Raw genomic sequence first — 56,175 nt, 5'->3', positions numbered from 1 at the left:
AGTTTCGATGGTTACCTTGTTCAGCGAGTGACCAATGAGTCGGTGACCTGGTTTGTGGCAATTGCACAACTATTTCACGGCTCTGGCGTCGAACTGAGCTGAACCCTGCCCCTGCATAAAGTATGAGGATGAATCATGAGTGATAACGATAAACAGCCGTTGGCTGCGTCGGCTTCAGCCCCTCAAGTGGCGGAGTCCGCCGATGCAGCGCTGCAGCACATCGTTGATGGTTTTTTGCATTTCCATCACGACGTCTTCCCCCAGCAGGAAGAATTGTTCAAGAAACTCGCCACGGCCCAGAGCCCACGTGCGATGTTCATTACCTGTGCCGATTCGCGCATCGTGCCCGAGCTGATTACCCAAAGCTCTCCTGGCGACCTGTTCGTGACCCGTAACGTCGGCAACGTGGTTCCGCCCTATGGCCAGATGAACGGCGGCGTATCCACCGCCATCGAGTACGCGGTACTCGCCCTGGGTGTGCAGCACATCATCGTGTGCGGCCACTCCGACTGCGGCGCCATGCGCGCAGTGCTCAACCCCCAGAGCCTGGAGAAGATGCCGACGGTCAAGGCCTGGCTGCGGCATGCCGAGGTCGCCAAGACCATGGTCCATGACAACTGCGACTGCGCCAATGAAGGCGAAAGCATGCAGGTGCTGACCGAAGAAAACGTCATCGCCCAGTTGCAGCATTTGCGCACCCACCCGTCCGTGGCTTCGCGCATGGCCAATGGCCAATTGTTTATCCACGGCTGGATCTACAACATCGAGACCAGCGAGATCCGCGCCTACGACGCGGATCAGTCGGCATTCCGACCGTTGGGCGGTGAAGGTCCGATTCCGTCCGCGACGCCTAAAGCGCGCTTCTAACACACTTCCCTGCCGGGTAAAGCGGTGGCTGCCATGGATGCAGCCAGGCTTTACCGCGCCCGGCGAATGCCTCGGGAGAGTCATCATGCGTGCTGCTCAATTGAAAGCTGTATTGCCACGGGAGCTGCTCGCTTCCGTGGTTGTGTTTCTGGTCGCCCTGCCCCTGTGCATGGGGATCGCGATCGCGTCCGGCATGCCGCCGGCCAAGGGCCTGATCACCGGGATCATCGGCGGGTTGGTGGTGGGCTGGCTGGCGGGGTCGCCGCTGCAGGTCAGCGGCCCGGCGGCGGGCCTTGCGGTGTTGGTGTTCGAGCTGGTGCGTCAGCACGGCATGCTGATGCTCGGGCCGATTCTGCTGCTGGCGGGCTTCCTGCAATTGGTGGCCGGACGTTTGCGCCTGGGCTGCTGGTTCCGCGTGACGGCGCCTGCAGTGGTGTACGGCATGCTCGCGGGTATCGGCGTATTGATTGTGCTGTCGCAGGTGCATGTGATGCTCGACGGTGCGCCCAAGCCTTCCGGGCTGGACAACCTCACGGGCCTCCCGGCGGCGCTGGTCGAAGCGATCCCGACGCTGGGCGGCGGCCTTGGCTGGCAGGCCGGTCTGCTGGGGCTGTCGACCATGCTGGTGATGTACCTGTGGGACAAATTGCGCCCGCAGAAACTGCGCTTTGTGCCCGGCGCTCTGCTCGGTGTGGGCCTGGCGACCGTGACCAGCCTGGTGCTGGCGTTGCAGGTCAAGCGCGTGGAAGTACCGGAAAACCTGGCGGACGCCATCGATTGGCTACGTCCCAGCGACCTGCTCAACCTGGCCGATCCGCAGCTGTTGATCGCGGCGTTCGCCGTGGCGTTCATCGCCAGCGCTGAGACCCTGCTGTCCGCCGCCGCGGTTGACCGTATGCACAGTGGGCAGCGCTCGGACTTCGACAAGGAATTGTCTGCTCAAGGTGTAGGCAACATGCTCTGCGGTCTGGTCGGCGCCCTGCCGATGACCGGCGTGATTGTGCGCAGCTCGGCCAACGTCCAGGCCGGCGCCACCACGCGGCTGTCGGCGATGTTCCATGGCCTGTGGCTGCTGGGCTTCGTGCTGCTGCTGTCGAGCGTGCTGCAAAGTATTCCCGTGGCGAGCTTGGCCGGCGTGCTGGTATACACCGGGATCAAGCTGGTGGACATCAAGGCGTTCAAGGCGTTGGGGCGCTATGGGCGGATGCCGATGTTCACCTACGCGGCCACGGCCCTGGCGATCATTTTCACCGACTTGCTGACGGGCGTGCTGGTGGGCTTCGGTCTGACATTGCTCAAGCTCGCGTTCAAGGCCTCACGCTTGAAAGTCAGCCTGATCGACCTGCCGCAGGACGCCGAGATGGAACTGCGCCTGACCGGTGCGGCGACCTTCCTGAAGGTACCGGCGCTGACCCAGGTGCTGTCGACGGTACCGGCGGGGACCACCGTGCATGTGCCGCTCAATAACCTGAGCTATATCGACCATGCATGCCTGGAGTTGCTGGAGGAATGGGGCCGCGCAAATGCGGCGAAGGGCTCGAAGCTGGTGATTGAGGCGCGGGGGCTGAAGCGCCGCCTGGAAGGGCGGATAAGGACCACAACCGGGATTGGATCCGCCCCGGCTTGAATACCCGGGAGGCTCCGCCAAGGTGAGCGGGCTTGTTGTGGCAAGCCCTAATGCCGCTCAGTTAAGGAAAATGTGTGGGCTTATTGTGGCGAGCGGGCTTGCCCCGCGTTGGGGTGCGAAGCGCCCCCAATCGAGCAAAACGCGGTGTACCTGATACGGCTCAGCGCCTGGCTTTGGGGCTGCTGCGCAGCCCAACGCAGGACAAGCCTGCTCGCCACAGGGAATCTGCGCTTAACTGAACGGCATTAGGGCAAGCCCGCTCGCCACAAGGGGGTGGTTGACTGCTCATGGGCAGTGTGAAATTTCAGGCTTTAACATCAACACGTTATTTTTGTTTGCTAAGAAGGCGTTTGCGCCCTCCCGCATTTGATCTTTTGGCTGTGCAGATCAGGCAGGCTGATCCAATGCCAGTTCAACGCCCAACTGCCGTGAAAGGCACGGCCAGCGCTTCCACGCAGCTTCGGTGTTCGGGCTTCTCAGCTTTTCCCGGTAGCGCTCTACCGACTCCAGCGCAAAACTCTCTTCGTTGAGCATTTCATCCACCGCCAGGTGTACCGCCTCGTCCAACTGGTTGGCGAAGGCTTCGCCGATCAATTGGTGGGCAATCAGGTTGGCCACGGTGGTATCCGCCGGTATCAACGGCTGACCGAAATGCTTGATATACAGATCGTTTACTTCTTCCACCAGGCGATGCGCCAGGTAGGCCTCATCGAGCAAACTTTCCAGGCCCTCGTGCCCGGCGAGGATTGACGGTGGCTGCAGGAAAAAATGCTCGGCGATCTTCAGTACCGGTTTGATCTGGCTTTCGATACCGGCTGCGCGGGCCACGTCATTGGCGGCGTCCAGCAGGTCCGGGACGAGGTCGATGTAGGCCGTGACGAAGCGTGTCATGACCCCGTTGCGATCACTTTCAGCCAGGGAAATGGCCGAATGCAGGTGCGGCAATTGTTTTTCCAGTTGCAGGGCCAGTTGGCCCGTGCTGGCTTCGTGGTGATGGGCACGGGAAATCTGCTCGCGCAATGCGGCGGTGTTCATGGTGGCTCCAGTCAAGCAGGTGTAGGAAAGAGGAGAAGTTAGCCCGTTTATCCGAGCGCCTAAGATGCATTTGTCATAATTACTTCATGGTTATGCGCGTGCGCTATATCCCAGCGCAAATTTTAGTCGCAAAAACGTTTCCGCTCCTGACTTTATCGGGTGGGACTGATCGTTTTTCACTGATTTTCCCGGCTACATCACGAGTTTACGAACGCTGCCTATACTCGACGGTGTCCTCGACTGTGTGGCCCTTGCGGATACTGGGTGGGTGTTATGGCTGAATCTGTTCCGCTCAAACGGTTTATTGCGCGCGTGCTGATCCTCGCGGTGGCGATGTTCGCTTTCAGCTTTGCTCTGGTGCCCATCTACGATGCGCTGTCCAGCGCGTTCGGCCTCAACGACGGGACCACCGGGCAATACGAGGGGTCGCAAGTGGTGGACTCGATGCGCCAGGTGCGGGTGCAGTTTCAGTCCACCAATGCCGCCAATATGGCGTGGGATTTTCATGCCAAGGCCAGTGAGGTCGTGGTCCATCCAGGCGCCGTCAGCGAGATGCTGTTCGTGGCCTACAACCCCACCGACAAACCCATGACCGCCCAGGCGGTGCCGAGCATTTCCCCGGCGCAAGCCGCGCCGTACTTCCACAAGACCGAGTGCTTCTGTTTCACCCAGCAAGTGCTGCAACCCGGCGAGCGCATAGAAATGCCGGTACGTTTCATCGTCGACCGCGACATGCCCCGGGATGTGACGCATATAACGCTGGCTTACACGTTGTTCGATATCACTGCTCACTCATCGCCCGTAGCCCTGCGTGGCGAGGGCTAGCTACTGTTTGCCCCCTCCATAACGGAGGCCAATACATGCTCAATCATGATACGTACTACATAACCTGAAGCAGCATTACACCCAGCTGCTTCTCCTGCTTTACACTCCGGCACCTGTTGCTGTCGTTTATCGCCCTGCTCATAAACCACTCCTACTGTTGACCCTATGACTCGAACTCAAAAAACTGTCTTCATGCTGATTGCCCTGGTGGCGTTGATCCTGGGCCTCATCGTTAACAAGGCGATCTCGGGAAGGGGTCAGGTTGACTCTGTGGCGTTGATCGACGCAGGCATCATCCTGCTGCCGCAAAGCCGCCCACTGCCGCCAGTGACCCTGCAAGATCAGAACGGCCAGCCGGTGGTGATCAACGAGTTGAAAGGCAAGTGGAGCCTGCTGTTCTTCGGCTACACCTTCTGCCCGGACATCTGCCCCACTACCCTCGCCCAGTTACGCCAAATCAAGAGTGAGTTGCCCAAGGAGGCTGTGGATAAGTTGCAGGTGATTCTGGTCAGTGTCGACCCGCATCGCGACACTCCGGCGCAGCTCAAGCAGTATTTGGGTTACTTCGATCCGCAGTTCCGCGGCCTGACCGGTGCGACTGTGGATGATGTGCAGAAGATGTCGAATGCCGTGAGCATCCCCTTCATACCAGCTGACACCAGCAAGCCCAACTACACCGTCGACCACAGTGGCAACCTCGCGATTATCGGGCCGGACGGCACCCAGCGCGGGTTTATCCGCGCGCCGTTGAACAACCAGAAGCTGGTGGCACAGTTGCCGGGGTTATTGCTGCGCAAGTAAGGCCGGCACAAAAAAAGTGGGAGGGGGCTTGCTGCCGATAGCGGTGAGTCAGTCGACCTATCAGTTGACTGAAGCGCTGCTATCGGGAGCGAGCCCCCTCCCACTTTTTTGACCTCCATCAGGTTGGAGGTCGCAGATTTACGGACGAATCAGAACGCTGGCTTGATCGCACCCTTGTATTTCTCTTCGATGAATTGCTTCACTTCAGGGGTGTGCAAGGCGGCTACCAGCTTCTTCACGGCGTCCGAGTCCTTGTTGTCTTCGCGGGTCACCAGGATGTTCACGTAAGGCGAGTCGCTGCCTTCGATCACCAGCGCGTCCTTGGAAGGGTCAAGCTTGGCTTCCAGGGCGTAGTTGGTGTTGATCAGCGCCAGGTCAACCTGGGTCAGCACGCGCGGCAGGGTGGCGGCTTCGAGTTCGCGGAATTTCAGGTTTTTCGGGTTGCCGGTGATGTCCTTGATGGTCGACAGGATGTTGGTCGGGTCCTTCAGGGTAATCAGGCCGTTTTTGGCCAGCAGCAACAGGGCGCGGCCGCCGTTGGTGGCGTCGTTGGGGATGACCACGTTGGCGCCGTCCGGCAGCTCGTCGAGCTTCTTGTACTTGCTGGAGTACGCGCCCAGAGGTTCCAGGTGCACGCCGCCAACGCTCACCAGGTGAGTGCCCTTGGCCTTGTTGAACTCATCCAGGTACGGCTGGTGCTGGAAGAAGTTGGCGTCCAGGCGTTTTTCTGCCACCTGCACGTTGGGCTGCACGTAGTCGGTGAAGACCTTGACCTGCAGGTCCACGCCTTCTTTGGCCAGGGCAGGCTTCACGAACTCGAGGATTTCCGCGTGCGGCACCGGCGAGGCTGCAACGGTGAGGGTTTCGGCGTGGGCGGAAAACGCCGCAACGGCGGCAAAAGCGACCAGTAGTTTTTTCATGCAGCAAGCTCCTTGTTCGGTTAATTGCCGGCTTCTGGCCGGCAATGGCCGTTATTTTCGAGAAAAATGCACCACCAGTCGATCGCCGACGGTTTGCAGGATTTGCACCAGAATCAACAGCATTACCACGGTGACCACCATCACGTCGGTCTGGAAGCGCTGGTAACCAAAACGGATCGCCAGGTCACCCAGGCCACCGGCCCCGACCACACCGGCCATGGCCGTGTAGGACACCAGTGTAATCGCCGTCACCGTAATCGCTGCAAAGATGCCGGGCCGTGCCTCGGGCAGCAATGCGTTGGTGATGATCTGGCGAGTGCTGGCGCCCATGGACTGGGTGGCTTCGATGATGCCGCGGTCCACTTCACGCAGGGCGGTTTCCACCAGCCGCGCGAAGAACGGCGTGGCACCGACCACCAGCGGCGGGATCGCACCCGCCACGCCCAGGGACGTGCCCGTGATCAACACGGTGAACGGAATCATCACGATCAACAAAATGATGAAGGGCAGCGAGCGCAGCATGTTCACGATCAGCGACAGCAGTGCGTACAGGCCTTTCTGCTCGAACAGCTGACGCGGGCTGGTCAGGAACAGCAGCACGCCCAGCGGCAGGCCCAGCAGCACGGTAAAGAACAGCGAACCGAACAGCATGGTCATGGTGTCGCCCGTGGCGAGCCAGATCTCGGACCAGTCGATATTGGCGAAGAAACTCAGGAAAACGTCCATCAGCGCAGCACCTCCATATGGACATCGGCTGCGGTAAATCGCGCAAATGCCGCGTCCATGTCACCGCCGGTGACGGCCAGGGTCAGTTGCCCGTAAGGGATATCTTTGATGCGGTCGATCCGACCGGCGAGGATGCTGTAGTCCACCCCCGTTTCGCGGGCGACGGTGCCCAGCAATGGCGCGTAGGTCGCTTCGCCCTGGAATGTGAGGCGTACGATGCGGCCTGGCACGTGGGCGAAATCATCGCGCTGCTCGCTTTCGTCGATCTGGTCGGCTTCCTGCACGAAACGCTTGGTGGTCGGGTGCTTGGGGTGCAGGAACACCTCGGCCACCGAGCCTTGTTCGACGATGACGCCGGCGTCCATTACGGCCACCTGGTCGCACACGCGCCGGATCACGTCCATTTCATGGGTGATCAGCACGATGGTCAGCTTCAGCTCGCGGTTGATCTCGGCCAGCAGTTGCAAAACCGACGCCGTGGTTTGCGGGTCGAGGGCGCTGGTGGCTTCGTCGCACAGCAGAATTTTTGGCTTGGTCGCCAGGGCGCGGGCGATGCCGACGCGCTGTTTCTGGCCGCCGGACAGCTGCGCCGGGTATTTTTTGGCGTGGTCCGACAGGCCCACGCGGGCAAGCAACTCGGCCACGCGCAGGTCGATGGCCTTGCGCGACAACTCGCCGGCCAGGGTCAGCGGCAGTGCCACGTTGTCGGCGACGGTCTTGGACGCCAGCAGGTTGAAGTGCTGGAAAATCATCCCGACCTGCTGACGGAAGCGGCGCAGGCCGTTGGCATCCAGTGCGGTGACTTCTTCGCCGTCGACCGTGATCTGCCCGCCACTCGGTTCTTCGAGGCGGTTGATCAGGCGCAGCAGCGTACTTTTACCCGCACCCGAATGGCCGATGAGGCCGAACACCTGGCCGTTTTCGACGCGCAGGCTGGTGGGGTGCAGGGCGGGGATATCCCTACCGGCGACGCGGTAGGTTTTATGGACGTTTTGAAACTCGATCACGTAGCGAACCTTGTGGGGCGCATGGAAAAGGGATCAGCGGTTAGCCGGGCGCGCATTTTAGCCTGTCCGTATAGTCTTTCTTAGCATTTATTTCGCATTCAACCAGCGATTTGGCAATAACGCGATCAAAGGTCATAAAAAAGGAACGGCCCAAAACCTCATCAGTCACTACTTAAGCAACTCGATTTCCCAGGTGCCGTGCCTGGGGTTTTGCTCAAAAGAGCCGGGGAACGCTCTGGCCACTTTGAATAAGGAGTTTTGACTGATGAGTAACAAGAAGCCAGCCACCCCGCCGAAGAGTGAACTCGCGGGCACCGATACCCTTGACCGTGGCAACACCAACGCCAAATTGCAGGCCCTGGAAGAATTCCGTTCCGACGCGACCGGCCAGGCGCTGCGCACCAACCAGGGCGTGAAAATTTCCGACAACCAGAACAGCTTGAAGGTGGGCGCTCGCGGCCCCTCGCTGCTCGAAGATTTCATCATGCGTGAAAAGATCACGCACTTTGACCATGAGCGCATTCCAGAGCGCATCGTGCATGCCCGTGGTACCGGCGCCCATGGTTACTTCCAGACTTACGAAGACCACTCTGCGCTTAGCAAGGCTGGTTTCCTGCGTATGCCGGAGCATAAAACGCCGGTATTCGCGCGCTTCTCCACCGTGCAGGGCCCGCGCGGCTCCGGCGATACGGTGCGTGACGTGCGTGGTTTTGCCGTGAAGTTCTTCACCGAGGAAGGCAACTTCGATTTGGTGGGCAACAACATGCCGGTGTTTTTCATTCAGGACGCGATCAAATTTCCTGACTTTGTGCATGCCGTAAAACCTGAGCCGCACAACGAGATTCCTACTGGCGGTTCGGCCCACGATACCTTTTGGGACTTCGTGTCGCTGCAACCGGAATCGGCGCACATGGTGATCTGGGCCATGTCCGACCGTGCCATTCCAAAAAGCCTGCGTGCCATGCAGGGTTTTGGCGTGCACACCTTCCGTTTGATCAACACCGAAGGCAAGTCGAGCTTCGTCAAGTTTCACTGGCGGCCAAAGGTTGGCACCTGCTCCCTGGTGTGGGACGAAGCGCAGAAGTTGGCCGGTAAAGACACCGACTACCACCGTCGCGACCTGTGGGAAGCGATTGAGAGCGGCGACTACCCTGAGTGGGAGCTGGGCGTTCAGATCGTTGCAGAAGAAGACGAGCATAACTTCGACTTCGACCTGCTTGACCCGACCAAGATCATCCCCGAAGAGCTGGTGCCGATCACCCCGCTCGGCAAGATGGTGCTTAACCGCAACCCGGACAACTTCTTCGCCGAGGTCGAGCAGGTTGCGTTCTGCCCAGGCCACATCGTGCCGGGTATCGATTTCACCAACGACCCGCTGCTGCAAGGCCGTCTGTTTTCCTACACGGATACGCAGATCAGCCGACTGGGCGGGCCGAACTTTCACGAGATCCCGATCAACCGTCCGGTTGCGCCGTTCCATAATGGCCAGCGCGACGCGCAGCACCGCACCGTGATCGACAAGGGCCGCGCCGCCTACGAGCCGAACTCCATCGACGGTGGCTGGCCGAAAGAAACACCGGCAGGCCCGACTGACGGCGGTTTCGAAACCTATTACGAGCGTGTTGACGCCAACAAGGTGCGTGAGCGCAGCGAGTCGTTCGGCGATCACTTCTCCCAGGCCACACTGTTTTTCAACAGCATGAGCCACCACGAGAAAGAGCACATCATCGCGGCCTACAGCTTCGAGTTGGGCAAGGTCGAGCGCGAGTACATCCGTGCCCGTCAGGTCAACGAGATCCTCGCCAACATCGACCTGGAACTGGCCAAGCGCGTTGCGCAGAACCTGGGCCTGCCGGCGCCGGCCAAAGGCACCGTGCCTGTGCGTGAGACCTCGGTTAAAAAATCGCCGGCCTTGAGCCAGGTGAACCTGCTATCGGGTGATATCAAGACGCGCAAAGTGGCGATTCTGGCGGCCAATGGCGTGGACGGCGCAGCGATTGATGCAATGAAAAAAGCGCTGGAGGCAGAAGGTGCCCACGCCAAGTTGCTGGGGCCGACTTCGGCGCCGGTGACGACGGCAGATGGCAAGGCGCTGCCGGTGGATGCGTCGATGGAAGGCATGCCGTCGATTGCCTTTGACGCGGTGTTTATCCCGGGCGGTAAAGCTTCGGTGGACGCGCTGAGCGGTGACGGTGTGGCGCTGCACTATGTGTTGGAGGCGTACAAGCACCTGAAGGCGATTGCGGTCGCCAGTGACGTGAAGCCGCTGTTGGATCTGCTGAAGCTGGAGGCGGACGAGGGGCTGATCGTGGGCGCGGATGCGAAGGCGTTCAAGGCGTTCTTTGCGGCGATTGCCGAGCATCGGGTCTGGGATCGTGAGGCCAAGGCCAAGGCAATTCCGGCTTAACTTATTGGTTGTTTCTTAAACCGCAATCGGGAGCAAGCCCCCTCCCACCCCTGGAATGCGTTCCAGGGGTGGGAGGGGGCTTGCTCCCGATTTGCGTTAGTCCGCCTTGCGCGGAATCAGCACAACCTGCGCCGGAATGTGTTTCAGGATCTGGCGGTGGATCTTCAGCTCATACCCCGAATCAATCCGCTTCACCCGTTTGGTCAGTAATGTGGCCAGCCACGGGTAATCCTCGGTGCGCGGCGCCTGGATGCTCACGTCGCACTGGTAATTCACCACATCGGTGGCAATCGCATCCAGTTGATGGCGCAGGGCTTCGATATCGGTGAGGTTCAACGCCACCGTAGTGCTGGGCGCCGCCGGGTCGATGACCTTGGCGGGCGGCTTGGCTTCGGCGGCTTTCAAGGCGGCCTCGGCTTTGTCCAGCTCGGCTTTGCGCGCATGGCTGATCGCACTGTTGACGCCGCCGGTGAGGGCCGGCGCCTTGGGCATCAGCGCACGGGCACGGCTCAGGGCGGTGGCGGCAGCGTTGACGTCGCCCTTTTGCAGGACGATCTGGCTGCGCTGCAGGTAGGCTTCGGCCAACTGGCGTTGGTAAGCCTCCAGCGCCGGGTCATTGGGTGTTTGTGCCTGCAAGGCCGCCAGTTGGTCCTCGGCGGTTGCCAGCTCGCTGCTGGCCAGGTTTTGCTCCAGCTGCGCGATGGCCGCAGCGCGAGCGTCCGGCGTCGCGAGGGCGGCGGGCGGTGTGCTTTGACAGGCGCCCAGCAGCAGGGAAAATGCGGCAAGGAGCAGATAACGGGAGGTGAACGGCTTCATTCCTGCGACTCTCTAATTGCGCAAAAAGCGAGCAAGTCTACACCCCTCGACGGGGCAGGACAAAACTCAGCAGAAACAGGGCCGCGGCCGCGACCACAATCGATGGCCCGGCCGGCGTGTCCTTGAACCAGGACAACGCCAGGCCCCCACAGACGGCAAGCATCCCCAACAGGCTGGCGCCGATTGCCATCTGCTCCGGAGAGCGGGCGTGGCGCTGGGCGGCGGCGGCGGGAATGATCAGCAGCGACGTGATCAACAATACGCCGACAATCTTCATCGCGACAGCAATCACCACCGCGATCAACAACATCAGGGCCATGCGCAGGGCCGGCACCGGCAAGCCTTCGACCTTGGCCAGCTCCTCGTGCACGGTAATCGCCAGCAGCGGGCGCCACAGCGTCACCAGGAGCATCAGCACGGCAGCGCTGCCGCCGAGGATCCACGCAAGGTCGGTCGGGCTGATCGCCAACAGGTCGCCGAACAGGTAGGCCATCAGGTCGATGCGCACTTCATGCATGAAGCTCAGCACCACCAGGCCCAGGGACAAGGTGCTCGGCGCCAGGATGCCCAGCAGGGTGTCGGAGGCCAGCGGCTGGCGCTGTTGCAGGGTCACCAGCAGCACCGCCAGCAGCAGGCAGCCCACGGTGACGGCGATGGTCGGGCTCACATCCAGCAAAAAGCCCATGGCCACGCCGAGTAGGGCGGCGTGGGACAAGGTGTCGCCAAAATACGCCATGCGCCGCCACACCACGAACGAGCCCAGCGGGCCCGCCACCAATGCCAGAGCCAAGCCTGCCAGCAGGGCGTAGAGCAGAAAATCAGCCATGCTTGCAGCTATCTCCGTGAACATGCACGTGGGGTGCAGAAGGGTCGTCGACCACGGCGCCATGCAGGTCGTGGGCGTGGTCGTGATGGTGGTGATAGATCGCCAGGCTCTGCGCGTTCTTGCCGAACAGCTCGACAAAGGCCGGGTCGCCGCTGACCTGTTCCGGGTGGCCGGAGCAGCACACGTGGCGGTTGAGGCACACCACCTGGTCGGTGGTGCTCATCACCAGGTGCAGGTCGTGGGACACCATCAGCACGCCGCAGCCATGGCGGTCGCGCAGGCGGGTGATCAGGCTGTACAGCTCGGCCTGACCGGCCACGTCGACGCCTTGCACGGGCTCATCGAGCACCAGCAGTTCGGGCTCGCGCAGCAGGGCGCGGGCCAGCAGCACGCGCTGCATTTCGCCGCCGGAGATGCTTTGCACCGGGCTGTCGATCACCTGCTCGGCGCCGACTTCCTTGAGCGCCGCCTTGGCGCGGGCGCGGTCAACGCCGGGCACCAGGCGCAAAAAGCGCAGCACGGATAACGGCAAGGTCGGATCGACGTGCAATTTTTGCGGCATGTAGCCCACGCGAAGCTTGGGCTTGCGCCACACGCTACCGGTGTCGGGCTTGAGCAGGCCGAGCACGGCGCGCACCAGGGTGGTCTTGCCGGCGCCGTTGGGGCCGATCAGGGTGACGATCTGCCGTGGCTGGACACTCAGGGCGATGTTATCCAGCACGGTTTGCCCGGCGAACGTGACCCCGACCTGCTCCAGGCGGATTAACGCGTTGCTCATCAAGCCCCCTGGCAGCCCGAGCACAGGCCGACCACTTCGACCGTTTGCCCTTCGACCTGAAAGCCCACCTCGGCAGAACTCTTGATGATCGCGTCGCTGATGCTTTTTTGTTCAAGCTCGATGGCGGCGTGGCACTCGCGGCAGATCAGGAACTGGCCCTGGTGCGCGTGTTCGGGGTGGTTGCAGCCGACGAAGGCGTTGAGCGAGGCGATGCGGTGCACCAGGCCGTTTTCCAGCAGGAAATCCAGCGCGCGATACACGGTAGGCGGCGCGGCGCGACGGCCGTCCTGTTCGCTGAGCACGCCGAGAATGTCGTAGGCGCCCAGCGGTTTGTGGCTTTGCCACACCAGTTCCAGCACGCGGCGACGCAGGGCGGTCAGGCGCAAACCCTTTTGCGCACACAGGGTGTCGGCTTCCGCCAGCGCGGTGTGCACGCAGTGAGAATGGTCGTGGGGACGGCTGGCAAGCGGTGTTTTAGGCATGAGCGGCGACAGACATTTGATAGAGACGTTATTATGTTACCCGTTCCTACGCCATTGAGTGGTCATCGTGTCCCGACTTTTTCCAGTTTTTGTCATATTTATCGCCAGTTTTTTCGTTGCGGGGGCCGCTCAGGCCGAGGTCAAGGTGCTGACCAGCATCAAGCCGTTGCAGCTGATTGCCGCCGCTGTGCAGGACGGCGTGGCGGTCCCCGAGGTGTTGTTGCCGCCGGGTGCGTCGCCGCATAACTTCGCGTTGCGCCCATCCGACGTACGGCGCGTGCAGTCGGTGGACCTGCTGTATTGGATCGGTCCGGACATGGAGAGCTTCCTGCCGCGCGTGCTCAAGGGTCGCAGCGCGCCAACGGTGGCGGTGCAGGACCTGCCTGGCATGAAACTGCGTCGCTTCGCCGAAGATAGCCACTCTCACGCCGACGATGCCGACGAGCATGACCACGATCACCGTCCGGGCAGCCTGGATGCGCACGTGTGGCTGTCCACGGTCAATGCGCGAGTGATCGCAGCGCGCATGGCGGCGGACCTGAGTGCCGCCGACCCGCAGAACGCCGGCCGTTATGAGAGCAACGTGAAGGCTTTCGACGAGCGTCTGGACGCACTGGATGCGCGCCTGAAAAAGCGCCTGGCAGGGATCGCCGGCAAACCTTATTTTGTGTTCCACGAAGCCTTCGATTACTTCGAAGAGGCTTACGGGCTCAAGCATGCCGGCGTGTTCAGCGTTGCCGCCGAAGTGCAACCGGGCGCCCAGCATGTCGCGGCAATGCGCACGCGTCTGCAGGAAGTGGGCAAGACCTGTGTGTTCAGCGAGCCGCCGCTGCGCCCGCGTCTGGCTGAAACCCTGGTGGCAGGTCTGCCGGTAAAACTGGCGGAGCTGGATGCGCTGGGCGGTTATACACCGGCCACCGCTAATGGCTACGAGCAAGTGCTGGACAAGCTGGGTAACGACCTGGCGGGCTGCCTGGAGTCGCTCTAAGACCAAGCGAAGATCAAGTGTGAGAGGGGGCTTGCTCCCGATGACAGTGTGCCAGGCATGCATAAGTTGCCTGATACGCCGCTATCGAGAGCAAGTCCTCTCCCACATTTTTTGATCCGGTAAGGCTTCAGAGGGCGAACGGCAGGTGGACGCTGACCCGCTGGCGTTGCGCCAGGCGGTGTTCGAACTCCGCTGGATCGTGAATCAGCACATCCTGCCCGGCAAACGACTCAGCAGCAATCAGGCGCGACAGCCAGAACCGTACGCACGCCACCCGCAGCATCGTCGGCCACAGTTCGGCTTCCTTCGCGGTAAACGGTCGTAGCCCCGCGTAGGCGCCCAGCAACGCACGGGCCCGCGGCCCATCGATTGCGCCTTCTGCGTTCGAGCACCAGTCATTCAGCGCAATCGCGACGTCATACAGCATCGGCCCGGAGCAGGCGTTGTAGAAGTCGATCAGGCCGGTCAGGTGGGTGCCTTCGAACATCGCGTTGTCGCGGAACAGGTCGCCATGGAGGTTGGCCCGCGGCAGGGCCAGGATGTCGGCCTTGTGCGCCTGGATCTCGGCCAGCGCGTCCTGCAACAGGCTTTGCTGCGCGGCGTTCAAGTGCGAAACAATCTGTGCACCTTCACTGAGCATCCAGTCCAGCCCGCGGTCGGTCTTGCGTTCCAGCACCTTGTCGCCCTGGGTGGCCTGGTGCAGATGGCCGAGCAGTTCGCCGACCTGGGCGCAATGCTGCGCATTGGCGTGCGTGATGTGCTTGCCGGCCAGGCGCGGTTGCAGCAGCGCCGGTTTGCCGGCCAGCTCGCGCAAGGCGACGCCGTCGGTGGTGCGCAGCGCGTAGGGCACCGGCAGGTCGGCGTCGTGCAGTACGTCGAGCAGCTCGATGAAAAACGGCATTTCTGCCACAGGGCCGCGCTCAACCAGGGTCAGGACGAACTCGCCCTGATCCAGGCTGATGAAGAAATTGGTGTTTTCGCTACCAGCGGCAATCCCCTGGAAGTCGATCAGGCGGCCGAGCCCGTAGGGCGCGAGAAAGGTTTCCAGCTCGGGCCGAGCCAGGGGGGTAAACACAGACATGGGTAAACTGCCGTTACGGACGCTGCGAATTGCAGCGTCGATTAAAGTGGGGAAATCATTTCCATTCGAAGATCTTCCATGACGGAATCAGCATATCCGGCTGGTCAGAGCGGATGAAGTTCGCGTCGGTTCCGTCCGCGCGCACCAGGAAATACGGCGGTGCACCTTTGGGCGTGACCTTGATCGCATACAGAAAGCCATTCTGGCGGTACTCCTGGATGGTCTTGTCGCCTTCCGTGCGAATGGTCACTTCCGGGTCGGCCGACGGCGCATCGTCTGCCGCCATGGCAGCCATCGGAGCGAGTGCAATCAGGCCAGTCAACAGCAGGCGATTGAATGTACGCATGATAACCTTGTCCCTTTGTTTTCATTGGTCCGGCTATTCTAGCGCCTGACCCGCCGAAAAGGTTGATCCTGCTCATGAGCCAAGCGCCCCTCGTCCTGGTGGACGGTTCTTCTTATCTGTACCGCGCCTTCCATGCACTGCCACCGCTGACCACCTCCAAAGGCCTGCCGACCGGCGCGGTCAAGGGCGTGCTGAACATGCTCAAGAGTCTGCGCCGGCAGTACCCGGACAGCCCGTTCGCGGTGGTTTTCGACGCCAAGGGTGGGACTTTTCGCGATGACATGTATGCCGATTACAAGGCCAATCGTCCGAGCATGCCCGATGACATGCGTCTGCAGATCGAGCCGCTGCACCAGAGTGTGATCGCTCTGGGCTTTCCGTTGCTGTGCGTCGAAGGCGTCGAAGCCGATGACGTGATCGGCACCCTCGCCCGCAGCAGCGCGGCCGCCAGCCGGCCGGTGGTGATTTCCACCGGTGACAAGGACATGGCGCAGTTGGTCGACGGGCACATTACCCTGGTCAACACCATGACCGGTAGCGCGATGGACGTAGAGGGCGTGAAGGAGAAATTCGGCGTCGCTCCGGAGCAGATCATCGATTATCTGGCATTGATGGGCGATTCGTCCGACAACATTCCCGGCGTGCCGGGCATTGGTCCCAAGACTGCCTCCGGCTTGTTGGTGGGCGTCAATGGCGGCCTCAAAGAGCTTTATGAGCAGTTGGACATTGTGCCGAGCCTGCCGATTCGCGGCGCCAAGACCCTGCGCGCCAAGCTGGAAGAGCACCGCGAGATGGCGTTCCTGTCGTACCGGTTGGCCACGATCAAGATCGATGTGCCGCTGGATATCGGCCTGGACGACCTGCACCTGATCGAACCGGACCGTGAAAAGCTGCTTGAGCTGTACACCCTGCTCGAGTTCAAGAGCTGGTACGACGAGATTCAGCGCGATGCCAAGCGCGTCGAGCTGAGCGCGGCGCCCGTGGCGGTCGAGGTGGTCGAGGCTGCACCCACGGCTCCCCTGGAAACGGCCTACACCACTATCCTCGACCAGCCGACCTTCGAGCTATGGTTGAAGAAGCTCCAGGATGCACCGTTGTTCGCGTTCGACACCGAAACCACCGGCATCGACGCGCAAAAAGCGCAATTGGTCGGGGTGTCCTTCGCCGTGCAGTCCCATGAAGCGGCCTACATCCCGCTGACCCACTCCTACATCGGCGTGCCGGACCAACTGGACCGTGACACCGTGCTGCTTGCCTTGAAACCGCTGCTGGAAGACCCGGCCAAACTCAAGGTCGGCCAGCACGCCAAGTTCGACATGAACATCCTCGCCAACTGCGCCATCGGCGGCGACCCGGCGCAAGGCATCACCGTGCGCGGCATTGCTTTCGACACCATGCTTGAGTCCTATGTGCTCAATGCCACCGTCACCCGGCACGACATGGACAGCCTGGCGAAGAAGTACCTGGACTACGACACCGTCAGTTTCCAGGACATCGCCGGTAAGGGCGCCAAGCAACTGACCTTTGACCAGATCGCACTGGAACAGGCCGGCCCGTACGCAGCCGAAGATGCCGACGTGACCTTGCGTCTGCACCAGGCGCTGCACGCGCAATTGGCCGCGATCCCGAGCCTGGCCAGCGTGCTGTCGGATATCGAAATTCCGTTGGTACCGGTGCTGGCGCGCATCGAGCGTCAGGGCGCGCTGGTGGACAAGGAGTTGCTGGGTATCCAGAGCATCGAATTGGGCCACAAGATGGTCGAACTGGAGCGCCAGGCATTCGAGATCGCCGGTGAGGAATTCAACCTGGGTTCTCCCAAACAGCTCGGCTCGATTCTCTACGACAAGCTCGGCATGCCGGTGCTGAAAAAGACCGGCAAGGGGCAGGCCTCGACGGCGGAAGAAGTGCTGGCCAAACTGGCCGAGGATGACTATCCGCTGCCCAAGGTGCTGATGCAGTACCGCAGCATGAGCAAGCTCAAAAGCACCTATACCGACCGCCTGCCGGAACAGATCAACCCGCGCACCGGGCGTATCCACACGTCTTATCACCAGGCGGTGACCGCGACCGGGCGCCTGTCTTCCAGCGACCCGAACCTGCAGAACATCCCGGTGCGCACCGCTGAGGGGCGGCGCATCCGCCAGGCGTTTGTCGCGCCCAAAGGTTACAAGCTGCTGGCAGCGGACTATTCGCAGATCGAGCTGCGCATCATGGCGCACCTGTCCAGGGACGAAGGCTTGATGAATGCCTTCCGTCACAATCTGGATGTGCACACCGCCACTGCGGCCGAGGTGTTCAAAGTGGAGTTGGGCGAGGTCACCTCCGACCAGCGCCGCAGTGCCAAGGCGATCAACTTCGGCCTGATCTATGGCATGGGCGCGCAGAAGCTGGGCAAGGACATTGGCGTTGATACCAAGACCGCCAAGGCCTATATCGACGTGTATTTCGCCCGCTATCCCGGGGTCCGCGAGTACATGGAGCGCACCCGCGCCCAGGCTGCCGACCAGGGCTACGTGGAAACTTTCTTCGGCCGCCGCCTGTATGTGCCGGATATCAATTCCAACAGACCCCAGGAACGCGCCGCCGCCGAGCGCACGGCGATCAACGCGCCGATGCAGGGCACCGCCGCCGATATCATCAAGAAAGCCATGGTGCGCGTGGATAACTGGCTGACCGACTCGGGTCTGGATGCCAAGGTGATTCTGCAGGTACACGATGAATTGGTGCTGGAGGTGCGTGAGGATCTGGTCGCCGAAGTCAGCGAGAGGATTCGTGAGCACATGAGCGCTGCCGCGCAACTGGACGTGCCCCTGCTGGTGGAAGTGGGTGTGGGCAACAACTGGGACGAAGCGCACTGACGGCGGGCGTTCGCCACCGGCAACGGGCGGTGGCACAGCGTTTGACGTGGGAAATAGCCTTCAGGTATTTCACAGTTTTTCGGGCGGGCCGGAACTTAACCTGTGAATTGCTACTCAGAGTCTCTGAATGGGTGGTGAAGCCCTTCAAAGCTCCTATGTTGTGTTAAGTGTTGGCAGATATCCGGACTCCGCCCTAGCGGTCCGGAACTTGAACCCCGAACTTCCCCTCCCCATACGAAGTCCGGGGTTTTTTTTGCCTGCAGAAAAGCTATTCGGCGATTTCTGCGCCCTTGTCTGCCAATTCCATCCAGCCGGCCAGCACGGTGTAGGCGTCTTCCAGGCCCATGCGCTTTGGCGCCGAGAACAGCTGGATGGTGATGGTGTCACCCCAGCCCTTGCGGATTTCGGCCTGCACCTTGAGCAAGGTGTTCTTGGCCGCGCCGTAGGTGAGCTTGTCGGCCTTCGTCAGCAGGATATGCATCGGCATGCCGCTGGCGACAGCCCAGTCGAGCATCAGCAGGTCGAAGTCGGTCATTGGATGACGGATGTCCATCATCAGGATCAACCCTTTCAAACTCTCGCGGCCACCCAGATAGGCCTCCAGGTGACGCTGCCAGTGCAGCTTCAGCGGGATGGGTACTTTCGCGTAACCGTAGCCTGGCAGGTCGACCAGGCGACGCTCGTCGTCCAGCTTGAAGAAGTTGAGCAGTTGCGTGCGACCCGGGGTCTTCGAGGTGCGCGCCAGGCTGGCGTGGGTCAGGGTGTTCAGTGCGCTGGACTTGCCAGCGTTGGAGCGGCCGGCAAAGGCGACTTCAAAGCCTTCGTCATCGGGGCATTGGTCCACTTTGGCGGCGCTGAGCATGAAGGTGGACTGTTGGCACAGACCGAGGATGGGATTCTTGAGTTGCATGAGATTTCCGATGTGAGCGGTGCCGAAAAAGGGGGCGGCAAGCGGTGTCGTTTCCGTTTAAGTAACGCGAGTATATGATGCCGCAGATTTTGTGTGTGCTTTCATGGCGCTCAGGCTACACAGGAACCCCAGGCGCTGTACAACCGAGTTTGTGTTCAAAGGCAATACCGCGCGTGGTTTTATGCAGGGCCGCAAGGCTGGAGATCACCAGGTCGTCGATCCGTTGATGATGAGTAAACCCGGTAGATAACGTTTAAAACTTCTGGCCGCAGTTGGATGAGTAGTTGGATTAGCTGATGAATAAACTGATCGTAAGTCTGCTGTTGGCCCTGGGCATCACCGGTGTTGCCCAGGCTGCGGGTGACGCCAAGGCGGGCCAGACCAAAATTGCCGTATGTGGGGCCTGCCACGGTCCCGATGGCAACAGCCCGGTGCCGAATTTTCCCAAGTTGGCAGGTCAGGGCGAGCGCTACCTGGCCAAGCAGATGCACGATATCAAGGACGGCAAGCGTACGGTGCTGGAAATGACCGGCTTGCTGGCCAACTCCAGCGACCAGGACATGGCCGACCTCGCGGCATACTTTGCCGCCCAGAAAGGCAGCGTGGGCGCCGCTGACCCCAAGCTGGTCGCCCGTGGCGAAAAGCTGTTCCGCGGCGGTGACCTGAGCAAGGGCCTGCCGGCCTGCACCGGTTGCCACGCGCCCGATGGCACGGGCAATGCTGCTGCGGGCTTTCCGCAGTTGAGCGGTCAGTACGCGCAGTACACCGCCAAACAACTGACTGATTTTCGCAAGGAAGACGCAGGCCGGGCCAACGATGGCGAGGCGATGACCATGCGCACCATCGCCCGCAAGCTCAGCGATGAGGACATTGCGGCCCTCTCCAGTTACATCGAGGGTCTGCACTGATGGGCCGCGACGTTAACACTCGATTAATCCCGCGATGCAAGCATAAAAAGGGTGGCCCGGGCCGCCCTTTTTTGTGGCCGCTGCCGTTACACTAACGAACTCATGTCCGCGTAGACCTGTCACAACTAAAGGTCGCGTGAGGCGACTTTATTTGTCCAGGAGTAAAGCATGCGTAATCTGATCCTCAGCGCCGCTCTCGTCACTGCCAGTCTTTTCGGCATGACCGCACAGGCCGCCGATGTGCCGCTTGAAGCGGGTAAAACCTACGTCGAGCTGGCTAACCCGGTGCCGGTTTCGGTACCAGGCAAGATCGAGGTGGTGGAGCTGTTCTGGTATGGCTGCCCGCATTGCTACGCATTTGAACCGACCATCAATCCCTGGGTCGAGAAACTGCCCAAAGACGTGAACTTCAAACGCATCCCGGCCATGTTCGGCGGCCCTTGGGATGCCCACGGCCAATTGTTCCTGACCCTGGAAGCCATGGGTGTCGAGCACAAGGTGCATAACGCCGTATTCAACGCCATCCAGAAGGAAGGCAAGCGTCTGACCAAGCCGGACGAAATGGCTGACTTCGTGGCCACCCAGGGTGTCGACAAAGAAAAATTCCTCGCTACCTTCAACTCCTTCGCCATCAAGGGCCAGATCAAGCAGGCCAAGGAACTCGCGCAGAAGTACGGGGTGCAAGGCGTGCCTACCATGATCGTCAACGGCAAATACCGTTTCGACCTGGGCTCCACTGGTGGTCCTGAAGCGACCCTCAATGTCGCTGACCAACTGATCGCCAAAGAGCGTGCAGCCAAGTAAGGGGCTCGTCATGCGCCGCTGGGGAACCGAACGTGGCATTGGCCTGCACGAACCGCAGGTCAATGAACATCACCTGGAGTCAACGGGCCTGCCGGCGGACAGCCGTCTGCGCTTGCTCAGCTTCAATATCCAGGTGGGCAACAGTACCGAGAAGTATCGGCACTACCTGACCCGTGGCTGGCAGCACCTGCTGCCCCACAAAGGGCGCACCGGTAACCTGCAGAAGATCGGCACCCTGCTCAATGACTTTGATCTGGTCGCGTTGCAGGAAGCTGACGGCGGCAGTCTGCGCTCGGGCTATATCAACCAGGTGGAACACCTGGCCCAGCTCGGCGGCTTCCCCTACTGGTACCAGCAACTCAATCGAAACCTCGGGCGTCTGGCGCAGCACAGCAATGGTGTGCTCAGCCGCCTGAAGCCGACGGCCATCGAGGATCACCCGCTTCCAGGCCCGAAGGGGCGCGGCGCAATCCTCGTGCGATTCGGCGAAGGCCCGGAAGCGCTGGTAGTGGTGATGATGCACCTTGCCCTCGGCGGGCGGACGCGCAACCTGCAACTGGCCTACGTGCGCGAGCTGATCGGCAACTACAAGCACCAGGTGTTGATGGGGGACATGAACACCCACGCCAACGACCTGCTTCTGAATTCACCGTTGCGTGACCTCGGGCTACTGGCGCCGCAGGTCGAAGCGACGTTTCCCAGCTGGCGCCCGCAGCGCTGCCTGGACCATATCCTGCTCAGCCCGACCCTCACGCTGGAAAGTGTGCAGGTCCTGGCGCAGCCCATTTCCGATCACCTGCCCGTCGCGGTAGAGATTCGTCTGCCGGGTTCGCTCACGGTTGATGCATTGCCCGCGTTGAGCACCAGCCCTCGCGGACCCCTTGCATGAGCGACGACGCCGAGCGCTGGAAAGAAAAATACCTGTTAAGCATCGAGCAGCAGGACAAGCTCGAACGCCGTTGGGCCGCCCGCCTCGACCTGCTGCGCCGGGGCCTGGTGCGCAGTACGCTGGCCGCTGAAGGCACCGACCGCGCCGTCGACCAATGCATGAAGGAAATGCGCGATGTGGTGCGCACCGACGACATGGACGCCGCCCTCGCCGCCTTGCTGCCGCGCCTGGAAAAAGCCGTGCTCGATTCAGAGCAGCGCCGCGAGACCCGTGTCGACCAGATCAGCACCGCGCTCACCGCCCTGGTCGCCCAGCTGCAGCAATTGCCACTGCCGCGCGAGGTGGCGCGCCCGCTCAAAGCCTTCGCCAAGCAACTGGACAGTCGCGTGGGCCAGGCTCGTGAGATTCCGCTGCTGCTCAGCGAATTGAGCAGCCTGCAGGGGCAGGCGTTGAATAATCTGGAGGCTGACGGCGAAACTCCACGGCCTGGTCCAGGTTTGCTGCAACGCTTGTTCGGGAGCGCCAAGGAGGTCGCGCCCGAAACGGTGGCCGATGAGCCTCCGGTAAAGCCGACGTCAAAACCGGTTGCTCCAGAGCCTGTGACTGAAGAGCAGGCCGCTGCACCTGCCGAACCGCCACCCCAAGTCTTGCCGACCCCTGCGCCATTGCCGCAATCGCTGACAGCAGCGCCTGCGGTTGAAGTCGCCGCACAACCCAAGGTCGAAGCGGCACTTGCAGAAACCGCCGTCGCCGAACCTGCCGCTGATCCTGAACCCGAACCTGAAGCCGAAGAGCCGCCCAACGAAAGCGCGCTCGCGGCCTTTATTGAAACCCCCGAAGTGCTGGTTGATACACCGGAGGAGACCAGCATCGGCAGCCTGTCGCTGCCGCCCGTTCTTGAGGACGAAGAAGCCGACGAGCAGCCCGGGGAAAGCGGCTATGCCCTGCCCGACTCGCCGGAGCCTTCCTACAGCTCCGTGGCCCGGCATATCGAAAGCACCTTGCTCGGCCTGCTGGAAGACCTGAGCCTCCCAGAGCGCCACCGGCCCCAGGCCGAAGCCATGCGCGAGCGCCTGGCCAATGGCTTGAACTGGTACGAGCTGCTGCCGATTCTCGATGACCTGGCGGTGCTGATGCTGGCGGTCACCGACAGCGGCCAGCATGAGTTCGAGGCTTATCTCAAGCACCTCAACGAGCGTCTTGAAGCGTTCCAGGGCCATCTGCAGGTGGCCAGCGATGACCACCTCGACAGCCGCTCCGCCGCCCGCCAGCTTGACACGCAGATACGCGAACAGGTCGACGGCTTGCAAAGCAGCGTGCAGGAAGCGGCCGACCTGGACAGCCTCAAGCAGGTATTGGAAAGCCATATCGAAGGCTTGCTCGGCACCATGGACGAGCACCGCCAGCAACGGGACCAGCGCGAAGAGGAAGTGGCAGCGCGGCTCCAGGGGCTGGCCGAACGCGTCGCCCACATGGAGCAGGAAGCGCTGGGCTATCGCGAACATATGGAGGTACAGCGTCAGAAGGCGTTGATTGACCCGCTGACCCGCCTGCCCAACCGCGCAGCGTGGAGCGAGCGTCTGGACCACGAGGTCAACGCCTGGCATCAGCGCGGCAACAGCCTGTCGCTGGCGATGCTGGACCTGGATCACTTCAAGCGCGTCAACGACGGCTACGGCCATCTGGCCGGCGACAAGGTGTTGAAGATCATCGCCAACGTGCTGCGCAAGCACCTGCATGGCCGCGACTTTATTGCGCGCTTTGGCGGCGAAGAGTTTGTGTTGCTGATGCCCGACACTTCACTCACTCAGGCGCTGGCTGTGGGCGAAGTGCTGCGGTCGGCCATCGAGGCCTGCCCCTTCCACTTCAAGGGCGAGCCGGTGACGATCACGCTGTCCATGGGCGTGGCGCAGTTCCAGCCGGGGGAGCGCAGCGACGTGGCGCTCAAACGCGCCGACGAGGCGTTGTATCGCGCCAAGGCCGCTGGGCGCAATCAGGTGCAGGCGGCGTAAAAATGTTCCATTTCATGATTTGAGCGCTGTGTCACACACCTTACGTTACACTGTTGCATTACCGTCTTCAGCGTGACGTCACTCCCTATGAAAACCCTGTACTTTGCCTTCCTGTTCATTCTGCTCGCCGGCTGCGCCAGTGGTCCGCGCATTGACACCAACCATCCCTCGGTCAACCACGACAATCGCGTGCAGTTCGTGATCGTCCACTACACCTCCACCAACCTTGAGCGCTCGCTGGCCTTGCTCACCCACGGCCAGGTCAGCAGCCACTACCTGATCGGCGACGACGCCAGCGCCACCATCTACAAGCTGGTGGATGAGAGCCAGCGCGCCTGGCATGCCGGGGAAAGCCAGTGGGCGGGCCGCACGTGGCTCAACTCCAGCTCCATCGGTATTGAAATCGTCAACCCCGGGTACACGGACACGCCGACCGGTCGCCTGTGGTACCCCTATTCAGAGGCCCAGGTGAAGTCCCTGGTGGTGTTGCTCAAGGACATCAGTAAACGCAACGGCATCGATCCCAAGAACATCATTGGTCACAGCGACATCGCGCCGCTGCGCAAACTCGACCCTGGTCCATTGTTCCCCTGGAAGCGTCTGGCCGACGAAGGCCTGGGCCAGTGGCCCGACGCCCAGGCGGTCGCCCGCTTCCGGCAGCAGTACGCAACGCAGCTGCCGAGCATCACCTGGTTCCAGGAAGAGTTGGCGAAGTTGGGCTACCCGACGCCGCAGACCGGCGAACTGGACGTGGCCACGCGGCATGTGATCGCGGCGTTTCAGATGCACTTCCGTGCGTCGCTGTTCGACGGCACGCCAGACGCCGAAAGCGCCGCGATCCTGAGTGCTCTGAACCAACGCTAAACCCCAGGAGGGCGCGTGGCGAGCGACCTTTATGGTGAGCGGCCTCTGTGGCAGCGGGCTCCCGACGAAGCCTGCGAACTACAGGGGCAACGCCATATAAAACTGCGTACCCTGCCCCGGCCGCGAGTACACGCCCATGCGTCCGCCGTGCAATTGCACGATTTCCTTGCACAGTGCCAGCCCCAGGCCTGCGCCACCTTTCTTGCGGCCCACCTGCACAAAAGGTTCGAAGATGCGCCCTTGCTGGCCATAGGCAATGCCTTCGCCATTGTCTTCGACGCTGACAATCACCCGCTCGCCATGGCGTCGTGCCTGCAGGTGGATTTGCCCGCCTTCGGCGGTATGACGCAGCGCGTTGGCCAGCAGGTTGTCGAGCACTCGCTCCAGTTGCGCCTGATCGGCGTACAGCCGTGGCACGTCGGCCTGGGCTTCCACCAGCAATTCAATATGTTGCGCGTTTGCCGTCTCGGCAAAGCGCGCGCGCGCATGCTCGAGCAGGTCCGTCACGTCGCATGGCCCCAGCGTGAGTTTCTGCAGGCCATTCTGGTAGCGCGAGAAGTTGAGCAAGTCGTTGATCAACTGCATCAGGCGCTGCATCTCTTCGTTGACCGTATCCAGCAGGTCCGCCTCACGGGACTCTGCCGGAAACTTCGCGCGCTCGCGAAAAAGACCAAACGCCATGTGCATGCCGGTCACCGGCGTGCGCAACTCGTGTGAGGCGCGCAATACGAACTCGCTGCGCACCCGCTCGAAGGCACGCTGCTCGGTGACGTCATGCAGCACCATCACCGCGCCGAGGATATGCCCCTGGGTATGACTCACCGGCGTAAGGCTGTAGGTCAGCAGGCGCAATTCGCCTTCGACTTCCACTTCCAGATCATCCGGCGCCCGCTCCAGGTTGCCGCCGCGCAGCACCAACTGCAATTGTTCATCCAGTTCCGGGCGCACCAGCGCTTCGCCCAGTCCCTGCCCCAGGCGCTCCTCGTCCCAGCCCAGTTGACGCTGTGCCACAGGGTTGAGGTGCTCAAGGCGGCCTTGGCGATCGATCATCAGCAGGCCGTCGTCGATGCTGTCGAGCACCGCCTGCAGGCGCTGCTGGCCGGCCAGAAGTTCGTCGACATTGGTTGCCTGATGCTGGCGCAGCGCCTCGGCCATGATGCCGAAGCGCCGGGTCAGCTGGTTCATTTCCGCCGCTGACGAGATCGGCAGCGTCACCTCGAAATCGCCCTGCCCGATCTTGTCGGCCGCCTTGGCCAGGGCTTCGATCGGCCCACCAAAGCGTCGTGCGATGCCATGGGCGGTGATGAAGCCGATAATCAGCACGGCAAGTCCAACCACCCCCAGCGCCGCAGCGATCAATAATGCACGGTTGCGCGACTTGTGTTCGCTGGCGTTGATGTTTTCCAGGGCTTGTTTGTGTTCGGCGATCAGGCCATTGCGCAAGGCGTTGAAGCTATCGGTCAGTTTCTGATTTTTTTTGTTCGCCAGTGGCGATCGCTGGGCTTCGTCGAACGCTTTCAGAAAGTCCAGGTAGTCGATGCGCGCCTGGCTGAAACCGTTGATTCGTCCATCACGCTTTTCATGGGCGATACCTTCGTCCAGCAACGCAAAATATTGCTGCTTGGACGTCTCCAGGGCCTTGGCGTCGGGTTGCTCTTCCAGCATCAGGATCAACTGGTCCCCCAGGCTCTGACGCAGCTTGAGCCCCAGGTCCAGGGTGATGAAGTTGCTGCGGATCAGCGATTCCTGGCTCTTTGCCATTTGCATCACGCTGACCAGCCCCAGCACCAGGCCCAACAGGGCCACGGTGATCAGTGCGGAGATGCTCAGGAATAACCGAGTGCGCAGTTTCATCGCAAGCTTCATAAGGTAAAGCTCACAGGTTGTACTGTTTGCGTTTGCGGTACAGCGTCGAGGCGTCGATACCCAGTGTACGGGCCGCCTGATCCAGGGTGTCGCTGGTGGCCAGTACCGCGCCGATGTGGGCTTTTTCCAGCTCATCCAGGCTCAACGCCGCACCGATGCGCGGCGCATTGTTGGTCGGCTGTTCCGCCATCCCCAGGTGGCTGATCTCGACTTTTTCCTGGGGGCAGATAATGCTCGCGCGTTCCACGACGTTGCGCAGTTCGCGGATATTGCCCGGCCAGCGGTAGTTGAGCAGTGCTTCGCGAGCCTGGTCGCTGAAACCTCGCGCCGGTCGTGCGTAGTCCTTGACGAAGCGCGCCAGGAAACGGTCCGCCAGGGTCAGGATGTCTTCACTGCGTTCGCGCAACGGCGGCAGGTGCAAGGTGATGACGTTGAGACGGTACAGCAGGTCTTCACGGAAGCGGCCGTCACGCACCATGTCTTCCAGGTTCAGGTTGGTGGCCGCGAGGATGCGCACATCGGCGCGGCGGGTCACCGGATCGCCGACGCGTTCGTATTCCTTGTCCTGGATAAAGCGCAGCAACTTGGGCTGCAGGGTCAGCGGAAAGTCACCGATCTCATCGAGAAACAGCGTGCCGCCGTCCGCCTGGTTGACCCGACCCAGCGTGCTCTCGCTGGCCCCGGTGAAGGCGCCGCGGCTGTGGCCGAACAACTCGCTCTCCATCAGTTCCGCCGTGAGAGACGGGCAGTTGATGGTGACGCAGGATTTCTTGGTGCGCTTGCTCCAGCCATGAATGGCCCGCGCCAGCTCACCCTTACCGGTGCCGGATTCGCCCAGGATCAGGATGTTGGCGTCGGTGCCGGCCACCTGGCGTGCGGTTTCGAGTACCACCATCATCGCCGGGCTATGGGAATCGAGGCCGTCCTTGGGTTTGCGCACTTCGCCCTCCAGCGCCTCCAGACGCGCGGAGAGCTGGCGCACTTCCAGCTGTTTGGCGGTGGCCAGACGCAATTGGTCCGGGCTGCACGGCTTGACCAGATAATCGGCCGCGCCGGCCTGGATCGCATCCACGGCGGTGTCGACGGCCGAATGCGCGGTGACGATCACCACGCGCATCCACGGCGCCTGAATGCGCATCTGCGCCAGCACGTCCAGGCCATTGTCTTCGCCCAGGCGCAGGTCGAGGAAGCACAGGTCGAACACCTGACGCTGCATCAGGGCATCGGCCTGGGCGGCGCTGTTGGCGGTAGCTACGGTGTAGCCTTCGTCTTCCAGGCAGTAACGGAAGGTGCGGAGAATCGCGGATTCGTCATCCACTAAAAGAATGCGGCCTTGAAGTTCCTTGGCTGATTCCATCTGTCCCGCGCTCCTTAACTTTAAATGATGATGGTGATTAGTCCCGGAATAATCGGGCAAGTTGCATGGTTTATTCTGATCGATAAAAGGCGACTTCGCGCAGCTATCTGCGCACCTTCTTACAGCACCCCAGGCTAGTGGCGTTTTTAGCCCTTCGTGCCACTTCGGCAACCGCTGCGGCGGGTTCTATCCCTCGATCCGACCACTGGCCATCGTGCATTTCGCACGGCCTGCAAGGGGGCATCGTGCAGGATGCTGGGGCATTTGTATTGGGTTCAATCGTAAATGGTTGATTTAATTGATATTTATTTTGAAAAAAAGCTGGCATGCGCTCTGCAATACATCTCCCAAGAGTGTCATGAACCAATAATCAGAATGCGGGAGAAATGCAGCATGACTCGCCAAAGCCTCAGCCAATTGCGTGTATCGCCACTGCGCCTGCAACAGGGTCTGTTTGCCAGCCTGGCCCTGATGATCACGTTGATTGGCGGCCAGCAGTTGCAGCACTGGCAACAGAGTCAGCAGCAAGTCCCGCAATTCGACCGTCCGGCCATGACGCAAAACCATTTTCGTTCCATCGCCAGCGCGACTGCCGATGTGACTGCCCCGCAATTGCGTGTGGTCGACCAGGATTCCACCCTGGACGCGCTGCCTACGCAAGAGCGCTGGGTGTTCTAGGCAATAAATCGGGCGCCGTACTGAGCGACCGCACTGCACTACAGCTGTTACCCCCTATGAAAGCGTAAGGAGAATCACCATGTTGAGTTGGGCAATCACGTTTCTGATCATCGCCATTGTGGCTGCAGTCCTCGGCTTCGGTGGCATCGCCGGCACCGCCACAGGTATCGCCAAGATCCTGTTTGTTGTCTTCCTGGTGATGTTCATCGCTTCGTTCTTCTTTGGTCGTAAAGGCCGAGGCTGAAGATGACCACTCTTTCTTTTAAAGCCATTACTGTCGCCCTGTTGTTGGGCGGCAGCGGTTTGGCGATGGCTGCCAATGACGGTCAGACCCGAGCCAACGAATTGCTCAGTGCGGACCCGCAGTACCGTGAAACCTGGCGAGACGTGGTGAAGAAAGAAGAGCGCCTGCCGGAATGGGTGATGAACCTGTCCGGCTCGGCCGAACAACAGATGACCGCAGTTGAAGAAGATGGCGACAAGTACTTGGTCGGGCCGCTTTGCGAGACTGCAGACACCTGCCTGAACAAGCGTCTGATCGTAGCCGTCAGCTTTGACAAGGAAGATGCCTACGCCCTGTTGGTGGAAGTCCCGGCCGGTTTGCCGAAGGACAAATCGCCGACGCGGCACGCCGATTACCGGTTTATCGGTAAGCCGGACGAAGGCATGCAAAAGCTGTTGATGGAACAGCTCAAGAAAGATCCGAATTGGTACTAGGTTCCGTTTGACGCACTCAGCGTCTGCGGGGCCGGCGTCCATAGAAAGAAGCCCGTCGCTTTTTTCTGTCTGCATCGCTCGCCAAGGGCGATGCATGACCAGGGGGCCGGGTTGCTCTGATCAATCGAGATCGGCGTGACCTACGGGTACAGGGAGTGCCTGCGCAAGGGCCGGGTCAGGTGAAAAGCTGCGACGCAAGTTCACAAGTCCTCAAGCTTGCTGAACTTGCGGCGGGCTCGTTGCTCTGATGGGCTGCTTCCCATACCAGCCTTAGCCGAATATTTCGTTTTCGCTCTTTACCAACCATTACTGGTTGTGTCGTCGCGACCACCTATCGAGAAAGTTTTGCCCCCTCCATAGGATATTTCTGACGCGTACTCCGTTAATTTACGGGCGTTTGTGCCAGCCCTTCAGCGCACGTCTGTCTCTCTGAGCAAGCCTGTATTGGCAGGTTCACGGCATGTTTGCCCGTCATATTGGCGTAATCGAACTGACCGGTCGGACAGTTATTTCCCAAAAAAGCCATGCCGATTCGGCATAGGGTAGGCGTTTACGGCATTAGACGTTGCGCCCTTGCATGGGAATAGTTGCGCCTTTTTTCGCCTGCCAGTAAGCCATTTCGGCCATGCGGCGGTGACCTTCCATGGAGGCTTGTGCACACACTTTTTCGCTCTCGAGCGTTGCGGCTGGCGCATTCGCCTTAAGTTCACGTGAAGTAAGGGTAATGACATGAAGAAGGCAAAACTAAGCCTCGCCTGGCAGATCCTCATCGGTCTGGTCCTGGGGATTGCAATCGGTGCGTTGCTCAACCATTTCAGTGCTGAAAAGGCCTGGTGGATCAGCAACGTCTTGCAGCCGGCAGGCGATATCTTTATCCGCCTGATCAAGATGATCGTGATCCCAATTGTGATTTCCTCGCTGATCGTCGGCATTGCCGGGGTCGGTGACGCGAAAAAGCTGGGTCGGATCGGTGTCAAAACCATTCTTTACTTCGAAATCGTCACCACCATTGCCATTGTTGTCGGCCTGTTGCTGGCCAACCTGTTCCATCCGGGCGCAGGCATCGACATGAGTACCCTGGGCACTGTCGATATCTCCAAGTACCAGGCGACTGCCGCCGAGGTGCAGCATGAACATGCGTTCATTGAGACCATCCTCAACCTGATCCCCTCGAATATCTTCGCCGCCGTCGCCCGTGGCGAGATGCTGCCGATCATTTTCTTCTCGGTGCTGTTCGGCCTCGGCTTGTCGAGCCTCAAGCCCGAGCTGCGCGAGCCGCTGGTGACCATGTTCCAGGGCGTGTCCGAGAGCATGTTCAAAGTCACCCATATGATCATGAAGTACGCCCCCATCGGTGTCTTCGCGCTGATCGCGGTGACCGTCGCCAACTTCGGCTTCGCTTCCCTGCTGCCGCTGGCCAAGCTGGTGATCCTGGTTTACGTCGCCATCCTGTTCTTCGCCTTTGTGGTGCTGGGCCTGATCGCTCGCCTGTTCGGCTTCTCGGTGATCAAGCTGATGCGCATCTTCAAGGATGAACTGGTGCTGGCCTACTCCACCGCCAGTTCCGAGACCGTGCTGCCGCGCGTGATCGAGAAGATGGAAGCCTACGGCGCGCCTAAGGCGATCTGCAGCTTTGTGGTGCCGACCGGTTACTCATTCAACCTCGACGGCTCGACCCTGTACCAGAGCATCGCCGCCATCTTTATCGCCCAGTTGTATGGCATCGACCTGTCGATCGGCCAGCAACTGATGCTGGTGCTGACTCTGATGGTCACCTCCAAAGGGATTGCCGGCGTGCCGGGCGTGTCCTTCGTGGTGCTGCTGGCCACCCTGGGCAGCGTGGGCATTCCGCTGGAAGGCCTGGCCTTCATCGCCGGCGTCGACCGCATCATGGACATGGCGCGTACCGCGCTCAACGTGATCGGCAATGCCCTCGCCGTGCTGGTGATTTCTCGTTGGGAAGGCATGTACGACGATGCCAAAGGCGAGCGCTACTGGAACTCGCTGCCGCACTGGCGCACCCGCACAGCAGTGCCGACCGCCCAGGCCACTCGCGGCTGATCGCCCTCAGGCGCTGAAACAAGCCCCGGAAAATTCCGGGGTTTGTCGTTTCTGTCAGCCCCGTTATCATTCGCCCCATCTTTCGGGGGATTTAACTGATGCTCAATGGCCTGTGGCTTGGCTTCTTTGTCGTGGCAATGGTGTCAGCACTGGCGCAATGGCTGGTGGGCGGTAACGCCGGAATTTTCGCGGCGATGGTCGAAAGCATTTTCGCCATGGCCAAATTGTCGGTGGAAGTCATGGTGCTGCTGTTCGGCACCCTGACCTTATGGCTGGGCTTTTTGCGCATCGCCGAAAAAGCCGGGATCGTCGACTGGCTGGCCAAGGCCCTCGGGCCGCTGTTTCGCCGGCTGATGCCCGAAGTGCCCGCCGGCCACCCGGCCATCGGCCTGATCACCCTCAATTTCGCCGCCAATGGCCTGGGCCTGGACAACGCCGCGACGCCCATCGGCCTGAAGGCCATGAAGGCGCTGCAGGAACTCAACCCCATCCCCAACACCGCCAGTAACGCGCAGATCCTGTTTCTGGTGCTCAACGCCTCGTCGCTGACGCTGTTGCCGGTGACCATCTTCATGTACCGCGCCCAGCAAGGCGCCGCCGACCCGACGCTGGTCTTCCTGCCGATCCTGCTGGCCACCAGCGCCTCGACCCTGGTGGGCCTGCTGTCGGTAGCGGTGATGCAGCGCCTGCGGTTGTGGGACCCGGTGGTGCTGGCCTACCTGATTCCCGGTGCGCTGGTGCTAGGTGGTTTCATGGCGTTGCTGGCCACCCTGTCCGCCACGGCGCTGGCCGGGCTGTCGTCGATCCTTGGCAACCTGACGCTGTTTGGGTTGATCATGCTGTTTCTGCTGATCGGTGCGCTGCGCAAGGTCAAGGTATACGAGGCGTTTGTCGAAGGGGCCAAGGAAGGCTTCGATGTGGCGAAAAACCTGCTGCCCTATCTGGTGGCGATGCTCTGCGCAGTCGGTGTGCTGCGTGCTTCCGGGGCGCTGGACTTCGGCCTGGAAGGCATCCGTCACCTGGTGGCGTGGACCGGCATGGACACGCGGTTTGTCGATGCCTTGCCGACCGCGATGGTCAAGCCGTTCTCAGGCAGCGCGGCGCGGGCGATGCTGATCGAGACCATGCAGACCCAGGGCGTGGACAGCTTCCCCGCGTTGGTGGCGGCGACGATTCAGGGCAGCACCGAGACCACGTTTTATGTATTGGCGGTGTACTTTGGGTCGGTGGGGATTCAGCGGGCAAGGCATGCCGTGGGGTGTGCGTTGCTGGCGGAGTTTGCCGGTGTGGTTGCGGCGATTGCGGTGTGTTACTGGTTCTTTGGCTGAGGCTGAAATCGCTATCGGGATCAAGCCCCCCTCCCACATTTTGAAAGCGTTCACAGGTCAAAATGTGGGAGGGGGCTTGCTCCCGATGAGGCCCTCAGCGATTCGTTGCTCTACTGCCCTGCTCAACCACCCAATCCACCACCTGCCTGTTCAACTGATCCCCCGCCAATCCAAACCCGGCGACTACCGCCGGCACCTTGGTATCGGCCACCGGCTGCCTTACCTCAAACCGCCGGCTGGCAATAATCCGCTGATCACTGCCCCGCACCACCCGCGCATCCAACCGAATCACCACCTGCACCGCACTGCCCTGGTATTCGCTCTGAAACGCCTGCAGCTGTCCGCCCAGCTCATAGTCGGCTTGCAGGTTGGTCTCGTCGGTACTCAGCAGCGTCACCCGCCCATCGCGCTGGAAGCCGTCGAGCAGGCGATTGCGCAGCAGCACCGGCGCCGGGTCGCTCCAGCGCGCGTGGGCATAGCTGCTGATCAGGTTGCCATTGGGCACCACGGCAATGCGCGGGCTGTCGAGAAACTCGCTGGTCTGGGGCTTGGTCACGCGCAGCGACCAGCTCAGCGGGGCGCCTTGTGTGGCGGCGGGCGTTGCCGTCAGGCGATACACGTCCGAAGGGTCCGCTTTGGGCAGGATCGAGCACGCGCTCAGCAGTGCCAGGGCCAGTGGAGCGATCAGTTGGCAAGCACGCTTCATGGCGTGAACTCCTTGTTTTTGTCGCTGCCCAGCAGGTAGCCGCTGGGGTTGGCTTCCAGGCGCCGGGAAATGGCGCGCAGCGACGCGAGGGTTTCGCGCAGCTCGCGCACGGCCGGCGCCAGTTCGTTGAGGCCCTGCATGCCGCTGTTCACCGAATCCTTATTTGTGGTGAGCAAGGTGTTGATGGTGGCGGTGCTTTGCTGCAGGGATTTCATTGCCTGCTCGGCGCTGCCGAACGCCTGTCTGCCCTGATCGTTGAGCAAGCCATTGGCGTTGCGCATCAGCACGGTGGTCTGCTCAAGCGCAGCGGTGGCCTGCTTGCTTACCTGCATCAGTTGTTGCATCACCACCTTGATATCGCCGCGCTGATCGGCAATGGCGCCAGTGGTTTGCTGCAGGTTGTCGAGGGTCTTGCTCAGGCGGTCGACGTTCTGCGAAGAAAACATATTGTTGGCGTTGTGCAGCAGCAGGTTGATGCCGGTCATCAGGTCATTGCTGTTATTGAGCAGCCGCGCGATGGGCGACGGTGAGGCGATGATCAGCGGCAGCTCGCCATCCTTGCCCTTGAGTTCGGGGCTTTGCGGCGTGCCGCCGCTGAGCTGGATGATCGAGGTGCCGGTGATGCCGGTCAGCGCGAGCTTGGCCTGGGTGTCTTCCTTGATCGGTGTCTGCCCGGCCAGGCGGATGCGCGCCAGCACGCGGCGCGGGTCTTTCGGGTCCAGGCGCAGGCTGGTGACGTCGCCCACCTTGATCCCGCTGTACTGCACCGAGCTGCCCTGGGACAGGCCGCTGACCGCCTCGTTGAAGATCACTTCGTAATCCTGGAAGGCGCTGTCGACGCTGGATTTGGCCAGCCACAGGCCAAACAGCATCGCGCCGACCACCACGATCACGCTGAACAGACCGATCATCACATGATGGGCGCGGGTTTCCATGTCATACCTCGTTGAGCGGTTGAGCGGCATCCAATGCCGCGCGGCCCCGTGGGCCGTGGAAATAGTCGTGAATCCAGGGGTCGTCGGTTTCCGAGACGACATCGATGGCGTCGGCCACCAGCACTTTCTTCTGCGCCAGCACCGCCACGCGGTCGGTGATGGTGTACAGCGTGTCCAGGTCATGTGTGACCAGAAACACGCTCAGGCCCAGTGCGTCGCGCAGGGTCAGGATCAGTTGGTCGAATTGCGCCGCACCAATCGGGTCGAGGCCGGCAGTGGGTTCGTCGAGAAACAGGATATCCGGGTCCAGTGCCAGGGCACGGGCCAGGGCCGCGCGCTTGATCATGCCGCCGGACAGCGATGCCGGGTATTTGTCGGCGGCCGACAGCGGCAAGCCGGCCAGGGCCAGCTTGACCGCCGCCAGGTGCTCGGCGTCGGCGCGGCTGAGGCCGGCGTGTTCGATCAGCGGCAGGGCGACGTTCTCGGTGACGGTGAGTGACGAAAACAGCGCGCCCTTCTGGAACAGCACGCCAAAGCGGCGTTCCACCAGGGAGCGTTCGTGCTCGGGCAGGTTCGGCAGGTTCTGGCCGAACACACGCACCTCGCCGGCGCTGGGCCGGCGCAGGCCGACGATACTGCGCAGCAGCACCGACTTGCCGCTGCCGGAGCCGCCGACCACGGCGAGGATCTCGCCTTTGTACACATCCAGGTCGAGGTGTTCGTGCACGCTCTGGCTGCCAAAGCGATTGCACAAGCCACGCACTTCAATCACCGCCTCGGCGGGTGCACGCAGTGGACGGCTCACCAGCCCATCTCCATAAAGAACAGTGCGGCGACCGCATCCAGCACGATCACCACGAAAATCGACTGCACCACGCTGGAGGTGGTGTGGGCACCTACCGACTCAGCACTGCCGCTGACCTTGAAACCTTCCAGGCAGCCAATGGCCGCGATCAGAAACGCGAACACCGGCGCCTTCACCAGGCCCACCAGAAAATGCTGCACGCCGATGTCCGATTGCAGCAGCGACAGAAACATTGCCGGCGAAATATCCAGGGCCACGGCACACACCACGCCACCGCCGACAATGCCCGAGAGCATCGCCAGAAACGTCAGCATCGGCAGCGCCACCAGCAGCGCCATGACGCGCGGCAACACCAGCAGCTCCATCGGGTCCAGGCCCAGGGTGCGGATGGCGTCGATTTCTTCATTGGCCTTCATCGAGCCGATCTGCGCGGTAAAGGCGCTGGCCGTGCGGCCGGCGATCAGGATGGCGGTGAGCAATACGCCGAATTCACGCAGAAAAGAGAACGCCACCAGGTCCACGGTAAAAATCGTCGCGCCGAAGCTCTTGAGCACCGTGGCGCCCAGAAACGCCACCACTGCGCCCACCAGGAAGGTCAGCAGGGCGACAATGGGCGCCGCGTCGAGGCCGACCTGCTCCAGGTGCGCGACCATCGGCGTGAGGCGCCAGCGTTTGGGGCGCAGCATGCCGCGGGCGAAGGTTTCAAGGATCAGGCCGATAAAGCCCAGCAGCTGTTTGCTGTCCTGCCACACGGTGTCCACCGCCCGGCCGATACGCGCCAGCAACTGGACGCTGGTGGCCTCTTCCGGACCTTTATCGGGCACGCAGAAATCGTTGAGGGAGCGGTAGACGGTCTTGAGCAACGCGCGGTCGGCGGCGGACAAACTGCAATCGGTCTGTTCGGCCGATTGCTCGATGCGGGTGGGGCCGAGTAACTCCACGAGCAGCGACGCGCCGGCAGTGTCCAGCGCGCCGAGGCCGTTGAGGTCGATGCGTGCGGCGGCGTCGTACTGGCCGTCGAGCCTGGCTGACAGTGTGCGCAGGCTTGCGTAGTGGGCCAGTGTCCAGTCCCCCGTAATCCGCAACTGTGGCGGCGAGATGGACGTATCGAGGTGGGCTGCGCCGGGCGTGGGACTGCTGGTCATAAGCTCCGAGCTTGTCTGCTATTTCGCAATGGCTACGTAATAGCACACTACCGTCTACGTTGGGTTGTCCGTTTGTGCGGTGTCCGTCACTTTGAAGCGCAGCACGCCGATCACCTGCCCGTCTTCGGTGAGCACCTGCACCTGCCAGCGCCCTACGGCGTCGCCGGGGAAGTTCTGTTTGTGGGTCCAGGCGCGGTAGCCTTCCTTGCGTCCGCCATGGATATCGAGGGCGATGCGGTCGACTTCTTTCCCGTTGAATTTCCACACATGGTAGATCCGCTCATCGAGCCCGCGCGGCGCGTTGATGGCGGTGTAGGCGTAAAGCCCGCCGCTGCGCAACTGGGCAGCGTTGACTTCCTTGAGGTCGTCACCGGGCGTGCGATCCTGCATTTGCGTGCTGATGGCCACTTCGGTCATCCACAGCGTGGCGGGCGGCACCCAGCTGCGCAGGAACCAGCCAGCGCAGCCGATGGCGGCCGTGACCCCCAGCAGCATCGCCCAGCCCCTGAGGCTACGCAGCGGCAGGCTCAACGCCAGGCTGGGAATCGACAGCGCCATGGCCACGCCGAGCGCCAGCTTGTAACTCTCGGCGGTGGTCAGGTGCAGGATGATCGGCAGCGCGGTGAGCAGCGCGGCAAACAGTGTCAGGGTGTGCAGGGCCAGGAACAGCGAGCGCTTGGGCGCCAGCCATTTGTAGTACAGCGGGTCGATGATCGACACCAGCGCCGCCGCGCCCAGCAGGCCGGTAAACACCGATTGGCCGCTGTTCCAGGCGGTGGTGACGAAGAAAAACGGCAGCACGAAAAACAGGCTTTCCTGGTGGATCATCTGGGTGGCATAGCGCAACAGCGGTTCGGGGATTTCCCGCTTGAACAGTTTGGCGAACAGTTGGGTAAAACTGTTTTCCAGCATCAGCCACAACCAGCTCACCAGCATGATCACCGCGATCCAGCTGGCCATGCCCTGCTGGCGGTCCACCAGAATGAAGCTGCCCACACCCGAGATGAAGCCGCCGAGTGCGATCACCCCTGGGTAGCGCTTCATCAGTTCGAGGATGCGCTGGATTACGTGACTCAGGTTTGGCATTCGGCGATTCGCAGTAGGTGTAGGAAAAGATCCCGGACAGAATAGCGTCTCGGTACGCGTGTGCGGTGGCTCACTGCGCGATCCGTTTGCGATAACCGCGCACGCCGATCAACACAATCGCGATCAGCCCGAGCACGCCGGCGCCGATCCAGTTCAGAGCGTCGTAGCTGAGCAGCGGTTTTTCGATGCGCCAGTAGCCCGGTTGCTTGAACACCTGGCGCATGGCCTGGTTGGTCTGTTCCAGGCTGACCGCTTTGATGCGCTTGACCGGGTCGCTGAAGCGCCCGTTGGCGTACTCGCCGGACGCGCTCCAATAATAGTCGGCCAAGGCGCTGTTGCCCTGCACGGCCCAGGCCTGGCGGGCGACGGCGGCCTGTTGCAGGCGGGCGAAGGCGGCCGGCTCGAGGCCGTCCTTGAGCAGCCTGGCTGTGAGGTCGTGCAGCACCTGTTGGGCCTCGGGGAGGTCTTCGCGTTCAAGATCGGCATTCAGGCTGAGGAAGCCGACACTGCCGAGTACTTCGCGCTCACTCCAGGGGCCGTAGGATAAACCGTGCCTGAGGCGCAGTTCGCGATACAACGCCCAGTCGAGGTAATCCTTGAGCAAGTCGTAGGTTTCGTCGTGCTGATCGTCCAGCATCGGCTCGGGAAACAGCCAGTGCAACTTGGCGCCGTCGCCGACCCAGCCGCGCATCAGGTCGCGACGATGAGCGGCGGCGTGCTGGATTTCGGGCAGGGCCAGGTGGTCGGTCGGCTCGACCGGGTCGAGTTCGCCGTAGGTGCGCTCAAGGTAGGCCGGCAGCAGTTTGTCGAGGTCGCCGACGATAATCAGGGTCATGTTGTTGGGGGCGTACCAGTTTTTGCGCAGTGTCTCCAATTGATCGCGCGTGAGTTGACCGACCTCGGCCCGTTCGGCGCACTTGAGGCCCAGCTCGACCGCCAGTTGATTGCTGGCGGTGTGGCCCAGGTCCTGACGGTCGAGCAGGCGCTGCAGGTGCGAATAATGCCCGCCGTCCTCGCGCTCGACGACGCGCTTGGCGGCATTGATATTGGCGTCGGTCAGTTCGGTGCGGGTGAGGATGGCCAGCAGCAGGTCGAGCACCTTGCGCTGGTTGTGTGCCGGGGCCTCGATCACAAAGGTGGTGTCGGCGTTGCTGGTGTAGGCGTTCCACTCGCCGCCCAGGGCCTGCATGCGGTCTTCGAGATCACCTTCGCCGCCACCGTCGATGCCGCTGAACAACAGGTGTTCGAGCAGGTGCGGCAGCTCTTTTTGCTCACAACTGAAGTCATCCAGGCCCACGCCAACCACCAGGCGAATCGCCACATGCCCGCGTTCGGTGCCTGGCTTGAGCAGCACTTGCAGGCCGTTGGGCAAGGTGTAGCCCTCGACTTGCAAACGGTCAAAAGCAAAGGCATGGGCAGAGCCCATGAGCAGACAGGCGAACAACAGGCGACGCATAACAAGCTTCCTGGCGAGTGAGGTCAGCTTTAACTGACTTCACGGGCCACCATCCGTTCAGGGTGAATGCGTGATGTCGGCAATATCGTCGGAGGAGAGTGCGCCGGTGTCGGACGTTTCCAGCACGACATAGGCGCTGCTGCAAAACAGCGAGTTGAGGCGCTTCATGTCGGCAATCAGCTCCAGGTGCAGGGAGCTTGTCTCCAGGCTCTGTACGATCTTGTGTTGCAACCGGCTGACATGGGCGTGGGCCAGGCGACGCTCCTGGGCGCGGAAGCGGCGTTTCTCGCGCAGTAACTGGCGGGCGCTTTCCGGGTCGGCACTCAGGAACACCGACAGACCCAGGCGCAGGTTGGCGATCAACTGGCTGTGCAGGCCCGAAAGCTCCTCCAGGCCGACCTCGGAAAACTGGCGGCGCTGCGAGGTCTTCTGCTGCTGCACCTTGCGCAGCATGCGCTCGATCAGGTCGCCGGCCAGCTTCAGGTTGATCGACAGCTCGATGATCTCGGCCCAGCGCCGGCTGTCGTGTTCGCCCAGGTCTTCGCGCGGCATCTGCGCCAGGTAAAGCTTGATCGCGCTGTACAGCGCCTCGACGTCGTCGCTGAGACTGCGCATTTCCTGGGTGATGGCGGTTTGTTTGCCGCGCAGCACTTCCTGCATGGCCATCAGCATGTTGTCGATCAGGTCACCCAGGCGCAGGGTTTCCCGCGCAGCGTTGGCCAGGGCGAGGCTCGGTGTGGCGAGGGCGGCTGGGTCCAGGTGGCGCGGCTTGGCCTTGCCGTTGACCTCTTCGCGCTCCGGCAGCAACCACTCGCACAGCCGCGCCATCGGGCCGATGGTGGGCAGCAGGATCAGGCAGCGGCTGACGTTGTAGAGCAGGTGGAAGCTGATGACCATGCCCTGGGCGCTGTAGTCCAGGCTGTCCATCCACAGCACCAGCGGGTCGAGCACCGGGATGATCAGCAGCAGGCCGATCAGTTTGTAGAGCAGGCTGCCCAGCGCCACCTGGCGCCCGGCGGCGTTCTGCATGCTGGTGCTGAGGAAGGCCAGTATGCCGCTGCCGATATTGGCGCCGATCACCAGGCCGATGGCCACATGCAGGCCGATCACGCCGGCACCGGCCAGGGTGGCGGTAAGCAGCACGGCGGCCAGGCTGGAGTAGGAAATCATGGCGAACAGTGCACCGATCAGGGCGTCGAGCAGGATGTCGCCGGTCAGCGAGGCGAAGATCACTTTGACGCCCTGAGCATGGGTGATCGGTCCGGCGGCTTCGACGATCAATTGCAGGGCGAGGATGATCAGGCCGAGGCCGATGCCCACGCGGCCCAGTTGGCCGGCGCGCGTCTGTTTGCGTGACAGGAAAAAAATAACACCGAGGAAAATCAGCAGCGGTGACAACCAGGACAGGTCGAAGGTCAGCACCCGCGCCATCAGCGCCGTACCGACGTCGGCACCGAGCATGGTCGCCAGTGCGGGCACCAGCCCCATGAGGCCTTGGCCGACAAAGGACGTCACCAGCATCGCGGTGGCGTTGCTGCTTTGCACCATGGCCGTCACCAGAATACCGGCGACGAAGGCCAGCCAGCGTTTGGACATGTTCTGCCCGATGACTTGGCGCAAGTTGGAACCGTAGACCCGCAGAATGCCGGTACGGACGATGTGCGTGCCCCAGATAAGCAGGGTCACGGCGGAAAGCAGATTGAGCAAGGTCAGCATGCTCGGCCCCCCGTGTGGGTGTGCTCCATGAAGAGCGAAGGAAAGGTGCCGCGTGCCGTTCTACGTCTTGTACTTAAGCTGTAGTTGGCGAATAGGCTCCGCGCCAGCATCGCATAGCTACATCAGGGATTGAAACAAAACTGTCATAAGGAGCGCTCCCACGCGGAGTGTGGGAGCGTTCAGCAGCGGCTCGGGGATTATTGACCCGGAACATCCTTGCGCAGTTTCACTGGGTCCTGCTGTTTCTTCTTTTTCGCGATGGCGGTACGCATCTTGATGTTGACCGCTTCCACCGCCAGTGAGAACGCCATGGCGAAGTAGACGTAGCCTTTTGGCACGTGCACGTCGAAGGATTCGGCGATCAGCACGGTACCCACCACCAGCAGGAACGACAGCGCCAGCATTTTCAGCGACGGGTGCTTGTCGATGAACGCGCTGATGGTGCCGGCCGCCAGCATCATCACCAGCACCGCGACCACAATCGCCGCGACCATCACCGGCACATGGGAGACCATGCCGACGGCGGTGATCACCGAGTCCAGGGAGAACACGATGTCGATGATCGCGATCTGGATGATGGTGTAGATGAACTTGCCACCCTTGCCACCGGGTTCGTCCTGGGATTCGTCTTCACCTTCGAGGGCGTGGTACATCTCCTGGGAGCTTTTCCACAGCAGGAAAAGGCCACCGAAGAACAGGATCAGGTCGCGACCGGAAATACCCTGGCCGAACACCACGAACAGGTCGGCCGTGAGCTGCATGACCCAGGTGATCGACAGCAGCAACAGGATGCGCGTGACCATGGCCAGGGCCAGGCCGAAGATCCGGGTGCGCGCCTGCATGTGCTTGGGCATGCGACTGACCAGGATCGAAATCATGATGATGTTATCGATGCCCAGGACGATCTCGAGGGCCGTCAGGGTGAAGAAGGCAATCCAGATTTCCGGATTGGTCAGCCATTCCATGTGTATTCCTTTGAGCAAATGTTAAACCGCGCAAGCTGCAGCGCCGCGCGGTGAGTGAGTCGGCAGGATTATAGAGTGCTGAACAGCGGAAAAATCCCCATCAGCAATGCGGCGAACATTATGCACAGGCATACCAGCACTGCCCACTTCAGGGTAAAGCGCTGGTGATCGCCGAATTCGATACCGGCCAGAGCCACCAGCAGGTACGTCGAAGGCACCAGCGGGCTGAGCAAGTGCACCGGTTGGCCAACGATCGAGGCGCGGGCCATTTCCACGGCGGTGATGCCGTAGTGGCTGGCGGCTTCGGCCAGTACGGGCAGCACGCCATAGTAGAACGCGTCGTTGGACATGAAGAACGTGAACGGCATACTCACCAGCGCGGTGATCACTGCCAGGTAAGGACCCAGGGCTTCCGGGATGACCGCCAGCAGGCTCTTGGACATGGCGTCGACCATTCCGGTGCCCGACAGGATGCCGGTGAAGATACCGGCGGCGAAGATCAACCCGACCACCGCCAATACGCTGCCGGCATGGGCGGCGACGCGGTCTTTCTGTTGTTGCAGGCACGGGTAGTTGACGATCATGGCGATACTGAACGCCACCATGAACAGCACCGGCAGCGGCAACAGGCCGGCGATCAGTGTGCACATCAGGCCCAGGGTCAGCGCGCCGTTGAACCAGATCAGCTTGGGACGACGGGCGTCGGGGAATTGCGACACGCTGATGTCGCTGTGGTCGATGTCGTCGCCCTGCAGGTGCAGCTCACCCAGGCGTGCACGTTCGCGCTTGCCGTACATATAGGCGATCACCAGGATCGCCACTATGCCGGCAGCCATGGCCGGAATCATGGGTACGAAGATGTCGGACGGGTCCACATGCAGCGCGCTGGCGGCACGGGCGGTCGGGCCACCCCAGGGGGTCATGTTCATCACGCCACCGGCGAGGATGATCAGGCCGGCCATGATCCGCGGGCTCATGCCGATGCGTTTGTACAGCGGCAGCATGGCTGCCACGCAGATCATGTAGGTGGTGGCGCCGTCACCGTCGAGTGACACAACCAACGCCAGCACGGCGGTGCCCACGGACACTTTCAGCGGGTCGCCCTTGACCATCTTGAGGATCTTGCGCACGGCCGGGTCGAACAGGCCGGAGTCGATCATCAGGGCAAAGTAGAGGATGGCGAACATCAGCATCACGCCGGTCGGCGCAAGCTTGGTGATGCCTTCGAGCATCATCGGGCCGATCTTCGGTGCGAAACCGCCGAACAGCGCGAACAGGATCGGCACGATGATCAAGGCGATCAGCGCGGACAGGCGCTTGGTCATGATCAGGAACATGAACGTGATGACCATGGCAAAGCCAAGGAAAGTCAGCATAGGGATACTCCAGGCGTAGCGCGGCTAGGGAATGGCGAACCGGTTGGGGTCAGCGCAGAACGAAAGGCACGAGGCGTACGGGGGGAGTGAGGGCAAGCAGGCGGTTACTAGCGGACATCAGGGATCACCATTGTTGTTGTTAACAGTCGGTCTGTTGCCGACAGTGAGGGCGATCCTAGACGCGTAAGCTTTCAGCCAGCTTTCGCCGGGGAAACGGGGGACACACGGTAAAAAATTTCACACTGCTTGAATTTATATAGCCTGGCTTTATGTGGGAGGGAGCAAGCCCCCTCCCAGATCTGGATTGTGGTGCAACACAGGGTCTACGGCAGTTCAAGGCCGCCAGCGGCTTTATGGAGGCTGCGCAGGTGCTCGCCGACTTGCTTGAGATTCGCCTCGCACGCGGCGATCTCGGCGGCGCGGGATGGCTCCAGCAGCGCCCTCACCTCTTTATCCAGCTCGCCAGTCAGCGATTGCAGTTGTTTCTGGCGTTCGGCGCTCTCCGATTCAAGACGCTTGGCTTCCGACGGCTGCGGCAGACCGTAACCGCTGCTGCCAAGCAGCTCCGCCGGGCGGCTGAGGAAGCCGCTGTTGGCGAGGATCTGTTGCAGCGTGGCGTTGGCCTTCTCCATGCCACCGTTCTTCAACTCGCGGGCACCGAGGTAGCGTTGTTTGACTTCGTCCTGCGCCAGCATCAACTGTCTGCGAAAGCTGGCCTGCTCCAGCAGCAGCAACGCGGCGCTGGTGCGCAGGTCGGCCTGGTCGAACCATTGACGGCGCTCCTGGGCACTCAGCGACAGCCAGTCTTCGACCTCGGTCTGCTTGATCGGCAGGTATTTGCGCAGCACATCGAACATCGCCTGGTAGCGCTCACGGAACGAGTCGAAGTGGTAACCCAGGCGCAATGCCTTGCGTTTGTCGTCCAGTACGCTGGTGTCCGCCAGGCCCCGGGCTTGCAGCACTTCGAGCAGGCCATTGGGGGTGATGTTGTCCAGCCCGGTCAGTTGCGGGTTGGCGCTGCCGCTGCGCAACAGCTTGAGGCTTTCGACGGCGCAGTTGTTGGAGATGAAGAAATAGTTGCCGTCGTAGCTCCAGTGCATCTCGGCGGCGTGTTCGACGGTGTCGTTGATCTCCTGGCGCGACAGCTTCAACGGTACGGAGGCCAGGCCGCGCAGCTCGGTCTTGGTGTACTCGTCGATCACCTGGGCCAGCGGCAGCACGAACAGGCGTGACGGGTACTTGCCCACCAGACCGTCCCAGCTCGACAGTTGTACGTCACCGACGAATGCGCGGTAGGACAACACCAGATGCTGGTCCAGGTCCAGCCGACAATCCGGGCCACGAGGGCGCCCGGGGGCGCAGATCACCAGACGCAACATGCTATGACCCCAGCGGCTGACCAAATTCTGGTTGGCTTCGGCGAGCAGGTAGTCGATTTCGTAGACGCGCTCGGGATCGACGTGGCCCAGTGGCGTTTTGGCAAAGTCATTGCCGGCGTTGAGGAAGGCGTAGGTCTTTTCGCAGGCGTCCTGCTGGGGGGGCGCCCAGCCGAAGTGTTCTTTGTAATAGCGGAACAGCGAAGGGCGACGGCAGGCGTAGCTTGGGTCGAGGAGGAAGTACTCCATGTTGACCGCCACGAACTCCAGCGGGCTGGTGGTTTCGTAAATGTCCGGGCTGCGCGCGATCTGGCGGTTGTGCTGTTCGCGTTCGCCGCGACGGCCCACATATTGCGGCCAGCCAGCGATGTCCAGCAGGCGTGGATCATCGCTGAGGGTGAAGCGGCGGTTGTTCTGACCCCGGCATTGGTCAGGCAGGCCGATCAGACCGGTGATGCTGTTCTGGCGGCTGCAGCGGTTGATCAGCGCGCGCTCGTCTTTGGACCACAGGCGCGCACGGTCGTAGATGTGGGTCAGTTCATGCAGCACGGTGGCGAGCATTTCCCGGCGCACGGTGCCGTGGGGGCGATGGGTCTTCCGGGTGGCAGCGCTGCCGTCGGTGAGGCTGGCGAGCAGGTTGCGGTTGAGGTCGAGCTCGGACACCAGCGAGGCCTGGCCGTAAGCGTTTTCGGGCATCTGGTCGGTCCAGCCGACATCGATGCGGCGGTCCAGTTGCTCGATAAAACGGGGCGGCAAGGCGCGCATCGCTTCATCGAGCAGTGCCTGGCTGGCCTGCTGTTCGGCGGGGCTCAGGCCTTCGGTCTTGAGCCGCAGTTGCAGGCTGGCCTGGGCTGCGCCGCTACACAGCAGCACAATCCCGGCCAGGAGCCAGGCGAGCAGGCGCCTCACAGAGCGAGAATAGCTTCGGCGAGGGTCTGGTCAGTGGCGTCGCGGGCTTCGGGCACGCGGGTGCGCAGGGTGTCGAAGGCGGCTTCGAGTTGTGCGCCGCGGATCTCGCCATGGGTGGCGACGAAACTGGCAGCATCATCGTGGGCTTCACGCACGACTTTGGAGTCGCGGATGGAGGTGGTGGTGTCCGAGGTGAAGTCGATGGTGCGCGCTGAGGCACGGACGACGATGTTACTGGTGGCCTTGAGGGTTTGCGCCTGGGCGACATCCGCCAGGAACAGCAGGCCGAGGACGGCGACGATCAGCGGGCTACGCATGGAATGGCTCCAGAATATTAAGATGATGATTGGACGAGAATTGCCTGCGCCAGTTCAAGGTCGCTTGCATGAAGTTTTGGCCGGGTGCGGCGCAGGTAATCCAGCGCAGACTCCAGGCGTGCGCCCCGCCATTGGCCGTCAGTGGCAATGAAAGCGGCAGCATCATCCCGTGCGGCCAGTACTCTTTTTCTGTCGAAGGGGGCGGACGTCACCTTGCTGGTGGCGTACACGCTGACGACGGTGCTCTGCACGGTCACGTCAAAGGCCGAAGCCAACGGTGACCAGCCAGCACACATCAACGCGGCAACAGTGAACAGGCGGTAAGAAAAAGCCATGGGACTCGACGCTTGATAACGAGCGCCAAGGCTAGCGCAATGCCCCGGCGAGAGCCAGCGCAGCGGCGTTTGGGAGCGGCTGGCGCTCCCTTTTCCTATACCGCGGTTATCAGATAGCCAGGATCGCCTGGGCCAGTTGTGCATCGGTTGCGGTATTGAGCTGCGGCGCCTGTTGGCGGATCTGCGCCAGGGCGCTCTCCAGCTTCACGCCACGGATAGCACCTTCACTGGCGACAAAACTGGCGGCGTCGTCACGGGCGGCGCGTACGACTTTGTTGTCGCGCAGGGAGGACGTGGCGTCGGAGGTTGCATCGGATGTGGCTTTCAGCGCGCCGACGATGGAATCGGTGGTGACGATAAAGCTGCTGGCGTGAGCATTGGCGGCCACAACGAGAAGCGTGGCAGCGCTCAACAGACGAAGACGGGACATGGGGTGACTCCTGTGGATGAACAATCAAGGTGGCGCAAGACCTCTGCGCTGTGGGCAATGTTGCCATCGAGCAATCAGACGTCAGCTCTGCACGGTTCGCCACGTAGTAGCGGGATATTAGGCTGCCGCTTGAGTGTTCGGGTAATTTTATATCGCTGCTTTAATTGTACTGGTGCTTTTTTAGTTTATAAGAACTGTACTATTTTCGAAGTAAATCGTTTTCAGATCCAAACGCCGAATACAACAAAACCCGCCTCCGGTCTCCCGGGGCGGGCTTTGTTTTGACAAATCAGATTGCTGGCGTTGGACCCGGAAGGTCAGGGCCAGCGAGCGCCAATCAGCGCCAGAACGGCTTGCTCAGCTCTTCGTAGCGTTGAGCTTCGCTGATACCGGCGTCAGCCAGCAGACGCGAATCCAGGCGAGCCAGTTGATGGCGGCTGGAGATGCGGCGCTGCCACAACATCAGGTTGGCCAGAACGCGCAAAGGCATGGAAGCCTGGTTATTTACAGCTTTTTCTTCGAAGAACAGTTCGGAACTGAGTGTACGTTCCATGATTGCATCCTTCCGCTTATGGCGGGATTAGGTAGTGGTTTAACTGATGCCAATGATCCTCCTCGGGCGCAAGACTCTCCAGATACAGTTCACCTGTATTGTGAGGGCCCAGTTAACTGTTTAAAGGTGCTGTACTGTACGGAAATGGGGCAACTGTACCTGTCCGCACTGAAACAGTGCGAAATAAGTAATTTCGAGCTGAGGCGTAGGATATTTCGGTAGGAAATGACCAGTACAGCAGTACAGTTTTTTACATAAGTGCGGGCGTTGGCTGCGAGCTGAGCAAACTGTGTTTGCATCAGCTCGAATCTGTATCCATCACGCCTTGAGCATATGCCCGGTTTCTTCCAGGTTAATGTGCCAGCTCAGTGCTTCGCGCAGGATGTGCGGCGTATGCCCGCCGATAGCGCAGGCAGCTTCAAAGTAACGGTTGAGGGCATCGCGGTACGCCGGGTGCACGCAGTTGTCGATGATCACCCGCGCCCTTTCCCGTGGCGCCAGGCCGCGCAGGTCGGCCAGGCCGACTTCGGTCACGAGGATATCGACGTCATGCTCGGTGTGGTCCACATGGCTGACCATCGGCACCACACTGGAAATCGCGCCATCCTTGGCAATCGACTTGGTGACGAAGATCGCCAGATGCGCATTGCGCGCGAAGTCGCCGGAGCCGCCGATGCCGTTCATCATGCGCGTGCCGCAAACGTGGGTGGAGTTGACGTTGCCGTAGATGTCGAACTCCAGCGCCGTGTTGATACCGATAATACCCAGGCGCCGCACCACTTCAGGGTGATTGGAAATCTCCTGTGGGCGCAGTATCAGCTTGTCCTTGTAGTGTTCCAGGTTGCCGAATACGTCTGCATTGCGACGTTCCGACAAAGTGATGGAGCTGCCGGAGGCGAAGCTCAGCTTGCCGGCGTCGATCAGGTCGAATGTCGAATCCTGCAACACTTCCGAATACATGGTCAGGTCTTCGAACGGCGATTCGATCAGGCCGCACATCACCGCGTTGGCGATATTGCCGATGCCGGCCTGCAGCGGGCCGAGCCTGTTGGTCATGCGCCCGGCGTCGACTTCCTGCTTGAGGAAGTTGATCAGGTGATCGGCGATGCCCTGGGTGTCGCTGTCCGGTGGCGTCACGGTCGAAGCCGAATCCGCCTGGTTGGTGATGACGATGGCGACGATCTTTTCCGGTGGAATCGGAATCGCGGTACTGCCGATGCGATCGTCGACATTCACCAGCGGGATCGGTGTGCGGGTCGGTCGGTAAGTCGGGATATAGATGTCGTGCAACCCTTCCAGATTCGGGTTGTGCGCCAGGTTGATTTCGACGATTACCTGTTTGGCGAAAATCGCAAAGCTGGCCGAGTTGCCCACCGACGTGGTGGGCACGATATGCCCCTGCTCGGTGATGGCGATCGCTTCGATCACGGCAATGTCCGGCAACTTGAGCTGGTTGTTGCGTAATTGCTCGACGGTTTCCGACAGGTGCTGATCGATGAACATCACTTGGCCGGCGTTGATCGCCTTGCGCAGGGTGCTGTCGACCTGGAACGGCATGCGGCGGGACAGCACACCGGCTTCGGTCAATTGCTTGTCCAGGTCGTTGCCCAGGCTGGCGCCGGTCATCAGGGTGATTTTCAGCGGTGAAATTCTGGCGCGTTCGGCCAGGGCGTGGGGCACGGCCTTGGCTTCGCCGGCGCGGGTGAAGCCGCTCATGCCGACGGTCATGCCGTCCTCGATCAGTGCGGCGGCGTCGGCCGCGCTCATGACCTTGTTCATCAATGAAGGCAAGCGGATACGATCACGGTACATGGATAGTTATCTCGGGCTACGGAGGCAAGGTGCGCAGTTTAGTCATTTCAAAAAGTTTCGGCGCGCTACCATGGTCGCATGCCAACGCTTGATGTAGAGCCTTTGGTCGGTTTTACCCGCGCATTAAAAAACCCCAGCCTACGACAGGCCGGGGTTTGGTGTGTTGCGCTGGAGCAGGTTATTCGACGGCCTTCACCATATCTTCAATGACTTTTTTGGCATCACCAAAGACCATCATGGTCTTGTCGAGGTAGAACAGTTCGTTGTCCAGCCCGGCATAGCCGCTGGCCATCGAGCGCTTGTTGACGATGATGGTTTTGGCCTTGAATGCCTCGAGGATTGGCATGCCGGCAATCGGCGAGTTCGGGTCGTTCTTGGCGGCCGGGTTGACCACGTCGTTTGCGCCCAGCACCAGCACCACGTCGGCCTGGCCGAACTCGGAGTTGATGTCCTCCATCTCGAACACCTGGTCGTAAGGCACTTCCGCCTCGGCCAGCAGTACGTTCATGTGCCCTGGCATACGGCCGGCCACGGGGTGGATCGCGTACTTCACGGTGACGCCGCGGTGGGTGAGCTTCTCGGTCAGTTCCTTGAGCGCATGCTGCGCGCGTGCCACGGCCAGGCCGTAGCCTGGGACGATGATCACGGTGTCGGCATTGGTCAGCAGGAACGTCGCGTCGTCGGCCGAGCCGGACTTCACCGGGCGCGCTTCTTTCGACCCTGCCGCCGCACCGGCATCCGGCGCATTGCCGAAACCGCCGAGCAGCACATTAAAGAAGGAACGGTTCATGGCCTTGCACATGATGTACGACAGGATCGCGCCGCTGGAGCCGACCAGCGAGCCGGCGATGATCAGCATCGAGTTGTTCAGCGAAAAGCCGATACCTGCCGCCGCCCAGCCGGAATAGCTGTTGAGCATCGACACCACCACCGGCATGTCAGCGCCGCCGATGGGGATGATGATCAGCACGCCCAGTACAAACGCCAGGGCCAGCATCAGCGCGAAAGCTGTGAGGTTGCCGGTGAGCATGAACAGCAGGCCCAGGCCCAGTGTTGTCAGACCAAGCACCAGGTTCAGCTTATGCTGACCGGCGAACTGTACCGGCGCGCCCTGGAACAGGCGGAATTTGTACTTGCCCGACAGCTTGCCGAAGGCGATCACCGAACCGGAGAAGGTGATGGCGCCGATGGCTGCGCCGAGGAACAGTTCCAGGCGGTTACCGGCAGGAATCGCATCACCCAGTTGTTTGACGATACCCAGCGATTGCGGCTCGACCACAGCGGCAATTGCAATAAATACCGCAGCCAGGCCAATCATGCTGTGCATGAACGCCACCAGCTCTGGCATCTTGGTCATTTCCACGCGCTTGGCCATGATCGAGCCGGCGGTGCCGCCGATCAGCAGGCCGACGATCACATAGCCGATGCCGGCCGTCGCGAGTTCAGCGCCGAGCTTATAGATGAGGCCCACGGTAGTGAGTACCGCCAGCGCCATGCCGAGCATGCCGAACAGGTTGCCGCGTCGTGACGTGGTGGGGTGCGACAGGCCTTTGAGGGCCTGGATGAAACAGATCGACGCGATCAGGTAGAGCGTCGTCACCAGATTCATGCTCATTATTTCTGCACCTCTTCTTTAACCTTGGGCGCTTTCTTCTTGAACATCTCAAGCATCCTACGAGTCACCAGGAAACCACCGAACACGTTCACCGCCGCCAGGGCCACGGCCAGGGTGCCCATGGTCTTGCCCAGCGGCGTCACCGTGAGGGCGGCGGCCAGCATGGCGCCGACGATCACGATTGCCGAGATCGCGTTGGTCACCGCCATCAATGGCGTGTGCAGCGCGGGTGTAACGTTCCAGACCACGTGGTAACCGACATAAATCGCCAGCACAAAGATGATCAGGTTGTAGATACCCGGGGAGATAAGCTCTTCCATTGTCTGAATCCCTGCTTAGGCGTTTTTGCGGATGACTTGGCCGTCGCGGCACATCAGGCACGCGGCGACGATGTCGTCTTCGAGGTTGATTTCAAACTGCCCTTCCTTGGTGAACACCAGCTTCAGGAAGTCCAGCAGGTTGCGCGCGTACAGGGCCGAGGCGTCGGCGGCCACGGCGCCGGCGAGGTTGGTCGGGCCGCAGATGATCACGCCGTTTTCCACGACGACCTGATCGGCGACGGTCAGTGGGCAGTTGCCACCCTGGGCGGCGGCGAGGTCGATAACCACCGAGCCAGGCTTCATCTGCGCAACGGTCTCGGCGCTGAGCAGGGTTGGCGCCTTGCGGCCGGGGATCAGGGCGGTGGTGATGACGATATCGGCCTGTTTGGCGCGTTCATGCACGGCCAGGGCCTGACGCTGCATCCAACTGGCGGGCATCGGGCGGGCGTAACCGCCGACACCGACCGCGCATTCGCGTTCTTCATCAGTTTCGTAGGGCACGTCAACGAACTTGGCACCGAGGGACTCGATTTGTTCTTTTACTGCCGGACGCACGTCGGACGCTTCGATCACCGCACCCAGGCGTTTCGCTGTCGCGATGGCCTGCAGGCCTGCGACGCCGGCGCCAAGGATCAACACGCGCGCCGCTTTCACGGTGCCTGCGGCGGTCATCAGCATCGGCATGAAGCGCGGGTAGTGGTGCGCGGCCAGCAACACGGCCTTGTAACCGGCGATGTTGGCCTGGGAGGACAGCACGTCGAGGCTTTGGGCGCGTGATGTACGCGGCGCCGCTTCGAGGGCGAAGGCAGTGATGCCGTGCCCGGCTAGCCTGGCGATGGTTTCGTTGCTGAACGGGTTGAGCATGCCCACCAGGACGGTGCCACTTTTGATCAGCGCCAGTTCGCTGTCGCTGGGTGCCACGACCTTGAGAATCAGCTCGGCGCCAAAGGCATCGTTGGCACTGCCAATGGTTGCGCCGGCCGTTTCATAGGCGCTGTCGACGATGCTGGCCTTGGCGCCTGCTCCGCTTTGCACCGTGACCTTGTGGCCCTGGCCGATCAGCTTCTTGATGGTTTCCGGGGTGGCAGCCACCCGCGTTTCACCGGTCTGGGTTTCGAGAGGAACACCAATGTGCACGTCAAATCTCCTGCATGATCTTTTTGCTTTTGATCTTTTTGTAAAAAGGCCAGTGCACCGCGAGTGGCGCAACTGGGGCGGCCGATCAGCACGACCCCGCAGAAATGACAGCGGGGCGCGGCATTTTGCAGGCGAACTTTACGGCCTTCAAGGGATTATGACGGGTGACGAATAATTAACTACAAGTCACCGTGTGACTGATTGTCGCAATATGATGGATTAACCTGTTCAACATCATATAGTTAGACGGGTAACTGTGTTTATAGCGTGTTTTTTCAGGACTGCTATGAAACGTCGTGGATTGAACATTGAGAGTCGCTGCAACCCTTGAAAATAATGAGGTTGAAGCTTTTTTTGGACGGGGAATACAGTCGACTTAATTGCGACATATAAATATATCTGTAGGGCTTTACAGTATTTGACTACAAGGTCAGTAAATTACTGTTTTCCTTTAAATGCTGGGGCTGTAGCGCCGTGACTGCTCAATCAGCCAGTCTCTGAAAGCGTGTAATGAGGCAGATCCGACCTTTCTCTCGGGAATCATGAGGAAATAGGCTTTGGTGCTGGCCAGCGCTTCAGGGTTGGCGATCACCAATCGCTGTTCTTCAAGCTCTCGCTGGATAAGGAAGGGCGGAATCAGGGCGATGCCCATGTCATGCATGGCTGCCTGGGACAGCATCGAGAACAGCTCGTAACGGGGGCCTGTCATGTCGCGAGGTACATTCAGCTGTTGGGCGTTGAACCACTGGCGCCAGGCATAAGGGCGGGTGGTCTGTTGCAGCAGCGGCCGTTCCGCTATTTCCTGCGGGCTGAAACATTTGCGCGTGCCGAGCAGTCCTGGGCTGCAGACCGGCACGGGGTTTTCGCCCATCAACCTGTGGGATTCGGTACCGGACCAGTCGGCGTCGCCAAAGTAGATGGCCGCGTCGAATTCCGTGTCGGCAAACAGGAACGGGCGCGTACGGTTGGTCAGGTTGACGGTGACTTCCGGGTGCTGGTGCTGAAAGTCCTTCAGGCGGGGGATCAGCCATTGCGTACCAAAAGTCGGCACCACGGCCAGCTCGATGACATTGGTGCCCTGCTGGCCCATCACCGACAAAGTGTCGCGTTCTACGGCATCCAGTTGCGTGGCAACTCTGCGGCTATAGGACAGCCCGGCTTCCGTTAACTTGACGCCGCGTCGCGAGCGACGGAACAGCTCGACACTCAAAAACTCTTCAAGGCTGGCAATCTGTCGACAAATGGCGCCCTGAGTAATGGAAAGCTCGTAGGCCGCCTTGGTAAAGCTCTCGTGACGGGCCGCGGCTTCGAAACTGACGAGGGCGGTGGTGCTGGGGATTTTTCTGCGCATGTACCGTGCTCTCACATCAAAGGCGCGTCTGCGGCGATCTTGAGTATTACGAAGTGACAAATTATCACAAGGCTATGCGGAAACCTCGTTTGCCGTCTCCTCTTGCCCGACCTACGCTGCATGCACGACTTCTGAATCTCTCACCGAGGACTTATTCATGGCTGGCAAGGCAAGCTTCAACTGGATCGATCCGCTTCTGCTGGATCAACAGCTCACCGAAGAGGAGCGCATGGTGCGCGACACGGCCGAGCAATTCGCGCAGGACAAGCTGGCGCCGCGCGTTCTTGAAGCCTTCCGCCATGAAAAGACCGACCCTGCCATCTTCCGTGAAATGGGCGAGACCGGATTGCTCGGTGCAATGATTCCCGAGCAGTACGGTGGCAGCGGTTTGAATTACGTCAGCTACGGGTTGATTGCTCGCGAAGTGGAGCGTGTCGATTCGGGTTATCGCTCGATGATGAGTGTGCAATCGTCACTGGTCATGGTGCCGATCAATGAGTTCGGCACCGAGGCGCAGAAACAGAAGTACCTGCCGAAGCTGGCGTCCGGCGAGTGGATCGGCTGTTTTGGCCTGACGGAACCTGACCATGGTTCCGACCCTGGCGCGATGATTACCCGTGCACGCAAAGTGGAAGGCGGCTACAGCCTGACCGGCGCCAAGATGTGGATCACCAATAGCCCGATCGCGGATGTGTTCGTGGTGTGGGGCAAGGACGATGCCGGTGATATCCGTGGATTTGTATTGGAGAAAGGCTGGAAGGGCCTGAGTGCTCCGGCGATTCACGGCAAGGTGGGGCTTCGGGCTTCCATCACCGGTGAGATCGTGATGGAAAACGTATTTGTGCCGGAAGAGAACATTTTTCCCGACGTGCGCGGTTTGAAAGGGCCTTTTACGTGCCTCAACTCGGCGCGCTACGGCATTTCGTGGGGCGCATTGGGTGCCGCGGAATTCTGTTGGCACACCGCGCGCCAATACACCCTTGATCGCCAGCAGTTCGGGCGACCGTTGGCCGCCACCCAGTTGATTCAGAAGAAGCTGGCCGACATGCAGACCGAAATCACCCTGGCCTTGCAAGGCTGCCTGCGTCTGGGGCGGATGAAAGACGAGGGCACGGCTGCGGTCGAGATCACATCGATCATGAAGCGCAACTCGTGCGGCAAGTCTTTGGATATCGCGCGTATGGCGCGGGATATGTTGGGCGGCAACGGGATCTCCGATGAGTTCGGGGTGGCGCGTCACCTGGTCAATCTTGAGGTGGTCAACACCTATGAAGGCACCCACGATGTGCACGCTCTGATTCTTGGGCGTGCGCAAACCGGTCTCCAGGCTTTCTATTAATAGGAGCATGGGCATGGGCGCGCTTTCGCATTTACGGGTACTGGATTTATCGCGAGTGCTTGCAGGCCCTTGGGCTGGGCAGATTCTTGCGGACCTTGGGGCTGAGGTGATCAAGGTTGAGCGGCCGGGTAAGGGTGATGACACCCGCGCGTGGGGGCCTCCGTTCCTTAAGGACGCATACGGCGAGAATACGAGTGAGGCGGCGTATTACCTGTCGGCTAACCGCAATAAGGAGTCGGTGACCATCGACTTCACCCGGCCGGAGGGGCAGAAGCTGGTACGTGAGCTGGCGGCCAAGTCCGACATTCTGATCGAGAATTTCAAGGTGGGTGGTCTCGCCGCGTATGGGCTGGACTATGAGTCGCTCAAGGCGATCAACCCGGAGCTGATTTATTGCTCGATTACGGGGTTTGGTCAGACGGGGCCGTATGCGTCGCGCGCGGGCTATGACTTCATGATCCAGGGGTTGGGTGGGCTCATGAGCCTGACCGGCCGGTCGGAGGATGATGAGGGGGCGGGGCCGGTGAAGGTTGGGGTGGCGTTGACGGACATTCTGACGGGCCTTTACTCAAGCGTGGCGATCCTGGCGGCGCTGGCGCACCGCGACCACGACGGTGGGGGACAACATATCGATATGGCGTTACTGGATGTGCAGGTGGCTTGCCTGGCCAACCAGGCGATGAATTATCTGACCACAGGTGTTTCGCCCAAACGCCTGGGTAATGCTCATCCAAACATCGTGCCGTATCAGGACTTCCCCACGGCCGACGGCGATTTTATCCTGACGGTGGGTAATGACGCGCAGTTTCGCAAGTTCGCTGAAGCTGCCGGGCAGTCGCAGTGGGCGGATGATGCGCGTTTCGCCACCAACCAGATGCGGGTGGCCAACCGAGCGCAGTTGATCCCGTTGATTCGCCAGGTCACCGTTTTCAAGACGACAGCCGAGTGGGTGTCATCGCTGGAGCGTGTCGGTGTGCCGTGTGGGCCGATCAATGATCTTGCGCAGGTGTTTGCCGATCCGCAGGTCAAGTCGCGTGGTCTGGCGATGGAGCTGCCTCATGTACTGGCCGGCAGAGTGCCTCAGGTTGCCAGCCCGATGCGGCTGTCCAAGACGCCTGTTGAATATCGCAGCCCCCCTCCTCTATTAGGGGAGCATACGGCCCAGGTGCTGCAGGCTTTGTTGGGGATGAGTCCTGAGAAAATCGCTGTTCTGAAAGAGGCTGGCGTTATCTGACCTTTCTCTTCTATATAGAGGAGTGGGTAATTGATGACTTTTTAATCAACCTCAACTAATTGATAGGGAATGCAAATTTAGGGGTTGACGGCAGATTCTGGACGTCTATAATTCGCCCCACTTCCGGCGCAGTCGAAACGGAAAACTCCTTGGTAAACAAGTAGTTATGCAAGATTCGACAGCGAGTTGCTTCAGTTCATCGAAGTCCGGAAGAAGTTGATAGTGCGGTGTTGTCTGGCGCTATTAACGTTTCGATCTTCTCGATCTTCTCGATCTTCTCGGTCGAAAGCGGAGAAAAAGAGGTGTTGACAGCAGCGTGTAACGCTGTAGAATTCGCCTCCCGCTAACGAGAGATCGGAAGCGCAAGTGGTTGAAGTTGTTGAAGAATTCTTCGAAAGCTTCTGAAAATAATCACTTGACAGCAAATGAGGCTGCTGTAGAATGCGCGCCTCGGTTGAGACGAAAGATCTTAA

At 61.0% G+C, this 56,175-nt stretch carries 51 protein-coding genes; 19 read left to right on the top strand and 32 right to left on the bottom strand.

Going from position 1 to position 56,175, the window contains the following annotated elements; genetic code table 11:
* Positions 1-135 precede the first annotated feature (135 nt).
* Both LUB09_RS07165 and LUB09_RS07160 read left to right on the top strand, forming a co-directional pair.
* Positions 136-867 carry a carbonic anhydrase gene (locus tag LUB09_RS07165; protein ID WP_003233703.1) on the top strand — a complete coding sequence of 244 codons (732 nt, stop codon included), beginning with the start codon at positions 136-138 and terminating at the stop codon, positions 865-867.
* Positions 868-952: 85 nt separating this feature from the next.
* Positions 953-2,494: a SulP family inorganic anion transporter gene (locus LUB09_RS07160; RefSeq protein WP_231422181.1), complete on the top strand. Its 1,542-nt coding sequence runs from the start codon at positions 953-955 to the stop codon at positions 2,492-2,494.
* A gap of 387 nt (positions 2,495-2,881) precedes the next feature.
* Here the strand turns inward: LUB09_RS07160 and LUB09_RS07155 are convergent, their stop codons facing one another.
* Complete coding sequence (locus tag LUB09_RS07155; RefSeq protein WP_231422179.1) at positions 2,882-3,529, bottom strand: hypothetical protein; 648 nt, start codon at positions 3,527-3,529, stop codon at positions 2,882-2,884.
* Positions 3,530-3,802: 273 nt separating this feature from the next.
* On the opposite strand from LUB09_RS07155, the gene LUB09_RS07150 reads away from it, so the two are divergent.
* Together LUB09_RS07150 and LUB09_RS07145 are read left to right on the top strand one after the other, a co-directional pair.
* The gene (locus LUB09_RS07150; protein ID WP_231422177.1) at positions 3,803-4,354 is read left to right on the top strand and encodes a cytochrome c oxidase assembly protein; all 552 of its coding nucleotides are present in this window, start codon (positions 3,803-3,805) and stop codon (positions 4,352-4,354) included.
* Between the two features lie 165 nt (positions 4,355-4,519).
* Entirely contained in the window at positions 4,520-5,155 is a 636-nt protein-coding gene (locus LUB09_RS07145; protein ID WP_231422175.1) for an SCO family protein, read from the top strand.
* A 149-nt stretch (positions 5,156-5,304) separates the two neighbouring features.
* Here the strand turns inward: LUB09_RS07145 and LUB09_RS07140 are convergent, their stop codons facing one another.
* Genes LUB09_RS07140 through LUB09_RS07130 form a run of 3 tightly spaced genes read right to left on the bottom strand, consistent with a single transcriptional unit; the run spans position 5,305 to position 7,808 of the window.
* A complete protein-coding gene (locus LUB09_RS07140) occupies positions 5,305-6,075 on the bottom strand; it encodes a MetQ/NlpA family ABC transporter substrate-binding protein (protein WP_057006190.1) in 771 nt (256 codons plus the stop codon).
* A 51-nt stretch (positions 6,076-6,126) separates the two neighbouring features.
* Positions 6,127-6,801 carry a methionine ABC transporter permease gene (locus LUB09_RS07135; RefSeq protein WP_209986847.1) on the bottom strand — a complete coding sequence of 225 codons (675 nt, stop codon included), beginning with the start codon at positions 6,799-6,801 and terminating at the stop codon, positions 6,127-6,129.
* The gene (locus LUB09_RS07130; RefSeq protein WP_057006188.1) at positions 6,801-7,808 is read right to left on the bottom strand and encodes a methionine ABC transporter ATP-binding protein; all 1,008 of its coding nucleotides are present in this window, start codon (positions 7,806-7,808) and stop codon (positions 6,801-6,803) included. Before LUB09_RS07130 ends, LUB09_RS07135 begins: the two co-directional genes overlap by 1 nt.
* A 265-nt stretch (positions 7,809-8,073) precedes the next feature.
* On the opposite strand from LUB09_RS07130, the gene katE reads away from it, so the two are divergent.
* Positions 8,074-10,215 (top strand): catalase HPII, encoded by a 2,142-nt coding sequence (katE, locus tag LUB09_RS07125; protein ID WP_231422173.1) that lies wholly within the window; start codon positions 8,074-8,076, stop codon positions 10,213-10,215.
* A 96-nt stretch (positions 10,216-10,311) separates the two neighbouring features.
* On the opposite strand, the gene LUB09_RS07120 is transcribed toward katE, so the two are convergent.
* Genes LUB09_RS07120 through zur form a run of 4 tightly spaced genes read right to left on the bottom strand, consistent with a single transcriptional unit; the run spans position 10,312 to position 13,117 of the window.
* Positions 10,312-11,031 carry a PA5502 family lipoprotein gene (locus LUB09_RS07120; protein WP_209986852.1) on the bottom strand — a complete coding sequence of 240 codons (720 nt, stop codon included), beginning with the start codon at positions 11,029-11,031 and terminating at the stop codon, positions 10,312-10,314.
* A gap of 37 nt (positions 11,032-11,068) precedes the next feature.
* Entirely contained in the window at positions 11,069-11,857 is a 789-nt protein-coding gene (gene znuB / locus LUB09_RS07115; protein WP_209986854.1) for a zinc ABC transporter permease subunit ZnuB, read from the bottom strand.
* Positions 11,850-12,635 carry a zinc ABC transporter ATP-binding protein ZnuC gene (znuC, locus tag LUB09_RS07110; protein WP_231422171.1) on the bottom strand — a complete coding sequence of 262 codons (786 nt, stop codon included), beginning with the start codon at positions 12,633-12,635 and terminating at the stop codon, positions 11,850-11,852. The genes znuB and znuC overlap by 8 nt, the downstream gene beginning before the upstream one ends.
* On the bottom strand, positions 12,635-13,117 hold the full coding sequence (gene zur / locus LUB09_RS07105; RefSeq protein WP_003233728.1) for a zinc uptake transcriptional repressor Zur: 483 nt from the start codon (positions 13,115-13,117) through the stop codon (positions 12,635-12,637). The genes znuC and zur overlap by 1 nt, the downstream gene beginning before the upstream one ends.
* 58 nt (positions 13,118-13,175) lie before the next feature.
* Here zur and LUB09_RS07100 point away from each other — a divergent pair, with 58 nt between their 5' ends.
* Complete coding sequence (locus tag LUB09_RS07100) at positions 13,176-14,105, top strand: zinc ABC transporter substrate-binding protein (protein WP_231422169.1); 930 nt, start codon at positions 13,176-13,178, stop codon at positions 14,103-14,105.
* A gap of 127 nt (positions 14,106-14,232) precedes the next feature.
* Here LUB09_RS07100 and LUB09_RS07095 read toward each other — a convergent pair whose 3' ends face one another.
* Positions 14,233-15,186: a homoserine kinase gene (locus tag LUB09_RS07095; protein WP_231422167.1), complete on the bottom strand. Its 954-nt coding sequence runs from the start codon at positions 15,184-15,186 to the stop codon at positions 14,233-14,235.
* 55 nt (positions 15,187-15,241) lie between these two features.
* The gene (locus tag LUB09_RS07090; protein WP_003187366.1) at positions 15,242-15,532 is read right to left on the bottom strand and encodes a DUF2782 domain-containing protein; all 291 of its coding nucleotides are present in this window, start codon (positions 15,530-15,532) and stop codon (positions 15,242-15,244) included.
* A gap of 74 nt (positions 15,533-15,606) precedes the next feature.
* On the opposite strand from LUB09_RS07090, the gene polA reads away from it, so the two are divergent.
* A complete protein-coding gene (gene polA / locus LUB09_RS07085) occupies positions 15,607-18,390 on the top strand; it encodes a DNA polymerase I (RefSeq protein WP_209986865.1) in 2,784 nt (927 codons plus the stop codon).
* Between the two features lie 268 nt (positions 18,391-18,658).
* On the opposite strand, the gene yihA is transcribed toward polA, so the two are convergent.
* Positions 18,659-19,300, bottom strand: a complete 642-nt coding sequence (yihA, locus tag LUB09_RS07080) for a ribosome biogenesis GTP-binding protein YihA/YsxC (protein ID WP_015373414.1) — start codon at positions 19,298-19,300, stop codon at positions 18,659-18,661.
* A 296-nt stretch (positions 19,301-19,596) separates the two neighbouring features.
* On the opposite strand from yihA, the gene LUB09_RS07075 reads away from it, so the two are divergent.
* The 5 genes from LUB09_RS07075 (at position 19,597) to LUB09_RS07055 (ending at position 24,777) form a co-directional block, all read left to right on the top strand.
* A complete protein-coding gene (locus LUB09_RS07075; protein ID WP_231422165.1) occupies positions 19,597-20,208 on the top strand; it encodes a c-type cytochrome in 612 nt (203 codons plus the stop codon).
* Positions 20,209-20,376: 168 nt separating this feature from the next.
* Positions 20,377-21,012, top strand: coding sequence for a thiol:disulfide interchange protein DsbA (gene dsbA, locus LUB09_RS07070; RefSeq protein WP_231422163.1), 636 nt, complete (start codon positions 20,377-20,379; stop codon positions 21,010-21,012).
* A gap of 10 nt (positions 21,013-21,022) precedes the next feature.
* Positions 21,023-21,901, top strand: a complete 879-nt coding sequence (locus LUB09_RS07065; protein WP_209986876.1) for an endonuclease/exonuclease/phosphatase family protein — start codon at positions 21,023-21,025, stop codon at positions 21,899-21,901.
* Positions 21,898-23,913: a GGDEF domain-containing protein gene (locus tag LUB09_RS07060; RefSeq protein WP_209986881.1), complete on the top strand. Its 2,016-nt coding sequence runs from the start codon at positions 21,898-21,900 to the stop codon at positions 23,911-23,913. Before LUB09_RS07065 ends, LUB09_RS07060 begins: the two co-directional genes overlap by 4 nt.
* Before the next feature lie 87 nt (positions 23,914-24,000).
* Entirely contained in the window at positions 24,001-24,777 is a 777-nt protein-coding gene (locus LUB09_RS07055) for an N-acetylmuramoyl-L-alanine amidase (protein WP_209986884.1), read from the top strand.
* A 78-nt stretch (positions 24,778-24,855) separates the two neighbouring features.
* Here LUB09_RS07055 and LUB09_RS07050 read toward each other — a convergent pair whose 3' ends face one another.
* Both LUB09_RS07050 and algB read right to left on the bottom strand, forming a co-directional pair.
* Positions 24,856-26,643, bottom strand: coding sequence for an ATP-binding protein (locus LUB09_RS07050; RefSeq protein WP_209986889.1), 1,788 nt, complete (start codon positions 26,641-26,643; stop codon positions 24,856-24,858).
* A gap of 10 nt (positions 26,644-26,653) precedes the next feature.
* Complete coding sequence (gene algB, locus LUB09_RS07045) at positions 26,654-28,000, bottom strand: sigma-54-dependent response regulator transcription factor AlgB (RefSeq protein WP_003233753.1); 1,347 nt, start codon at positions 27,998-28,000, stop codon at positions 26,654-26,656.
* Between the two features lie 393 nt (positions 28,001-28,393).
* On the opposite strand from algB, the gene LUB09_RS07040 reads away from it, so the two are divergent.
* From LUB09_RS07040 to LUB09_RS07020, 5 genes are all read left to right on the top strand, one after another.
* Positions 28,394-28,678: a hypothetical protein gene (locus LUB09_RS07040; protein WP_209986891.1), complete on the top strand. Its 285-nt coding sequence runs from the start codon at positions 28,394-28,396 to the stop codon at positions 28,676-28,678.
* A 79-nt stretch (positions 28,679-28,757) separates the two neighbouring features.
* A complete protein-coding gene (locus LUB09_RS07035) occupies positions 28,758-28,922 on the top strand; it encodes a DUF1328 domain-containing protein (protein WP_003187386.1) in 165 nt (54 codons plus the stop codon).
* Between the two features lie 2 nt (positions 28,923-28,924).
* Positions 28,925-29,395: an inhibitor of vertebrate lysozyme family protein gene (locus LUB09_RS07030; protein WP_057006174.1), complete on the top strand. Its 471-nt coding sequence runs from the start codon at positions 28,925-28,927 to the stop codon at positions 29,393-29,395.
* A 729-nt stretch (positions 29,396-30,124) separates the two neighbouring features.
* Entirely contained in the window at positions 30,125-31,456 is a 1,332-nt protein-coding gene (gene gltP, locus LUB09_RS07025) for a glutamate/aspartate:proton symporter GltP (RefSeq protein WP_231422161.1), read from the top strand.
* A gap of 98 nt (positions 31,457-31,554) precedes the next feature.
* Positions 31,555-32,784, top strand: coding sequence for a nucleoside recognition domain-containing protein (locus tag LUB09_RS07020; protein WP_057006172.1), 1,230 nt, complete (start codon positions 31,555-31,557; stop codon positions 32,782-32,784).
* Positions 32,785-32,878: 94 nt separating this feature from the next.
* Here the strand turns inward: LUB09_RS07020 and LUB09_RS07015 are convergent, their stop codons facing one another.
* The 19 genes from LUB09_RS07015 to LUB09_RS06925 all read right to left on the bottom strand — a co-directional run bounded on the left by LUB09_RS07015 (position 32,879) and on the right by LUB09_RS06925 (position 53,129).
* On the bottom strand, positions 32,879-33,490 hold the full coding sequence (locus tag LUB09_RS07015) for an ABC-type transport auxiliary lipoprotein family protein (protein ID WP_231422159.1): 612 nt from the start codon (positions 33,488-33,490) through the stop codon (positions 32,879-32,881).
* Positions 33,487-34,425: an MlaD family protein gene (locus tag LUB09_RS07010; RefSeq protein WP_209986904.1), complete on the bottom strand. Its 939-nt coding sequence runs from the start codon at positions 34,423-34,425 to the stop codon at positions 33,487-33,489. Before LUB09_RS07010 ends, LUB09_RS07015 begins: the two co-directional genes overlap by 4 nt.
* A 1-nt stretch (position 34,426) precedes the next feature.
* On the bottom strand, positions 34,427-35,230 hold the full coding sequence (locus LUB09_RS07005; protein WP_209986907.1) for an ABC transporter ATP-binding protein: 804 nt from the start codon (positions 35,228-35,230) through the stop codon (positions 34,427-34,429).
* Positions 35,227-36,375 carry an ABC transporter permease gene (locus LUB09_RS07000; protein ID WP_231422158.1) on the bottom strand — a complete coding sequence of 383 codons (1,149 nt, stop codon included), beginning with the start codon at positions 36,373-36,375 and terminating at the stop codon, positions 35,227-35,229. The genes LUB09_RS07005 and LUB09_RS07000 overlap by 4 nt, the downstream gene beginning before the upstream one ends.
* Before the next feature lie 54 nt (positions 36,376-36,429).
* The gene (locus LUB09_RS06995; protein WP_209986913.1) at positions 36,430-37,461 is read right to left on the bottom strand and encodes a DUF5924 family protein; all 1,032 of its coding nucleotides are present in this window, start codon (positions 37,459-37,461) and stop codon (positions 36,430-36,432) included.
* A 70-nt stretch (positions 37,462-37,531) separates the two neighbouring features.
* On the bottom strand, positions 37,532-38,917 hold the full coding sequence (locus tag LUB09_RS06990; protein WP_231422157.1) for a M16 family metallopeptidase: 1,386 nt from the start codon (positions 38,915-38,917) through the stop codon (positions 37,532-37,534).
* A gap of 57 nt (positions 38,918-38,974) precedes the next feature.
* Positions 38,975-40,633 carry a Na/Pi cotransporter family protein gene (locus LUB09_RS06985; RefSeq protein ID WP_209986919.1) on the bottom strand — a complete coding sequence of 553 codons (1,659 nt, stop codon included), beginning with the start codon at positions 40,631-40,633 and terminating at the stop codon, positions 38,975-38,977.
* A gap of 197 nt (positions 40,634-40,830) precedes the next feature.
* The gene (locus LUB09_RS06980) at positions 40,831-41,598 is read right to left on the bottom strand and encodes a TerC family protein (RefSeq protein WP_057006164.1); all 768 of its coding nucleotides are present in this window, start codon (positions 41,596-41,598) and stop codon (positions 40,831-40,833) included.
* A 68-nt stretch (positions 41,599-41,666) separates the two neighbouring features.
* The gene (locus tag LUB09_RS06975; RefSeq protein WP_209986922.1) at positions 41,667-42,974 is read right to left on the bottom strand and encodes a CitMHS family transporter; all 1,308 of its coding nucleotides are present in this window, start codon (positions 42,972-42,974) and stop codon (positions 41,667-41,669) included.
* A gap of 323 nt (positions 42,975-43,297) precedes the next feature.
* Complete coding sequence (locus LUB09_RS06970) at positions 43,298-45,259, bottom strand: DUF7844 domain-containing protein (protein ID WP_231422156.1); 1,962 nt, start codon at positions 45,257-45,259, stop codon at positions 43,298-43,300.
* On the bottom strand, positions 45,256-45,576 hold the full coding sequence (locus LUB09_RS06965; protein WP_209986930.1) for a DUF2388 domain-containing protein: 321 nt from the start codon (positions 45,574-45,576) through the stop codon (positions 45,256-45,258). Before LUB09_RS06965 ends, LUB09_RS06970 begins: the two co-directional genes overlap by 4 nt.
* Before the next feature lie 17 nt (positions 45,577-45,593).
* Positions 45,594-45,911 carry a DUF2388 domain-containing protein gene (locus LUB09_RS06960; RefSeq protein WP_231422154.1) on the bottom strand — a complete coding sequence of 106 codons (318 nt, stop codon included), beginning with the start codon at positions 45,909-45,911 and terminating at the stop codon, positions 45,594-45,596.
* Between the two features lie 109 nt (positions 45,912-46,020).
* Positions 46,021-46,341, bottom strand: a complete 321-nt coding sequence (locus LUB09_RS06955; RefSeq protein ID WP_057006161.1) for a DUF2388 domain-containing protein — start codon at positions 46,339-46,341, stop codon at positions 46,021-46,023.
* 337 nt (positions 46,342-46,678) lie between these two features.
* A complete protein-coding gene (locus LUB09_RS06950) occupies positions 46,679-46,894 on the bottom strand; it encodes a DUF1127 domain-containing protein (RefSeq protein ID WP_003233780.1) in 216 nt (71 codons plus the stop codon).
* 318 nt (positions 46,895-47,212) lie between these two features.
* Positions 47,213-48,706: an acetyl-CoA hydrolase/transferase family protein gene (locus LUB09_RS06945; RefSeq protein WP_209986935.1), complete on the bottom strand. Its 1,494-nt coding sequence runs from the start codon at positions 48,704-48,706 to the stop codon at positions 47,213-47,215.
* Positions 48,707-48,884: 178 nt separating this feature from the next.
* Positions 48,885-50,321, bottom strand: coding sequence for an NAD(P)(+) transhydrogenase (Re/Si-specific) subunit beta (locus LUB09_RS06940; protein ID WP_231422153.1), 1,437 nt, complete (start codon positions 50,319-50,321; stop codon positions 48,885-48,887).
* Entirely contained in the window at positions 50,321-50,641 is a 321-nt protein-coding gene (locus LUB09_RS06935) for an NAD(P) transhydrogenase subunit alpha (protein ID WP_025854291.1), read from the bottom strand. The genes LUB09_RS06940 and LUB09_RS06935 overlap by 1 nt, the downstream gene beginning before the upstream one ends.
* Positions 50,642-50,656: 15 nt before the next feature.
* A complete protein-coding gene (locus LUB09_RS06930; RefSeq protein WP_209986943.1) occupies positions 50,657-51,778 on the bottom strand; it encodes a Re/Si-specific NAD(P)(+) transhydrogenase subunit alpha in 1,122 nt (373 codons plus the stop codon).
* Positions 51,779-52,229: 451 nt separating this feature from the next.
* On the bottom strand, positions 52,230-53,129 hold the full coding sequence (locus LUB09_RS06925; protein ID WP_209986947.1) for a LysR family transcriptional regulator: 900 nt from the start codon (positions 53,127-53,129) through the stop codon (positions 52,230-52,232).
* Positions 53,130-53,286: 157 nt separating this feature from the next.
* On the opposite strand from LUB09_RS06925, the gene LUB09_RS06920 reads away from it, so the two are divergent.
* Positions 53,287-54,468 carry an acyl-CoA dehydrogenase gene (locus tag LUB09_RS06920; protein ID WP_057006156.1) on the top strand — a complete coding sequence of 394 codons (1,182 nt, stop codon included), beginning with the start codon at positions 53,287-53,289 and terminating at the stop codon, positions 54,466-54,468.
* A gap of 13 nt (positions 54,469-54,481) precedes the next feature.
* Entirely contained in the window at positions 54,482-55,702 is a 1,221-nt protein-coding gene (locus tag LUB09_RS06915; protein ID WP_231422151.1) for a CaiB/BaiF CoA transferase family protein, read from the top strand.
* The last annotated feature ends 473 nt before the right edge of the window (positions 55,703-56,175 follow it).

Origin of the sequence: Pseudomonas sp. Leaf59 (genome assembly GCF_920984685.1) — a bacterium.
Classification (GTDB): Bacteria; Pseudomonadota; Gammaproteobacteria; order Pseudomonadales; family Pseudomonadaceae; genus Aquipseudomonas.
This window is presented reverse-complemented; position numbering and strand designations above follow the sequence as displayed.

What these genes read in the sequence shown, in the direction of transcription:
- LUB09_RS07145 (WP_231422175.1), top strand. Translation starts at nt 4,520, where the DNA reads ATGACTCGAACTCAAAAAACTGTCTTCATGCTGATTGCCCTGGTGGCG.
- LUB09_RS07135 (WP_209986847.1), bottom strand. Translation starts at nt 6,801, where the DNA reads ATGGACGTTTTCCTGAGTTTCTTCGCCAATATCGACTGGTCCGAGATC.
- LUB09_RS06945 (WP_209986935.1), bottom strand. Translation starts at nt 48,706, where the DNA reads ATGTACCGTGATCGTATCCGCTTGCCTTCATTGATGAACAAGGTCATG.
- LUB09_RS07060 (WP_209986881.1), top strand. Translation starts at nt 21,898, where the DNA reads ATGAGCGACGACGCCGAGCGCTGGAAAGAAAAATACCTGTTAAGCATC.
- LUB09_RS07120 (WP_209986852.1), bottom strand. Translation starts at nt 11,031, where the DNA reads ATGAAGCCGTTCACCTCCCGTTATCTGCTCCTTGCCGCATTTTCCCTG.
- LUB09_RS07155 (WP_231422179.1), bottom strand. Translation starts at nt 3,529, where the DNA reads ATGAACACCGCCGCATTGCGCGAGCAGATTTCCCGTGCCCATCACCAC.
- znuC (WP_231422171.1), bottom strand. Translation starts at nt 12,635, where the DNA reads ATGAGCAACGCGTTAATCCGCCTGGAGCAGGTCGGGGTCACGTTCGCC.
- katE (WP_231422173.1), top strand. Translation starts at nt 8,074, where the DNA reads ATGAGTAACAAGAAGCCAGCCACCCCGCCGAAGAGTGAACTCGCGGGC.
- LUB09_RS07090 (WP_003187366.1), bottom strand. Translation starts at nt 15,532, where the DNA reads ATGCGTACATTCAATCGCCTGCTGTTGACTGGCCTGATTGCACTCGCT.
- LUB09_RS07010 (WP_209986904.1), bottom strand. Translation starts at nt 34,425, where the DNA reads ATGGAAACCCGCGCCCATCATGTGATGATCGGTCTGTTCAGCGTGATC.
- LUB09_RS07160 (WP_231422181.1), top strand. Translation starts at nt 953, where the DNA reads ATGCGTGCTGCTCAATTGAAAGCTGTATTGCCACGGGAGCTGCTCGCT.
- LUB09_RS07150 (WP_231422177.1), top strand. Translation starts at nt 3,803, where the DNA reads ATGGCTGAATCTGTTCCGCTCAAACGGTTTATTGCGCGCGTGCTGATC.
- LUB09_RS07035 (WP_003187386.1), top strand. Translation starts at nt 28,758, where the DNA reads ATGTTGAGTTGGGCAATCACGTTTCTGATCATCGCCATTGTGGCTGCA.
- LUB09_RS06940 (WP_231422153.1), bottom strand. Translation starts at nt 50,321, where the DNA reads ATGAGCATGAATCTGGTGACGACGCTCTACCTGATCGCGTCGATCTGT.
- LUB09_RS06950 (WP_003233780.1), bottom strand. Translation starts at nt 46,894, where the DNA reads ATGGAACGTACACTCAGTTCCGAACTGTTCTTCGAAGAAAAAGCTGTA.
- LUB09_RS07030 (WP_057006174.1), top strand. Translation starts at nt 28,925, where the DNA reads ATGACCACTCTTTCTTTTAAAGCCATTACTGTCGCCCTGTTGTTGGGC.
- LUB09_RS07095 (WP_231422167.1), bottom strand. Translation starts at nt 15,186, where the DNA reads ATGTCTGTGTTTACCCCCCTGGCTCGGCCCGAGCTGGAAACCTTTCTC.
- LUB09_RS07065 (WP_209986876.1), top strand. Translation starts at nt 21,023, where the DNA reads ATGCGCCGCTGGGGAACCGAACGTGGCATTGGCCTGCACGAACCGCAG.
- LUB09_RS06920 (WP_057006156.1), top strand. Translation starts at nt 53,287, where the DNA reads ATGGCTGGCAAGGCAAGCTTCAACTGGATCGATCCGCTTCTGCTGGAT.
- gltP (WP_231422161.1), top strand. Translation starts at nt 30,125, where the DNA reads ATGAAGAAGGCAAAACTAAGCCTCGCCTGGCAGATCCTCATCGGTCTG.
- zur (WP_003233728.1), bottom strand. Translation starts at nt 13,117, where the DNA reads ATGCCTAAAACACCGCTTGCCAGCCGTCCCCACGACCATTCTCACTGC.
- LUB09_RS06955 (WP_057006161.1), bottom strand. Translation starts at nt 46,341, where the DNA reads ATGTCCCGTCTTCGTCTGTTGAGCGCTGCCACGCTTCTCGTTGTGGCC.
- yihA (WP_015373414.1), bottom strand. Translation starts at nt 19,300, where the DNA reads ATGCAACTCAAGAATCCCATCCTCGGTCTGTGCCAACAGTCCACCTTC.
- LUB09_RS06965 (WP_209986930.1), bottom strand. Translation starts at nt 45,576, where the DNA reads ATGCGTAGCCCGCTGATCGTCGCCGTCCTCGGCCTGCTGTTCCTGGCG.
- LUB09_RS07015 (WP_231422159.1), bottom strand. Translation starts at nt 33,490, where the DNA reads ATGAAGCGTGCTTGCCAACTGATCGCTCCACTGGCCCTGGCACTGCTG.
- LUB09_RS06925 (WP_209986947.1), bottom strand. Translation starts at nt 53,129, where the DNA reads ATGCGCAGAAAAATCCCCAGCACCACCGCCCTCGTCAGTTTCGAAGCC.
- LUB09_RS07000 (WP_231422158.1), bottom strand. Translation starts at nt 36,375, where the DNA reads ATGACCAGCAGTCCCACGCCCGGCGCAGCCCACCTCGATACGTCCATC.
- LUB09_RS06960 (WP_231422154.1), bottom strand. Translation starts at nt 45,911, where the DNA reads ATGGCTTTTTCTTACCGCCTGTTCACTGTTGCCGCGTTGATGTGTGCT.
- LUB09_RS07040 (WP_209986891.1), top strand. Translation starts at nt 28,394, where the DNA reads ATGACTCGCCAAAGCCTCAGCCAATTGCGTGTATCGCCACTGCGCCTG.
- LUB09_RS07140 (WP_057006190.1), bottom strand. Translation starts at nt 6,075, where the DNA reads ATGAAAAAACTACTGGTCGCTTTTGCCGCCGTTGCGGCGTTTTCCGCC.
- LUB09_RS06990 (WP_231422157.1), bottom strand. Translation starts at nt 38,917, where the DNA reads ATGCGTCGCCTGTTGTTCGCCTGTCTGCTCATGGGCTCTGCCCATGCC.
- LUB09_RS06995 (WP_209986913.1), bottom strand. Translation starts at nt 37,461, where the DNA reads ATGCCAAACCTGAGTCACGTAATCCAGCGCATCCTCGAACTGATGAAG.
- LUB09_RS06935 (WP_025854291.1), bottom strand. Translation starts at nt 50,641, where the DNA reads ATGGAAGAGCTTATCTCCCCGGGTATCTACAACCTGATCATCTTTGTG.
- dsbA (WP_231422163.1), top strand. Translation starts at nt 20,377, where the DNA reads ATGCGTAATCTGATCCTCAGCGCCGCTCTCGTCACTGCCAGTCTTTTC.
- znuB (WP_209986854.1), bottom strand. Translation starts at nt 11,857, where the DNA reads ATGGCTGATTTTCTGCTCTACGCCCTGCTGGCAGGCTTGGCTCTGGCA.
- LUB09_RS07055 (WP_209986884.1), top strand. Translation starts at nt 24,001, where the DNA reads ATGAAAACCCTGTACTTTGCCTTCCTGTTCATTCTGCTCGCCGGCTGC.
- LUB09_RS07050 (WP_209986889.1), bottom strand. Translation starts at nt 26,643, where the DNA reads ATGAAGCTTGCGATGAAACTGCGCACTCGGTTATTCCTGAGCATCTCC.
- LUB09_RS06915 (WP_231422151.1), top strand. Translation starts at nt 54,482, where the DNA reads ATGGGCGCGCTTTCGCATTTACGGGTACTGGATTTATCGCGAGTGCTT.
- LUB09_RS07165 (WP_003233703.1), top strand. Translation starts at nt 136, where the DNA reads ATGAGTGATAACGATAAACAGCCGTTGGCTGCGTCGGCTTCAGCCCCT.
- polA (WP_209986865.1), top strand. Translation starts at nt 15,607, where the DNA reads ATGAGCCAAGCGCCCCTCGTCCTGGTGGACGGTTCTTCTTATCTGTAC.
- LUB09_RS07020 (WP_057006172.1), top strand. Translation starts at nt 31,555, where the DNA reads ATGCTCAATGGCCTGTGGCTTGGCTTCTTTGTCGTGGCAATGGTGTCA.
- LUB09_RS07075 (WP_231422165.1), top strand. Translation starts at nt 19,597, where the DNA reads ATGAATAAACTGATCGTAAGTCTGCTGTTGGCCCTGGGCATCACCGGT.
- LUB09_RS06975 (WP_209986922.1), bottom strand. Translation starts at nt 42,974, where the DNA reads ATGCTGACTTTCCTTGGCTTTGCCATGGTCATCACGTTCATGTTCCTG.
- LUB09_RS06985 (WP_209986919.1), bottom strand. Translation starts at nt 40,633, where the DNA reads ATGCTGACCTTGCTCAATCTGCTTTCCGCCGTGACCCTGCTTATCTGG.
- algB (WP_003233753.1), bottom strand. Translation starts at nt 28,000, where the DNA reads ATGGAATCAGCCAAGGAACTTCAAGGCCGCATTCTTTTAGTGGATGAC.
- LUB09_RS06980 (WP_057006164.1), bottom strand. Translation starts at nt 41,598, where the DNA reads ATGGAATGGCTGACCAATCCGGAAATCTGGATTGCCTTCTTCACCCTG.